Genomic DNA, 57,671 nt, shown 5'->3' with positions numbered 1-57,671 from the left:
GGACTCACGACGACATCCGGCCCTGCACAAGGGAGAAGATGCAATGGACAGACAGCTTGCGACCGGAACGGTCGTTTTCATGGTGCTCGCCGCGGCGCTCTATGTCGCGGGCGACCTGCTTCTGCAAGCCCTCGGGCTCGATTCCAGCCTGGGCATGGCGGCCCATCTGCTCGTCCCGCCACTCGCCCTGTGGGCCGCGCGCCGGTCGGGCCGCGTGACGCCGCTCTCGATCCTGCTTGCCAGCGTGCTGCTCGCGATCGCGGTGGCGTGGATGATCTTGCGCAGCCTCGATGGCGTCGTGCACGTGACGGGAGGCGCGTTCGGCTGGCTCGACCTGCTCCAGCGCGAAACGCTGCTGGGCATGGGCGCCCTGGTCATCGCCCCGCAAGTCTGGCTCCTGTTCTTCCGCTGGCTGGACCGGCGCGGTGACGGCGCAACGCGGCTGGTCGCCGGCGGCGCGTGAAGCGAGCGGGCGCGCGAGGAAGCCGCGCATGAAAGTCCGCCGCATCGTGTCCAACATCGCCGCCACCGACACGGCCGCGGGCCGCGCCTTTTACGGCGAGCTGCTCGGTCTGGACACGCTGATGGACCACGGCTGGATCGCCACCTACGGCACGGACGAAACCGCACGCGTGCAGGTCAGCGTCGCGACCGAAGGCGGCAACGGCACCCCGGTGCCCGACCTGTCGATCGAGGTCGACGACCTCGACGAAGCCCTCGCCCGCATCCAGGGCGCCGGCCACCGCATCGTCTACGGCCCGGCCGAGGAACCCTGGGGCGTACGCCGCTTCTACGTCCGCGACCCCTACGGCAAACTGCTCAACATCCTCGAGCACCTCTGACCCGAGGCCATGCGGTTGGGGGCTTGCACCAGCATGACCATCACCGCGCAGTAGCGGCCCTCACGGGTCACAACGAGCCTCGCCGTCGTGGACGGGCGGCATGCGCCAGCGCGATCAGCCCGACATCCGCGGACCCGCGTGAAACGCCCATCGCATTGCCAACGCGGAACTCAGGTCCCGGAACCCCTTGGAGCGACAAGCCTCAATCCCACCCCCAACTCGGTCACTATCCAGCGCGGGGAAGCCGGATCATCGCCCAGCTTGTGGCGTAGCTTGCCAACCAGGATGCGCAGGTAATGGGTATCGTCCTCGTGGGTCGGGCCCCAGACTTCGCGCAGGATCTGCGGCTGTGTGACGACGCGGCCCGCATGCTGGACCAGCAATGCCAGCAAGGCATATTCCTTGCGGGTGAGCACGAGCGGTTTGCCTGACAACAGGACCTCCCGGCGGGCCAGGTCGACGCGAAGCATACCGTCGTCGTACACCGGCGCCGTGTCGGCGGGTGCGGCGTGAGTCCGAAGCAGGGCGCGGACACGTGCCATCAGTTCCTGCACGCCGAAAGGCTTGGTCACGTAGTCGTTGGCGCCTGCGTCCAGGCCCATGACCTTCTCCTTCTCGCCCGAGCGCACGGTCAGAAGGATCACCGGCACCGAGGACCACTGCCGCAGTTCGCGCAGCACATCGTGACCGTCGCGGTCGGGCAGACCCAGGTCGAGGATGACCAGGTCGGCTCCGCCGGTCGCCAGCATCTCCAGTCCTGCGCCACCGGAACCGGCGAGCGAAACCGCATAGCCTTGCGCGCGCAGGCTGATGTCCAAGAACTTACGGATCTGGGGTTCATCGTCGATGACCAGAATATGCACAGGTGGCGCCGTACCCTGTGCTGACGGGATGGATGGGGTCATGGGACCGTGCGAGGCTCGGGTTCGATCCGTGGAATCGTAATCCTGATGACTGTACCGCGACCATCCGCGCCCGGCAGCGCCGCAACGCTGCCGCCATGCGCGCCGATCATGCCTTGGCAGATCGCCAGCCCCAAGCCGGTGCCCTGGCGGCCGCGGTCACCACGCTCGACGCTGTAGAACATGTCGAAGATCCGCTTGCGCTCGTCTTCGGGAATCCCGGGGCCGTGGTCGTGGATGTCGATGCGCAGGCTGCCGGCAGGCGTGTCGCCATCGATCCTGCGTGCGTCCACTTCCACGGCTTCGCCAGGTGGCGAGAACTTGACGGCATTCTCCAGCACATTGAACAGGGCTTGTTCGACGAGGGCCGGGTGCACCCAGAGCGGTTCCAGGCCGGGTTCCACTGCAATTTCGAACCTAGCCCCTGGCTCGCACCGTTGCAATCGCGAGACGGCCGAACCGATCAGCTCGTCAACGCCGATCCAGTCGCGGTTGAGGGTCAATCCGCCGTGTCCAAGCCGGGTCATGTCGAGCAGGTTCTGGATGTAGCGATCGAGCCGCTCGCCCTCGACCCGGATCGTTTCCAGCAGTGCGTGGCGATCTTCGCGGTTCAGCACCTCGGCATAGCTGTCGAGGCTGCTGGCCGCACCGATGATGACCGATAGCGGCGAGCGCAGATCATGCGACACCGAGGACAGCAACGCCGAACGCAATCGTTCGGTTTCGCTGCTCACCCGGGCATCTTCCAGGTCGGCGACCAGCCGGGTCCGGACGATGGATTGGGCGATGTCCTCGATCATCGTCTCGGCGAGGCGGCGCTGCTCGATGCCGAGGTGATGTACGTGCGAAGGGAATCGCAGGCCGACCACGCCGTTCGCGTTCCTTGCGATCTTCATCGGCAGGAACCACCACTCCGAGCCGGTGAGCGTATCGGTGAAGCGTCCCGCCATCTCACCGTGCTGGACGACCCAGGCGGCTGCCACGCGGTCCTTGTCGCCCAGGCTGGGAACATCTGCTCCCTGCGACCTTTCGGGACCTGCCTCGATCACGACCTCCGCGCCAAGAGCTCGATGCAACGCTTCACGACCGGCCTGCAGGACCTGGCCCAGATCTGCGGCAGCGGCGAGTTGCCGGCCCAACGTCTGCAGCGTTGTCGCCTGCGCATTGGCCGCACGCAGCGCCAACACCTGCATGCGCAGTTTCGATGCCAGCCGCCCCGCTACCAGCGCGGCCACCAGGAACAGGACGACGGTTACCACGCCCTGCCGCGCGCCGATATAGAACGTGTAACGCGGCTCGATGAAGAAGAAGTTGTAGGCGAGAAAGCACAACGTCGCCGCAATCACCGCCGCCGTCATCCGCGTGCGTGCGGCCACCAGCAGCACGGCGACGATGAACACCATCGACAGATCGGTCAGCCCAAGCCAGAGTTCACCGATGGCGCCGAGCGCAGTCCCGGCGGCGGCGGCGGCTACCGCCCAGATCGCGTCATAACGTCCCAGGTAATTGCCCAGGCCGCGCAATGAACGGCGGGCCCGGGCGCGCGCTTCGGGCGGACTGATGATGGTCAGCTCGAAATGCGCACCGCGCTGGAGCAGTTGTTGGGTGATGGTGCGATTGAACATCCGTGCGAACGGTCGTTCGCGGGTACGACCGAGCACGAGGGCGCTGGTGCCGATCCGGTTGGCGTGATCCAGCAGCGCGTCGACCACGCTGTCGCCATGCACGACCGCCGTATCGCCACCGAGTCGACGGGCGATCGCGAAGGCACGATCGAGTTCCAGTTGGCGGATCTCGTCCGGCACACCGCCAGTCTGTACGGTGACCACGGTCCAGGGCGCATCACGCCGCTCGGCAAGGCGGCGCGCGACACGCACCATGTACTCGGACTGCCCGCGACCGTCGATCGCGACCATCACCCGGCGGCGGATCGGCGTGCCGGGCAGGCCGCGCGCGCTCTGCGCCTCGCGCAGGTCGACGTCGACACGGTCGGCGGCGGTCTGCATCGCCAGTTCGCGCAGGGCGGTCAGGTTACTGGGCGAGAAGAACGCCTTGAGCGCATGCGCAGCCTGATCCGGGACGTAGACCTTGCCCTGGTGCAGGCGTTCGATCAGCTCGCGCGGCGGCAGGTCGACCAGGACGATGTCGCGCAGGCGGTCGAACATCGTGTCCGGCACGGTCTCGCTGACCCGAATGCCGGTGATGCGGTGGACGACGTCGTTGAGGCTTTCAAGATGCTGGATGTTGATCGTGGTATGGACGTCGATGCCGGCATCGAGCAGCTCAACCACGTCCTGCCAGCGCCGTTCGTGGCGGCTGCCCGGCACGTTGCGGTGGGCCAGCTCATCGACCAGGGCGAGTTGCGGCTTGCGCTTGAGCAGGGCGTCGAGGTCGAGCTCCTCCAGGGTCCGACCGCGGTACTCGATGCGCTTGCGCGGCATGACCGTGAGCCCTTCGAGCAGGGCGGCAGTTTCGCTGCGGCCGTGAGACTCCGCGATACCGACCACCAGGTCGACGCCGCGCCGTTTCAATTCGCGCGCGCGCGCGAGCATGGTGTAGGTCTTGCCCACCCCGGGCGCGGCGCCGAGGAACACGGTCAGGCGGCCGGCCCGTTGCCGGTCCAGTTCGCCGATCAGGGCGTCAGCCTGGGCACTACGGGATTCGCTCATGGGGACATTGTGCGGCACGCGATGGCCCGACCGGGAGCGCACCCGACCGGGCCGATGGAGGAAATGCGAGGGTTGGACACGCCTTCAGGGTAGGTCAGTCAAGGGCGTCCAACGCCAGGTTGAGCTGGACCACGTTGATGCGGGGCTGCCCGAGCATTCCCCAGGTCGGCATCTCGGTGTGTTCGGCAACCAGCGCGGAAACCTGGCTTTCGGTCAGGCCACGCTCGCGCGCGACGCGCGCGATCTGTACGCGCGCACCTTCCGGGGACAGGTGCGGGTCGATGCCGCCGCCCGACTGGGTGACCAGTTCGCCGGGGACCTCCGCCTCTGAGATGCCTTCACGCTGCGCCACTTCCGCCGTCAGCGCCGCGATGCGCGTGCGCAGCTCGGGGTTGGTGCGGGCCTGGTTGCTGCCGGCCACGCCCATCGGGTCGTAGTCAGCCGCCGATGGCCGCGGATGGAAGTAGCGCGAATCGGCGAAGGGTTGCGCGACCAGCGCCGAAGCGCGCGCCTGGTCGTCGACCACGACCAGGCTTCCGGTGGCCTGGTGCGGGAACAGCATGCGCCCGAGCACGGTGCCGGCCAGCGAATACAGCAGGCCGAAACCGATCAGGACGATCGCCGTGAACACGATCATCGTGCGTGGTTTGACGTGATCATCCAATGCCGCGGCATGGTGGTGAGTGGTTTTCGTCATCTCAGGCTCCGAAGGTCACGAGGACCAGGTCGATCAGCTTGATGGCCACGAACGGCAGCAGCACGCCACCCAGTCCGTAGACCAGCATGTTCCGGCGCAGCAGCGACACCGCCGAGGCCGGTTTGAAGCGCACGCCCTTCAGCGCCAGCGGGATCAGCGCCGGGATCACCAGGGCATTGAAGATCAACGCCGACAACACCGCATTGGTCGGGCTCGACAACTGCATGACATTGAGCCCCGCCATCGACGGAATGGCGGCAGCGAAAAGTGCCGGCAGGATCGCGAAGTACTTCGACACATCGTTGGCCAGCGAGAACGTGGTCAGCGCGCCGCGGGTGATCAGCTGCTGCTTGCCGACCTCGACCACCGCCAGCAGCTTGGCCGGATCACTGTCCAGGTCGACCATGTTGCCGGCCTCCTTTGCCGCCTGGGTGCCGGAGTTCATCGCCAGGCCGACATCGGCCTGCGCCAGTGCCGGGGCATCGTTGGTACCGTCGCCCACCATCGCCACCAGCCTGCCGGCGGCCTGCTCACTGCGGATACGGGCGAGCTTGTCCTCGGGCCGGGCTTCGGCAATGTAGTCGTCGACGCCCGCCTCGGCGGCGATCGCGGCAGCGGTGAGCGGGTTGTCGCCGGTGATCATCACCGTCCTGACACCCATTTCCCGCAGACGGGCAAAGCGCTCCTTGACCCCGTGCTTGACCACGTCCGACAGCTCGACCACGCCCAGCACATAGCGGCCATCGGCCACGACCAGCGGGGTGGCGCCGCCTCGCGCGACCTGTTCGACGCGGGCAGCAAGCTCCGCAGTGACCTCTCCGCCAAGGGCCCGCACGTGGGCAGAAACCGCGTCCACCGCGCCCTTGCGGATCGTCCGCGGCTTGTTGTCGACGCCGAGCAGGTCGACACCCGACATTCGCGTCTGCGCGGTGAACTGCACGTAGTGGGCCCGCTCGGGTTCATTCACCCGGCTGCCCTGTTCACGGGCGAGGGCGACGATCGATTTGCCCTCCGGGGTCGGATCGGCCAGTGAAGACAGCAAGGCCGCGTCGCGCAACTCGGCGGCATCGACGCCGGCCAGCGGATGGAACGCGGTCGCCTGGCGGTCGCCGTGGGTGATCGTGCCGGTCTTGTCGAGCAGCAGCACATCGACGTCGCCGGCGATTTCCACCGCCTTGCCCGACTTGGCCAGCACGTTCGCCGACAACGCCCGGTTCATGCCGGCGATGCCGATCGCCGGTAGCAGGCCGCCGATGGTGGTCGGGATCAGGCACACCAGCAGCGCGATCAGCAGCAGCGGGTCGAGCTGCGCACCGACGAACCCGGCCAGCGCCGGCAGGGTCGCGACCACGATCAGGAAGGTCAGGGTCATCGCCGCCAGCAGCATGGTCAGGGCGATCTCGTTCGGCGTTTTCTGCCGGTTGGCGCCCTCGACCAGGGCGATCATGCGGTCGAGGAAGCTGTGCCCCGGCTCCGCGCTGACGCGGACGATGATCTCATCCGAGAGTACCCGGGTGCCACCGATCACGCCGGAACGGTCGGTACCGGCCTCGCGCAGCACCGGAGCCGATTCGCCGGTGACCGCAGCCTCGTTGATGGTTGCCAGACCTTCGATGATCTCGCCGTCGGCGGGCACGAACTCCCCCTCGGACACGATCACCCGATCACCGGGCCGCAGGGCCGAGGCGGCCACACGCGATTCGCCGGCGTTTTGGTCGCTGCCGTCCAACCGGCGGGCGATCAGATCCCGTCGCGCTGCCCGCAGCGAGGCCGCCTGGCCTCGGCCGCGGGCCTCGGCAATGGCCTCGGCGAAGTTGGCGAACAGCACGGTAACCAGCAGGATCAGGGTCACCACCAGGCCGAAGCCGGCGCTGCCGGACCCGAACGCGGCAATCAGGGCCGACAGCACGGTGCCGAGCAGCACCACCGCCATGACCGGGCTTTTCAGCGCCTGCCGCGGCGACAGCTTGCGGAAGGAATCGACCAGCGCCGCACGGATCGCGGTGCGGTCCAGCCCCGCCAGCGACTGCCGACGGGCTGTACCCAGGTGGGATTGAGCGGATGAAGGGAGTTGAGTCACGTTCATTACCTCACGGGCCGGCGACCGGAATGCCGGTCAGGGCCAGGTGTTCGGCGACCGGCCCGAGCACGAGGACCGGCATGAATTGCAGGATGGTCAGTACGACGACCAGGGCGATCAGGGTCAGGGCGAAGGTCGGCGTCTCGACCCGCAGCGTGCCGCTGCCTTCCGGCGCCACCCGCTTGCGCGCCATCAACCCGGCCACGGCCAGCGGCACGATCAGCGCCGGGTAGCGGCCGAGGATCAGCAGGAGCACACAGGTCAGGTTCCACCATGGCGTGGCGTCGCCGAGGCCTTCGAAGCCCGAGCCGTTGTTGGCGAACGCCGAGGTGTACTCGTAGAAGACCTGGCTGATGCCATGGAAACCGGGGTTGGAATTGCCGGTCAGCGCCGGCACCGCAACGGTGACGGCGGTGAAGCCGAGCAGCACCAGCGGCTGCAGCAGGATCAGCAGGGCAAGCAGACGGACCTCGGGGGCCTCGATCTTGCGGCCGAACAGCTCCGGCGTGCGCCCGGTCATCAGCCCGGCCAGGAACACGCTCAACAGCAGATAGACCAGGAACTGCTGCAAGCCGCAGCCGACACCGCCCCAGATGCTGTTGATCAGCATGTTGGCGATGAACACGCCGCCGGTCAGCGGCGCCTCCGAATCGTGCATCGAGTTGACCGAGCCGTTGCTGGTCTGGGTGGTCAGCGCCCCCCACAGGGCGGAGGCATCAGCACCGAAGCGCACCTCCTTGCCTTCCATCAGTGCCGGATCGGCGGTGGTGCCCGAGTGGCCCTCGGACCAGATCGCGGCGCCGCCGGAGACGATCGACATCAGCAGCATGCTGCCGAACACCAGCGCGGTCAGGCGCCGGCGTCCGGTGAAGGCGCCCGCCATGAAGGTCAGCGAAACCGGGATCAGGATGATCGCCAGTGTTTCCAGCAGATTGGAGAACGGGGTCGGGTTTTCCAGCGGTACCGAGCTGTTGGGGCCGTACCAGCCGCCGCCGTTGGTGCCCAGTTGCTTGGCCGCGACCATCGGTGCGACCGGGCCGAGCGGGATCTTCTGCTCGGCCATGCCCGCGCTGGCGTCGATCGGTACTACCGTCGGGCCGCCCTGCAGCGTTGCCGGCACACCCTGCGAGGCCAGCAACACCGACCACAGCAGGCACAACGGCAGCATGAAGCGCAGCGTGGCGCGGGTCACGTCTACCCAGAAATTGCCCAGGTCCCGTGGCGCACCCTCATCCATCCGTGCAGCAGCGAATACGGGTTGTGCCCCGGCTTCCCTTCGCACGGCGCCTCCGCGCCCGCCAAACAATCCGCGCAACGTCGCCACCACCAGCGCCAGGCCCATCATCGGGGTGACCACCTGCAGACCGACGATGGCGACCCCTTGCGACAGGTAGCTCAGCTCGGCCTGGCCGGAGTAATGCTGCTGGTTGGTGTTGGTGAGGAACGACACCATCGTGTGCAGCGCGGTGTCCCAGCGCATGTTCGGGATGGTGTCGGGGTTCAACGGTAGCCAGGCCTGGGTCATGAACATCACCCACACCACCGCACCGAGCGCCAGATTGCTCAGCAGGAAGGCCTTGGCGTAGCCGCGCCAACTCATGCCGCGCCCGGGCGAGGTGCCGAGCGCCTTGTAGACGATCCGCTCGACCGGCACGAACACCGTGTCCAGACGCGAGCGGTCGCCGCGCATCACGCCGGCGAGATAGCGTCCGAGCGGCCAGCCGAGGGCGACCGCCAAGACCAGTACGAGAACAGCTTCAATCATGATCGTTTCCTTGACCGGCCGAGGCGGTCCGCACGCCGGCCGGGGTTGTGATGCAGTGGCACCGGATCAGAAGTCTTCGGGACGCAGGATCACGAACAGCAGGTAGGCCGCCGCGGCGATCACCGAAAGTCCACACACGAATGCGAGCCAACTGGGCATGGAGCGTCCTCCTCAGAACGAAGCCTGCACCGCCGCTTCGATGCGGCTGCCGGCGAGCTCGTCGCCAAACATGCGCTCGGCGGCGGGGTCGGTGGCATGGGCGGTCAGACGCAGCTCGAAGGGTGCTTTCACTTTCCAGACCGCGCTGGCCTGGGCGTGCCAGTAGCTGTCGTCGTAAACGTCGTCGAGTGCGTAGTAGCCGGCCGCCGCTTCCAACGCGAGGGTTTCGCCGACCAGGAAACGGGCGCCGAGCTGCGTATAGACGCCGTCGCCATCGCTGCCCAGTGCCTCGGGCGAGTAGCCCAGCGCCAGCCAGTAACGGTCGGCATAGGTCAGCCTGCCGTTGAGCTCGGTCCAGTTCAGATCGACCGTGGTCGACGGATAGCGGTAGTGCAGCAGGTTCACGTCCAGCGACCAGGCGTCCGACAGCACGGCCGCCCAGCCCAGGGTCAGATCGAGTTCGCTGCTGGCATGGGTCTCGGGGCCGAACTCAACGTTCGAACCCCAGACCGAGCCGTAGAAGCCTGGATCGCCCGAGAGCGTGAAGCCGGCCTGCACCGCTGGATCACCCTGGGTCTGGGTGGTTCCCCGCCAGACATAGTCGGACGTCAGGGCCACCGAGCCGCCAGCCGTAACGGCTTGGGCCGAGGTGCCGAGGGTCAGCAGTCCGATAGCAGTACAGGAGGCGAGCAGATGTGCTGGTCGGGAGCGGGAGATATCAACACGGGAACGGATGAAGCGCATGTCAGGCAACGATGGCGAGGCCGGATCAGCCACGCCGGAAATTCTCGGCCGCTACCTCGTAAAGCTTCCATGCCGAGAGGGGGACCTGCGCATAAAAACGTCGTAAAAGTTTGCCAGCCGTCCTCGGAACCTCGGATTTTGCTTTGTTGCTGGACAAATGGGAGCGATCGGCCGGGGCCCGAAGAGCGTCCGTGACGACGAGCCGGCGCGTCCACCGGGTAGATCGTCGGCGACCAGATCAGTCTGACGGAAATGCGTCCGTCGGCGTTTCGACCGGCGCACGGACACCCCAAAGCCGCGAGCGGGCCCGATTGCCAGAGCCCCCTCGTCGATCCCCGGGATGGCACGCGACTGGTCCTGATGCGCTCGAGCAACGGCGCCGGCGACTATCGCCCGGACTCGATACGCTACGGCCTCACCATCAGCGAACTGCTGCGCGTCGACTGCCGCAGCGGACGTCCCCTCGGCGCGGTACCGGCCGAAGGCTGAGGGCGCGCCACGATCCCGGGATGGCGCAGACCATCCGCGAGACCCGGCCAGGCGCCGACGCTCGTCCACCTGGGCGCTGGCGTCCTGTCCAGCACAAGGCGAGCTCGCAGCGTCCCTGCTTCTATCGCGCCATTGGCACCTGGTGACGTAGCCAGTCCATCACTGCGGTGACCGCAGCCCCCGGGTGGCTCTTGGCGCGTGTCACCAGGTGGTAGGTGTAACCGGAAACTTCGGGCCCGAAGGGCTGCATCAGTCGCCCGGCGGCGATTTCGTCGGCGACCAATGCCTGGCTGAGCAGCGCGATGCCCTGTCCGGCCACTGCCGCCTGGATCGCATGGCTCTCGTCGGAATACCGCAACTCCGCCTGCGTGGCGCGCCATTCGATGCCGGCTTCCGCATGCCACCGCGTCCAGGTGGGGTTGTCCGGCGATGCCTTCTGCCAGTCGAAGTGGATGAGTGGAGATGCCGCCATGTCCGCGTGCGAGCGCACGGGGAGCATCGGATTGATCACCGGGATGTACGCGTCGGCGAACAACACCTCGCTGCGACTGCCGGGGTATGGCCCCTTGCCATAACGGATGGCGACGTCGAACGCGTGACTGGCCAGGTCCACCACCGCATCGGAGGCATGCAGTTGCAGATCGATGTCCGGATGCTCGGCCCGGAAGCTCGCCACGCGTGGCACCAGCCACTTCGCCACGAAGGCATTGGTCGCGGAAATGGTCACCCGTTCTCGTCCGGCGGGCGCCACGAGCCGGCGGATCGCGACGTCGAACATGTCAAAGCCCTGCTGCAGCACCGGATACAGCTGCAAGCCGGCGGGCGTCAGCGATACCTGCCTGACCTGGCGGTCGAACAGCCGAAGCCCGAGGTAGTCCTCGAGCGCGCGGATCCGGTGGCTCACGGCGGTGGGCGTGACCGCCAGCTCGGCGGCCGCCTGCTTGAAGCTCCCGTGACGCGCGGCGGCCTCGAACGCGCGTAGCGCGGACATGGGCGGGAGGCGGCGGGCAGGCGACGTCATGGATGAGAAATTATCACCCATCGAGTGATTAATCATCGTTTGTCGGCTTATTCCACGAGGTTCACGATGCAGGGCAAGGGGATATCGATGAATTCGAATCACCCGACAGCCACCACCGAGGACCCGACATGCGCGAACACATCACCACCGTACCCGACCACTACGCGCCGTACCTGCTGTCCCAGGGCATCCGCTTCGGCGACCTGCTCTTCATCTCCGGCCAGGCCGCCGGGGGCGACGACGGGAAGATCGTCGCGGGCGACTTCCTGACCCAGGGCCGCCAGGCCTTCGCCAACCTGTCACGTGCATTGGAGGCGGGCGGCTCGAGCCTGCATGACGTCATCAAGGTCACCATCTTCGTCACCGACATGGGCCACTTCCAGGACGTGGTGCAGCTGCGGCGCGAGTTCTTCTCCGCGCCGTATCCGGCGGACACCATCGCCGAGATCAGCGCCCTGTACGACCCCAGGGCCATGATCGAGATCGAGGCCATTGCCGCGGTCACCCGGGCGTCGGCAGCCGCATGAACGCCGACCCCCTCTCCTTGCCGGGCACGCCCAGCGCCGATGCGCTCCTGGCCCCGCACGCGCTCGGACGGCTCACGCTGCGCAATCGCCTGGCCGTCGCGCCGATGACCCGCGTCACCGCTACCAGCGATGGCTTCCCGAGCGGGACGATGGCGCGCTACTACGAAGGCTTCGCCAAAGGCGGCTTCGGCCTGGTGATCAGTGAAGGCCTCTACACCGACACGGCCTTCGCACAGGGCTACCTGAACCAGCCCGGCCTTGCCGAAGACGCCCAGGCCCGTGCCTGGGCGCCGATCACGGCCGCCGTGCGGGCGAACGGCGCCCGGATGGCCGCACAACTGATGCATGCCGGCGCCCTGCGCCAGGGCAATCGCTTCCGCGATCATGCCGTCGCACCATCGGCGCTGAAGCCGAAGGGCAAACAGATGGCGTTCTACCACGGCCAGGGCGCGTATGCCCTGCCGCGGGAGATCACCGGGGAGGAGATCGAGGATGCCATCGCGGGCTTCGCCCACAGCGCCCGACGCGCGGTGGAAATCGCGGGGTTCGATGCCGTCGAGATCCACGGCGCCAATGGCTACCTGCTGGACCAGTTCCTCACCGCCGGCACGAATGCGCGCACCGATCACTGGGGCGGCCGCATGAGTGAGCGCGTGAGGCTGCTGGTGACGGTCGTCCAACGCGTGAAAGAGGCCGTGGCCGGCAAGGCACCGGTGGGCATCCGAATCTCGCAAGGCAAGGTCAACGACTTCCATGCCAAATGGAGTGGCGGCGAGCGCGATGCCGAGGTCGTGTTCAGCGCCCTCGCCGATGCAGGCATCGACTTCCTGCACGTCACCGAGTTCCAGGCCTGGCAACCCGCATTCGAAGGCCGTGGCGCCACACTCGCGGAGCTGGCCCGGCGCCATGCCCCTGCGGTGCCGCTCATCGTCAACGGCGGCCTGCACGACATCGAGCGCGCGCGCGACGTGCTTGACCGGGGCGCCGACCTCGTCGCGATGGGGCGTGGCGCATTGGCCAATCCGGACATGCCGCGACTGCTTGAGCGGGGCATGCCGCTACGCGAATTCGACAGCACGATCCTTGGACCGATCGCGGACATCAAGCCATCCGAGCTGGCGCTCAGGGCGCGCGCGGCCAGTGCCTAGGAACGCCGATGCCATGCAAAGCGCCGCCGCTCCCTGTATCTCGACGCGACCGTCTATTCGAGCTTGAGTGGCAGGCGTGGCGCCTTTGGAAGCGTGTGTCGCATACGCGGGGGCCACCGCCGGGCCGACTCGAGGGTCGGCCAATGCACACGATCCGCAAGCGTTGCCGTGCGCATGCACTGCAAAGCGGCCGCCCGCTCGGCGCGCTACCAGCCGAACGCTGAGGGCACGCCGGGGGCCGCGATCAGACTTGGACTAATCTCCCTCGTCGGCGAGCCCCTCCGTCGTCAGCCGCATGCGTCGCGTGGGCTGGATGGACGCCAGGAACCGCTCGTCGTGGCTCACGACCACCATCGCGCCCTCGTGGTTCTGCAGCAACTGCTCCAGTTGCAGGACGGCATGCAGATCGAGGTTGTTCGTCGGCTCGTCCAGCAACAGCAGCTGGGGCGCCTCGTCCGCATGCAGCACGCAGCCGAGCGTCGCGCGCAGGCGTTCGCCGCCGGACAAGGCGCCCGCGGGCAAGCGCATGCGGTCGCCACGGAACCCCAGCCGGGCCAGGACGTCCGCACGTTCCTGCGACGACAGGCGCGGTGCCTTGCGCGCGAAGTTCTCGATCAGGGACAGTTCGGGCCGCAACTGGTCCAGGCGCTGGCTGAGGTAGGCCACGCGGGTCGTGCCGACGCGGCGCTCGCCCGAGGCCGGCGTCGCCTCGCCCGCCAGGAGTCGCAACAAGGTGGTCTTGCCCACGCCGTTGTCCCCGGAAAGAGCGATCCGCTCCGGACCGCGAATCGCCAGGGTCACGCCGCGGTCGGCCCACAGGGGACCGTCCTCGCCCTGCGCCTGCAGCCGCTCGACGCTCAGCACGTGTTGCGTGGGCCCCACGTGGGTGGCGGGCAGGGCGAAGCGAGGCAGGACCGGCGAGGACGCCGCCTCCTCGGCCCGGCGCAGTGCATCGCGCACCTGCTCGACGCGATCGCCGTGTACGCCCGCAGCCCGGGCGGCGGACACTTCGGCCCGACGTGCCAGCGTACCGGCAACGATCTTCGGCAAGCCCGCATCGGGGGCCTTGCGCGCGGCATTGGACGCGCGCCGCTCCGCGCGCTCGCGGGCCTGCTGCATCTCGCGCTTCTCGCGTCGCACTTCCTGGCGCAGGTGCTGCACCTGCTGCTCCGCCGCCGCCTGCTCGCGCTCGGTGACGGCGCGATAGGCGCTGTAGCCACCCCCGACGATGCGAAGGCGCGCGGGCTGCAGTTCCGCGATCGACTGCATGCCGTCCAGCAACTCGCGATCATGGCTGGCCACGACCAGGCAGCCGCGAAAGGCCTCGATCGCGGTCCGCAGGCGCTGGCGCGCGGTACGGTCGAGGTGATTGCTGGGCTCGTCCAGCAGCAGGACATCGGGCCTGCGCAGCAGCTGCGCGGCCAACCTCAAGGCCATGGCCTCGCCACCGCTGAAGCACGCCACCGCCCGCTCCAGCGGGACGTCGTGCAGGCCGAAGGCCGCCAACTGCGCGGCGATGCGCTCGCGCACGTCCCAGTGGCCATCCGCACGCTCCAGCAGCAGCGGATCGGCAGATCCCGCGAGTACCGCGTCCACCGCCCGTAGCGCCTCGGCGACCCCCAGCAGATCGGCGACCGTCGCCTGGGCAGCCCCGCTCCAACGCTGCGGCAGATAACCCAACCGGCCAGCGACCTCGACCGTACCGGACCGCGGCACAAGCTCGCCCGCGATCAGGCGCAGCAAGGTCGTCTTGCCGGCCCCATTGGGTGCCACCAGACCCACCCGCGACGGACCGAGGGCAAACGAAAGATCGGCCAGGACGGGCGTGCCGTCGGGCCATGAAAACGAAAGATGGGAGACGCGGATGCGTGCACCGGACATGGGTTCCTCCTGTGTCGCCGAAGCATGGCGAACAACGGTCAAGACACCCGGCAACACCGGGCGGCTCATGCATTCAGGGGAACGGGGCGATCACACGTCGCGTGGACTCCGGGGGAAACTGCAGGGGCGACTATTGTGGCAGCACGGAGGGCGAGGGGGATGAACGTTAGGCACTGGGTCAAGCTGGACGCACTCATGTCGCCTTTCACACCCATACCTCCCCTCTAGGCTGGCAGCCCCCTCGCGATATGCTTCTCCTCCAATGAGCCTCGGGTGAGCACTGGGTGGCCTCGCCATGGCCGCTCCCCGCCCCAAGCCGAGACTCGACGCAGGAGCCATGGCGAGACAACCACATGGAGAGCGTTGCGCCAACGTCCGCAGTCGACCCATAGCGGACATTGCCAAATGCGGCCGTGAAGCTCGCCGTCCCGAGGACAGGGCAGCATCCTTTTTCTGGCTCGGGGGCTGCGGCACACTACTTCCCAAGGGGGAACCATGGCCGATTCGAAGAACCTGCGCGAAAGCGCAAGCGACGCCCTGAAGGTGCTGCATCAAACGCGCAATACGCTGTCCGACATGGGGCATATCGGCTCGGAACGAACGGCGACGGTTCTGCCGCTGGTACTGGCCTCGATGGGCACGGCCGAGGCGATCTACGCCTTGCTCATCAATCAGCCAGAGAAATCCTGGGTGGCCGCGCTCATCATGCAGCGCGCCCAGATGGAATATGTACTGCGCGCAGCGTTCTTTGCTAAGGCTGCCAACGACAAGGAGATCGCTCGCTTCCGTCGCAAAGGCAAAATGCCCAACCGCGGCAAGAATCAGATCTACGTCGCCGATGTCGCCAAAGAAGCAGCACAGCACCTTGGTTGGGACGAGGAAAAGCTGCTACGTGCGGTCAAAAGCCATTACAGGGATCTATCGGGTCTGGTCCACGGGGGCAAGGAAGTCTTGGCCATCTATACCCAGCACGATGCATGGGGTGACATCACCATAGAGTGGGACGAGCTAACCCATGCGGTGGACAACATTCTGGTGTTCGCGCAATTGGCGCTCGGCGCGGCTATGTCACTTTCACCTCTGGATGCCGAGGCCATGGATCGCTTGGTGCGTCCCTCTTATGAAGCAGCCCATGCCTACTTCGGGCAACGCGGGCCGGAAGTGTAGGGGTAAGCGTTGGAGGGATAGAGGAAATCCCTTCGGGGTTCTTGATCAGCGGCCACGATATGGCGCCATCGAAGTGCGGACAACCGCTCCTGACCGGAGGGCGCTAATCCTCGGCGCAGCCCTGCCTTGTTTCCCTCGGACTGCGGCTCAATATAACCATGCCACATACATTTAACTTCGGAGTTCCCTTTGAGCTTTTTGAAGACACTCTCGATTGCGGGGTATCGCGGCTTCAAGGAGCCCTGCGTGATTCATCTGGCCGTGCCCAAGAGCCAAGACGAGGGCAGTGGTCTGACGGTCATTACCGGCGCCAATAACTCCGGCAAGTCCACCGTGATTGAAGCGCTGCGAGCGCGATCAGGTCACCATACGCCGAGCTTCTCAGAGGGGATTCGTAATAAGGATGCGGATTTCGTGCGGATCGTTTACGAGTTTGAGAAGCGATCCGAGGGAGAGGACGACCAAACCGGCCTCGTCGAACCTCGGACCGAGGTGATCGAGAGCCAGACCGCAGGCAGCAGCCAATCGGTTCATACAATAGATGGTATTGATGCCCCGAATCGCCAGCATGGAGCAGATCCGATCCACGTGGTTCCTTCGCGCCGGGGCTTTCAGCCGTATTTTGGGCGTGCACATGGAACGTTGCAGGACTATCAACGACAGGACGGCTTACCTGCCCGCCGGATGGCGGAGCTTTCATCGTTCGAGATGCGGCTCTTCGATATTGAGAAAGACCCGAGCAAGTTCAACAGGTTGCTCGGTGAGCTTCTAGGATACACCCCGAAGTGGACCATCGATCAGTCATCGGAGGGCAACCACTACATTCGTCTGCGCAATGGGACTGCGAGCCACTCCAGCGACGGCGCGGGGGAAGGCATTGTCAGCCTGTTCTCCATCGTCGATGCACTCACGAGCGTCCCTCCCGGCGGTATCGTCGCTATTGACGAGCCCGAACTGTCCCTCCATCCGGCAATCATTCGACGCCTTGTGCGAGCCATCGTCCGGTTGTCTGCCGAAAAGCAGATCGTCGTTGCGACGCATTCCCCGTACTTCGTCGACCCCGCGGCGATCGCCCAAGGCGCTGCACTTGTTCGGGTTACCTCCGAGGGCGGAAGCTCGAATGTCTACCAGCTCAGTGACCAAGGCCGAGTAGCACTCAAGAAGATCCACGATCCAGAGAGCCCAAATACCAAGGCGCCACACACTTTTGGTCTGGATGCCCGTGAGCTGTTCTTCCAGGATGACGGCATCGTGCTCACCGAGGGCCAGGACGATGTGATGCTCTACCCGGTCGTGGCGCGCCAGCTACCGATCGGCCGTGTTCCGGGCCAACTGTTCGGCTGGGGCGTCGGCGGCGCCGGGAACATGCGACACCTCTGCCGTCTCCTGCAGGACATGGGCTACAAGAAGGTGGCCGGACTTCTGGACAACGATCAGGTAGCGACCTTGCCCGGGCTCGAACGGGATTTTCCGGGATACAAGTTCTTCGCGATCCCGGCCAAGGACGTGCGCGACAAAGATGCTGTGGGCGCACGACCCGCGGTGACTGGCTTGCTCGAAAACTCCAGGGACCTGCGCGAGGAATATCGTGAGCCGATGGTGTCAATTTTCGAATCGCTTCGGGCAGCATTCGAAAGTGAAGCGACCCAAGCTCCGATCTCGGATGATGGGAAGGTTGATGCCGAGCGACCGCTTGGGGACAAGTTGACCGGGGGGTAGTCTGCTGGTGCTGATCGACCGACGTCGGCTGTTGGCCGATCGCGGCCATGACACGCTCCTGCCCGGTGGGGGCAGACCAGACCGCTAAACCAGCGATCACTTGAGGTTGCTTGGTGGCCCACCACCAATCCCATTGAGCAACCTAACTTACTGATACTGCGGGATTGTGATGGTTGCCACACCTGATGGTTACTCACTTGCTTACTCACAAGCTACGGGGCGTCCCTTCCGTGCCGGCTACCCGGCGCATCGGGGCTGCTGCAAGAAAAAACGATAGTTGCCTGTTCGTGCAAGTGTCACTGCACTCAGTCGCACCCCTTCTGACGACGATCGCGTCCTCCGCCGCGCCGGGCTATCGTGGCTGTCAGGGCCCGTAACTGAAGGTGTTCGCCAAGCTCTTCAACCGGCTGTGTCACCCGTGCCTGGGCGAGAGGCGCATCGCGGCGGCGATAGGTACTACCGCCATCGTGTGTTGCATCGGCGCACTCTAGCCGCGCTGAACCGGGGTACGGATAACGTTCCAGTACATCTGTGGCTCGCTCCCTTCCGTCCCTGGCGACAACAACCTACTACCTCTCTCGGCCAGCCTGGCCGGGAGTGGGCGGCGCCGCTAGCCAGCTAAGCCCCCTCTACCCGCTTGCGGGACTCTGTCACGCGACCGTAGCTGCTAATGGGCGCGGCAACTTACGATACTGCTGGTGGTCGAATACGTCAGTTCTTACTAGGCCAGATAAAATGGAAAACATACCTTCTTTACAAGAAAGCCTCACTGGCAACGACCCGATCACACACTTCTTCTACGAGTACGAAGGTCCGAGGTCCGTCGAGCAGACGCTACTCATTGAGAACGCCATCGTTCTCTGGCACGAAGCCGTCTACTCAAATAACACGCATGACAATGCGTACATTTGGGAGCACGCGAAGTCGCTAGTTTACGCGCCGCAACCTACGCCAAGTCATTCTTGGGTAGAGTGGCTGCGACAGCAAATCACTCTCGGGTCTGAGGTGCCTCCGATGTGGGACAGCCGGAAGGCCTTTCCGTACAAAGGGCTATTTATTTCGGCCATCTATCTACATGAGGCACGACGCTTGTGTGGACAAGGAGAGAGTGATCGCGCATGGCACATTGTTGCAATGGCTTATTACCACCTTGGTCTAAGCACCCCTCATTCGACCATTCAGAACACCGCGAAGGCCGCTCAGCTCATGCATGCTGCCCGCACAGAGAAGCTTAGAGGCATGGTGGTTGGGACGCTTGATGCGATTGAAAAAAACGGGGCAGAAGACAGCATTGAAGGTGCGAAAAACCGGGTTGTAGAGATACTACGTAAAGTTGCGGCAAAAAACCCTGAAGTCGCCAGCTGGCTGGCTGAGTTCGATGCAATGGTGTCTGACAAAGTAAAAGGGCGCACCGCAGCAAAACATAAGAATGACGTTTTTGACCGCATACGAAACCTCCTAGACAAATGGGCTCTACCCAGCGGCCCGTATCCGGAAATCTCCAAAGCATTCTCGGCTTTCAGCAAGCGCACCCGCAAGCTAGAAGGTAACAATCATGTCCCGCGCGCGGAAACCACTGAGGGCATCGAGCTGGACGACTCTGACTTCTATCTCCGACTCGTACACTACCTGGGAGACGAGTTCCGACTGACGGTAAAGGTTTCGCGGAGCGAAGCCCCGTAGCCCCCGCTTCTCATTTTACCCATAGGTGTTTCCCTCTTGAGCTTGACGCTCAGGGTGGGTGCATCGACGACTCGCCTGGGAAGGGCGTTCATGCCTCTGCCGGAGACCGGTCATGGACTGCGAGCGTTGCTGTCGTGACCACCATGGACCGGGTTCGCACACCCGCGGAGCGCCCACTTTGCATGCCTGGCCGCCATAGACCTGCGCTTACCCCTTCTGCATGCAGACACGGGTGTGTTGGCCGACGATGGCAAATAACTTTCGTGACGCTGCAATGTCGCAGCGTTACGGAAGCATGCAATGAACACCACTTTTCACGCTCATTCGCAGCACCACCAGGTCACTTGCGATGAAAGGTCCGCGCTCTCCGGGTCGTCGCCTGGTCCGCTGGATCTGCGCTCGCTTGAGTTGCAGCGGGCCATCCGGCTGCCGGAGGTCCTCCGCCTGACGGGCCTGAGTCGGAGCACGTGGTACGCCAAGCTCAACCCTCGTGACTCTGCTTACGACCCCGAAGCCCCCCGCCCCTTCAAGCTCGGGGCATCCTCCGGCTCGCCGTCGGCGTGGTGGGCGTGGGAGGTAATCGCTTACCTGCAGGCAAAGTCTGAGACTCGGCAGGCACGGTGAGGAGGACGACCATGACGAAGATGATTAACGAAACGTCGTCCATCCAGACGGACCTGGACACCACTGCCCGCAACGTCGCCGATAAGCTGAAAGCGCTTCAGCCGAATGCGCAGCACCGAAAGACCCAGCTTTTTGAATTGCTGTACCCGACCATCGTCGAGATGCTGGACCAGAAGGTCACTCAGAAGGCGATCCTCGAGGTTCTGGCAAGCGAAGGCTTGAAGCTGCATCCCGCCCGCTTCAAGGAGTTGATGTCGGCAGAGGCGGAGAAGTTGTCTCGGCACTCGGGCGCGAAGGAGGGTGTGAAGTGACTTACTCCCGCCTCTCCCACGCCTATCCGACTCATGCGATGTACAGCGATGTCAGGGAGGCAATTCTTGAAGTGCAAGGCAACCTTCAGGCACCTGACGCGCTGATTGCAGGTTCGTTCCTCACCGCGATGTCCATCGCATCCCAAGGTGACGTGGACGTTGAACTTCCGACCGGCCAGGTTCGTCCTGTCTCTCTCAGCATCCTGACTGTCGCGGACTCCGGCGAGCGCAAGACGGCCACCGATAACATCGTCTGTGCGCCCATTTACGATCACGACGCGCGTATGGCACAGGAGCACGCCAGCGCGCTGCTTGAGTATCACGCTGATCTTCGTTTATGGGAGGCGAAGGACTCGTCGATTCAGCGCAAGATCGGCAAGGCCCTGACCGACTATGAGCAGGCCTCCGAGCAGCAGTTGCGCGAAGAATTGATCTCTCATGAGGCGTGTAAGCCGATCAGACCGGCAAAGGCCCGCATCGTTCATCAGAACATCACCGAACGCCCGTTGATCGAGGCGATGCAGGGCGATGGCAAGTCAATTGCGATCCTCAGCGATGAAGGTGAGATTGTCTTGAAGGGCGGCGCCATGCGCACGTTCGGCACCCTCAATAAAGCCTGGGACGGCCCGAAGACGCTGCCGCTGGACCGCGTCGACGACAACGTCGAGGTGCGGAACCCTCGCTTGACCATCAGCATGATGGTTCAGGAGAAGGTGTTTAGCGCCTTCATGGACAAGCGAGGACACGCGGCTCGTGGATCAGGGCACCTCGCGCGCTACCTCGTAGCGTACCCGCCGTCCACCCAGGGCTTCCGGTTCACGTCACTCGATCAGCCGATTTGGGAACGCCTGCCGAGGTTCCACTCGCGGGTCAGTGAGCTCCTTGAGGCCAGTCATGCACGCCGCGCCTCGGGCGACCACACGCGCCGAGCACTTTCCTTCACAGCTGAAGCGAAGGAACTGTGGGTGCAGACGCAGAACACGATGGAACCGCGCCTGCGTGACGGTGGCGACCTCGTCAGCGTCCGCGATTTCGCATCAAAGTCGATGGAGATCGCTGGGCGTGTAGCAGCGATTCTCCATCACTTCAGCGCTCAGGAAGGTGTGTTGATAACGATGGAGACCCTGCATCGAGCTCTCGACATCGTGGGGTGGCACTTTCAAGAGTTCGTCCGCTTGTTCGGCGACAGCAACGACGAGCCTGAGCAGCACAGGGACGTCCGCGCGCTGGCGATGTATCTGTGGCGCCGCTACTGGACTGCGGGCTACACGGCGGCTGTTCGGAATGAAGTTCGCAAGTGCGGCCCGATTCGCGACCAGCGACGGTTCGAGCTGGCCCTGCACCAGCTGTGGATGGAGGGCTCCGTCCAAGTGATGCACGAAAACGCGGTTCGTGGCAAGGGGAGGCTCTGGATCCACCTCAACCCGACTGTGTTCAGTCAGGTCACCGCCGGCTAGCGATTCCAGTCGAGCCAGCGAGTCCGCCCCGCTCAAGATCGAAGCGGACTCGCTGGCTGCCGCGAGGTGTTACGGTAAAATCGACTCCGTCGAACTCGGCACCCCGGCACTGGAGTTGGATCCTCCAAAAAGCGCCACTCTGCGCGGGTGCAACTCCGCGGCAAGTGTCGCGTATCGCACCCGGTGCAGCCGAGCGTGCGCCCTGCGACGCCATGGCCGGGGCGCTCTCCTCGATCGTTTAATCACCTTGCACTGCACCTGAGTTGGCTGCGCAGCTTGATGTACTGCGTTTTCTCTTCAGTCGACATGCTTCCGATCCGTGCCGGCCCCAAGTGGCGCTCCGGACGTCGATCGACTCCTTGCTCACGCAGCGTACGGTGATCGACACGCGCAGAGTGCCCGTTCAGCTCCAGATGGTGGTTGATCGTCTCAGCCACTAGCTTTCGTGTCGCAATCACCTCGTTCCTGAGTTCCATCCGATTCCGGCCGCCGCTCACCTTCCTGCGACCACCTTCGGCCGGACTTGACCTGTTGTAACGCGAGAAGAACCGCTCTGGTGGGCGATCGACGCCGTCATCGACTCGGTCGCACATCATCAAATGCACGTGCGGATTGGCTGCGCCTTCAAGGGATGATGTAGGTCCATGGACAGCGGCTTGGTGCGGCTTCCCTTGTGTCAGCTGTCGAACGAGAGCGCGGGTTAGTTTTACGTTCTCCTCGTCGGTCAACTCACTTGGCAACGCAATGATGGCCTCTCGGTATACCGCGCCATTTTTTCGTTCGTACTTGTCCGCGGCTCGCCAGAACGTGCTCGGGTCTCCCGCGGCCCAGGCTGGAAGGTTGCCGTGTTCCGCATACATCAGATCTTCGCGTTTACCATGGAATCCTTTACGCGCAATGTAGTTCGCGTGATCTCCAGCAGTCCCTTTACGGCCGCTTTTGATCTCGAAATGGAAGGTTGCCATCTTCTGCACTACCCTTTCTCGGTGATTGAAAGCACGAAAAAGGCCCGCGAAGTCATCTCCGCAGGCCTCTTTTGGTGCGCCAAGAGCCACACAGACGAGAAACGGTAAGTGCGCGTAGGCTTTGCCCCCCTATCTATTCATGGGTGCTGTACTACGTACTACTGTCCAAATCCATGTCGACTCATACCGTAGTGGTGCGCAGGTAAATTATTACTCCTCCTTCGTCCGTAGCGGGAGTCCAGCCCGCTACCGGATCATTTGTCCTAGCGGACGTATCCGAACGCTTTATCGGACAGATCGCCATCTGCCTGCAGCTTGTACTTGAGGTTTGCTTTGCGGACCGCCTTCTTGACTTCGCTCTCACCGACCTGGGTCTTTACATCGACTCACAAACTGACCTGGTTACGATAAGCCTGCAGGAGCTCTCTCGCACAGCCGCAACAGCTGTGACCGGATGTTGGAAGGCGACGATGCCAGATCCACCGTAGCAAACCTGATGCGGTGTCCTTGGACTACCACTGTCTCGTCGACCATCTGGCCGATCGCGGGATGCAACAACAACCCGCTCGCATGATCTGCAAGCGCATCGCCGCAACCAACCTGGGAGCGCAAATAGGCGTAGATCTGGTACACGTATCCGCTGCGCAGGGTTTCCTCACGGTACCAACCGCTCGTCACAATCGAGGTGAACTTGGTATCGATGACGATCCTCTGCCCGGTTGACGGATGGTCGAGCACGACATCAGTTCGCATCGACGGCAGGATCTTGTCGATCCCTGCCGTCTTCTGCTCGACCTGCCAGCCCATCGTCCGGCCGCAGAGCACTCGCCAGCCCTGCGGACTCAATACGGCTTCGTAGAAACCCCCCACTGCCCGCTCGAACAAACGGCGTACCCACGTCGCTTCCCTGTCCGGTAGAGAGAGCACATTCGCACCCGACGCCTCCGTGGGTAGCACTAGGTCGAACGCCAGCTTTGCGGCTGCCACCATGAACCGGTCGTCCGCATCGTTGCGACCGAAACGATCGGTGCTCATTTGGGCGCGGGTCGGTGCGTCCCCTGATACACCCATTGCCTTCATGCCACCCGCAAGTGCGCGGCACCGATGGGCAACGTCCTTCCTCTGAACGATCCTGGAGATGGACTCCAATGCTGCTCGCACGAAACGATTGCGTGGGGTGTCGATGGTGAGTTCGTCGAACCGGCACGCCACCAGGCCTCTATCCATCAACTGATGGCGTTCGGTGGTCAAGACGTCGATCCGGCCACGCACGCGATTGATGACTGCGTCACGAGATCGGTATCCAAGACTCAAGCGGCGACGCTGTCGCACTTCAACCGAGTGGGCAAGGATCTCCGCAACTAGATCCGGTAGATCGTCCGGGCTGTCTTCCAAGCCGATCTTGCCGATGCCGCGAGTGCGGAACAGGTCAGAGGCGTAGAGCATCAGCTGCCAGAGGTTGCGCACCGGAATGCGTCCGATGAACCCCTCAGCCCTCATGGATGCACTTTCCACCTGTTCTGCGACGGCGGTCATCACCAGCCCTGCGTCAGCCGTGCAATCGCCTTCTGTGCTTCGTCGGGCGCGTCGAACCAGTATTCATCCAGCAACGGGCCGATCTCCGTCTCCACGACCTGCTGGAACCACTTCTTCGTGTCTCCCGCCTCCAGTCGATGTGCGGGTGTCACATAGCTGTGACCAATCCGGAATTGCTTGCCAAGGCGTGCATCCGCCGCGATCTGTTCGTTCAGATCGGCGATACGGCGTTCAATATCCGCGACCAAGCCCGGATCGACAGCACACTCCTTGGCCACCCACTCCCGCCAAATCTGGCCCAGTCTTGGCTCCAGCCCAACGAAAGCAAAGCGGCGACGCAGTGCCAGATCGACCAGTGCAAGTGATCGGTCGGCGATATTCATGGTGCCGACCACGTAGAGATTCTCGGGAATATGGACGGGACGTCGTTTGCCGTCCGCATCCGGATAACAGAGTTCCAGCGCTTCGTTGGGCGTTCGTTTGCCCGCCTCAAGCAGCGTCAGCAACTCGCCGAAGATCTGCGCCGGGTTTCCACGGTTGATCTCCTCGATCACCACGACAAACTTCGACGAAGGCTCCTTCGATGCAGCCTTGATGGCTTCCATGAAGACACCGTCCGCCAGCGACAACTTGCCTTCGCCAGTGGGGCGCCACCCTCGAACAAAGTCCTCGTAGGACAGGTTGGGGTGGAACTGCACTGCGCGGACCTTGCTGTCGTCCTTCTGCCCCATCAGCGCGAACGCGAGCCGTTTGGCTAGCCAGGTCTTGCCCGTGCCCGGAGGCCCCTGAAGGATGAGGTTCTTTTTTGTGCGCAGACGATCGAGCAAGCGGTCAATCTCGGCCCGCTCCAGGAAACAGCCGTCCTCGAGGATGTCCTCCACCGAGTAGGGAACGATTGGCGCTGCCCCCTGAAAGGCTTCGTGAACTTCACCTTCAGTTTCCTGCTCTGCTCCGGCAGTGGTAGCGATATCGCCAGCCGGCACAGGCTCGTCAACCGGGTCTTTGTACATCCAGGACGCCAGCGACAGGTCCGGGAAACTGTGGACTGGGTAGCCGTCTTCGCCGAAGCGGGAACGCAAATCGTCCAGCAGCTTCAGATAGGTCCGACCATCACATGGGCCTTGCTGGCCACTGATGGCGACATTCAGGCCGAGCCGCTTGTTGATGTAGTGGCGCGACTGGCTATCCAGGGTCAGGAATTCCCACGGATGCGCCCAGTAGAGACCTGTCGAAAGGTTCCATGCGACACCCCACACTTGGGTTGCCTCGTCATAAGCCCGGATGAAGGCATCGCGAGTGTCCAACTGGTCGCCATCGACCATCTTGCTCGCGGCAACGAATACCTTCCATAGCGCGTCGATGTCACCCGCACCACGCTTGTCGGCATAGGCGAAAAACCAGGAACGTTGGTTGTTGAGAACGGGAATGCCTTCGAATGAAGGCGGGACCGGGACCGTCACACCCAGCAACTTGGCAAGTTCGCCCGCGATGGTCTTGCGGTTGGCATCGGTCATGGACCGGTTGAAGGTGCCCATCGTGGTGAACGGGCAAATGTCCCGCAGCGGACCACTGGTTCCATCGGGAAACTTATCCTGGAGATAGGTCAGCCCCGGAACGCGGGACGCAATCTCATGTATGCCCTCGATGAGCGGAGTTCGATCATCTGCATGGGCCAACAACTTATCTGCGACTGCCTCGTAGAACTCCGTCCACTCGAAGCGCCGCTTGTCAGGCAAAGTCGTGCCAAATCGCTCACGCCAAAATGGCTCGTTGCGAAAGCGCTCCAGATCCTGCGGCTTGCCCTCAAAAGCAAACGCAATCAAAGCGTCGGCCATCCAGTCACCAGGAACAACGCGCCAGACCGTGCCACGGTGAGTGTTGAAGTACCACTCCCGCACTGGCTCCACTTTGGTCCAATCGACCTTTACGCGTTTTCCGTCGTTGAGATTCTCGACGATCGTCCCGATCGCTTTAATAGCCATGACCGAGACGGTACGACCACGGTTGTCGAAGGGCAGGCCGTGTTTGCGCGTGTATGCCGCCTTGATGGCAATTCTCTCGCCCGGCCGCATAGACCGCACAACATCGAGGAGCTTGTCGTCGTAGCCGTTTTCCCAAATTCCTTCTGCAAGAAATCGCGGCATCTGATCATCGGTACCGCCGTAGGTGGCGCCGACAAACCAGGTTGCATGCGGCGCACTATCGATCGTCTGAGTGGTCATCCTCCGCCCCCTTTAGTAATACTGCCGGATGTAGCTGTAGGCCTTCTCGAACAGCTCTTCATCCGCATGCAGCTTGTATTTGAAGAGGGCCTTGCGCAGTGCCTTCTTGACTTCCCGCTCACCGGCCTGCGTGCCTTGCCAGCCAGGGAAGCGGACGAGGCGTACGATCTCGTCGATGTCGGCGACCACGCGTTCCACCATGATGGGTGTCTCGGCCGTCTTGACCTCGTTGAACAGCTCGGTCAGCGCCGCCTTGCCGCGATCCTCGTCCTCTTCAGGCGGGACCTCCTTCTCGGCCTGCAGCGTTTCCTTGGCGATCTCCAGCAACTGCTTCAGAAACTCGACGCTGTTGATCTGCCCGGATTCGAAGCGGTCCTTCAGCGCATCGAGCCGCTCCGACAGCTTCTTGAACTTGGGGTTGCCGCCATGCCCGCGCAGCCGGCGCTTGAGCTTGATCTCGATTTCCTTGGCCTTCTTCGGGTCGGGGTTCGAAAGCACGGCCTCCAGCAGATCAGCGTCCAGCACCAAGGTGTCGAGGTCATCCCGCACCGCGTCGACATGCACGTTCTGGTGGATCAGCTCGATGGTCTTTGCGCCCAGCGAATGCCAGATCAGCTTGCCGTGACCACTGGACGGCTGCACCGACTGGTACACCTGGGACAACCACTTGTAGTCCTTCTCGAACGGGCCCAGAACAGTGTCCGGTGACAGCGCCTCCCAGATCTTGTTAAGCACGCTGTACTCGGCGGCAAAGTTGTCCCGCACCTCATTGTTGGGCAGGCACTGTTGTGCAGCGATCAGGCCCTCATAACCTTGCAGAGAGCGATCACAGCCAGTGAAGAAGACCAGACATTTCTGCATGGCTTCGGGCAGCTTGTCCTTCAGCTCCTGGATGTTGCTGACCACCTGCTTGACGCTCTGGTCGTCAAATTCCAACGCGGCTGCCACGTCATCGAAGATGCCGAGGTAGTCGACGATCAGGCCGTGGGTCTTCTGCTCGGAGTAGGTGCGGTTCACGCGGCAGATGGCCTGCAGCAGCGTGTGGTCGCGCAGCGGCTTGTCCAGGTACATCGCCTGCAGGATGGGCGCATCGAAGCCGGTCAGCAGCTTGGCCGTGACGATAATCAGCTTCAGCGGGTCGGCCGGGTCGCGGAACCGATCGAGCAGTCGCTCTTCTTCGTCGCGGCTTCGGTCATAGGCCGCGTACTCTGGATGCTCCTTCTTGTCGGACGCCTGCACCGACATCACGATGTCCGTGGCCTCGGGCGGCAGCAGCTTGTCCAGCTCAGTCTTGAACAGCAGGCAGGACTCGCGGTCGAAGGTGACGATCTGGCCCTTGAAGCCGTTGGGCTCCACCTTGGTCTGGAAATGCTCGACGATGTCCTCGCACACCTTGCGGATACGTTCGGGCGTCTTCACCAGCACGGCCATCTTGGCGGCGGTCTTCGCGAGGTTGTCCTTGTCGAGATCCGACAGGCCGCCGGTCAGGTCTTTGTAGGCGGCGTCCAGCGCGGCCTTGTCGATGTGCAGATCGATCAAGCGCGGTTCGAAGTGCAGCTTCAGCGTGGCACCGTCGCGGATTGACTCCTCGAAGCCGTACCGGCTCATGTAGCCCTTCTCGTCTTCGTCGGCACCAAAGGCGTAGAAGGTGTTGCGGTCGGCACGGTTGATCGGCGTACCGGTCAGGCCGAACAGAAACGCATTGGGCAGGGCCTCGCGCATCTTGCGGCCCAAGTCGCCTTCTTGCGTGCGGTGGGCTTCGTCCACCAAGGCGATGATGTTGCTGCGGTCGTTCAGGCTGCCAGTGGCCTCGCCGAACTTGAAGATCGTGGTGATGATGATCTTGCGCACGTCCTGCGAAAGGAGCTGCTGTAGTTTCTCGCGGCTGTCGGCTTTTTCCAGGTTGGGAATGTCCGCGCCGGTGAAGGTGCCGGTGATCTGAGTATCCAGGTCGATCCGATCCACCACGATCAGCACGGTGGGATTCTTCAGGCCGGCATGCATGCGCAGCTTCTGCGCGGCAAAGACCATCAGCAGTGACTTGCCCGAGCCCTGGAAGTGCCAGATCAGCCCTTTCCTGGGGTAGCCCGCCAGCACGCGCTCGACGATCTTGTTGGCCGCCTCGTACTGCTGGTAGCGGCAAATGATCTTGATGCGCTGCTTTTTCTTGTTGGTGGCGAAGAGGGTGAAGCTGCCGAGGATGTCCAGCACCACATGTGGGCGCAACATGCTTTCAGCGGACAGCTTGAGCGACTTCAGCGGGTGGTGCTGACCATCGTCACCGTCGCCATCCAGATGCCACGGCCCCCAATCCTTGACCGGCAGGCCGATGGACCCGTAGTGGTAGGCCTTGCCCTCGGTCGCCACCGAGAACACGTTGCAGACGAAGAGCTCAGGCACGAACTTCTCGTAGTCGTCGTGCACCTGCACCGCGCCATCGACCCAGCTGATGCATTTCTTGACCGGCGTCTTGGCCTCGATCAGCACCAGCGGCAGCCCGTTGACCAACAACACCAGATCGGCGCGGCGCTCGGTGGGGCCTGCGCGGTAGGTGTACTGTTGGGTGACGATGTACTGGTTCTGCGCCAGATCATCCAGGTCGATCAGCCGCACCGGCACATGCTCGTTATTGGCGCCGAAGGGCATCGAGCGCTCACCGCGCATCCAGGCGGTCATTTCCTCGTTGGCGCGGATCAGCCCATCCGAGCGCACTGACAGCACGATGGCGCGCAGCTTGTAGAGCACCTCGTCGGCGCGGTCAGGCTGGGCGGCAATCTCGGGGTTCAGGCGGATCAGTGCATCGCGCAGCCAGTGTTCGACCAGCACTTCCTGGATCTGGCGCGGCACCTCAGACGGAGCAGCGTAGCGCCAGCCGATGCCTTTGGGGCTGGGACCGTAGCTGGCTTGAGGTTCCTGGGCGGTGTTGGCCGGGACAGCCTTGACTGGGCCGGCGAGCAGATCGCGGACGTAGGCTTCGACGGTGTTTGATTCGTTGAAGCTCATTGCATCCCCCCTAGCTGGGCTCCGAGAGCTTGTGCGGCTTTGAATCGGCCCTGTAGCTCGATTGCTGACTGATTGAGCGTCTCGACCACACTCGCAATTTGTCGCTGCTCATCCAGCGGCGGGACGGGCATCTGCATGGCAGAGAATCTGACAGCGGTCAGGTGCGCCATCGAGGTTGTTTGTACGCACATCGACGCGAACTGCCCTGTGTAAAGGCGATGCTGGAAATAGGCTTGTGCGAACTCTGGCAACAACCGTTCACCGCATCGAAACCGAATCAACGTCTTCTGACAGCACAGACCCGGGACACCGCCACGGTAGATGGCGCTCCGCCCTACCAAGTCGAAACTCTGCCCCTCGTTGAGCAAAACATCGCCGTGTAGCAACTCGAATTTCTGCACATCCTTCTCTGGGAAGTGCATCTGGTTGACGTCCGAGAAATCAATCCAACCATCCAAGACATTGGCGACGCGGAGATAGGGGCGCATGTTGCTACCTGAGTCGTATTTGGGGTGGCGTTGCTGACCCAATTGAACGTCACCCAGCTCGCCGACTGGCGCAGTAGCCCAATGGCTCGGAAACATGTCGGCTGAGCCTCGATCAGGCCTGAAGGCGTCAAGCAATGCCGCTCGCCGCGCCCGCTCAGCCAAGGCCGCTGCGCTTTCCAGGCTGCCTGCGAGCTCCTGATGCCTTCCAAGCAAATCGACGCGCTGCATCTGGACCTCAAGTGTTGGCAGCACAAACTCAAAATTGGCCAAACTTGTCCAACTGGTGCGCGGACTCAACGACCCCGCCGAAGTCCCCACCGCATGTTCGAAAAACGCATCGGTCTGGCAAATGAAGGGCAGCAGCTCCGGCAGCAAAACCTGTGCGTCCTTGGTCTCCAGCACATAGATGTCACCGGAGCACACCCCAGAGAAATCTGCCACAGCCACCTTGCGCTGGTAAGCGCGGCGCTTGCCGAACAGCACCTGCCCCGGTTGGAACACGCTGGTGAAGGTCACGCCGTCAGCGACGCTGCCCCAACGGCGGATGCGCAAGTCACCGGGTTCGAGATGTTCCAGACCGACGTAGCGTTCAATGCCATCGGCCAACGGATCTTGGCTGCGTGCTTTCGAGAGGCGCACCACGTCGCCGAATTTCACCCGACGCCAGCCGGGCTTCAGGGTTTTATTGTTCTTGTCAGACACGCTCGATGTCCTCCGTAATCAGTCCATCCAGCGTTTCCACCAGCGCGTCCATCTGTTGCCAGAAGGCGCGGCCGTCGGTTTGCCATTGGTCCCAGGCTGAGCGCAGCGATACCGCGTCACCATTGCTGTCGGTGGCGATGGCGGCGGCAATGCGCTTCACGTACAGCGGGATCGAGAGGTTGCCCGCATTGATGCCGATTTCGGCCAAGGTGGCGACCTTGGCGAAACCGGGCACATCGACAAAGGTCTTGTAAGCGCTCAGGATGCGCTGCTGGTGCTCGGGCTTCAGAAAGCTCTGCGCCCGTTCCCGGGTGACCTCATTCACCGCGTCGATGAAGATCACCTTGCCCTTGCGAGCGGCGGCCTTCTTGCGGTTGCAGATGACGATGCACGACTCCATCGGGGAGTTATAGAAAAGGTTGGGACCCAAACCGATGACAGCCTCGACCCAGTCCTGCTCGACCATCTTGGCGCGCATGGCCTGTTCTTCGTTACGGAACAGCACACCGTGGGGCCAGAGCACGGCACTACGCCCCTTGGCGGTGAGGCTGGTCAGGATGTGCTGCTGGAAGGCGTAGTCGGCGCGGCCTTGCGGCGGCGTGCCAAGGGAGTTGCGGCCCCACTTGTCACTGCTCCAGGCCTCGCGGCTCCACTGCTTGATGGAGTACGGCGGGTTGGCCAGGATCACGTCGAACTGGCGCAGGCGGTCGCCTTCGATGTGCTTGGGTTCGGCCAGGGTGTCACCCCGGATGATCTCGAAGTCCTCCACGCCGTGCAGGAACAAGTTCATGCGAGCGATGGATGAGGTAATGAGGTTGCGCTCCTGCCCGTAGAGCTTGAGCGTGCGGTATTCGCCGCCTGCGCGCTTTACTTCATCTAAGGCCGAGATCAGCATGCCACCAGTACCGCAGGTGGGGTCGTAGATCGACTCGCCGGTCTGCGGCGCTAGAAGCTGCGTCATCAAGTGGACGACGGTGCGGTTGGTATAGAACTCGGCAGCCGTGTGGCCGGAGTCGTCCGCGAACTTCTTGATCAGGTATTCGTAGGCGTTGCCCAACTCGTCCTCGGGCACATTCGCCACCGAGAGTGTCTGCGTCGAGAAGTGCTCGATCAGGTTTTTCAGCGTTTCGTCGGGCAGGCGCTCGCGGTTGGTCCAGGGGGCATCGCCGAAGATGCCATCGAGCAGATCCGGGTTGGCGGTCTCGATAGCGCGCATGGCTTTCTGGATGGCTGCACCGACGTTTTTGGGTGCCTGGCGAACATCGTTCCAGTGCGCGCCCTCGGGAATCTGGAAGCGGTGGTTCTCGGCAAACTGGGCATAGGAGAGGTCGCCCTTCGAGTTGGCCAGGGCAGCCTGGTATTCCTCTTCCCACACGTCCGATACGCGCTTGTAGAACAGCAGCGGGAAGATGAACTGCTTGTAGTCACCCGCGTCGATGAGGCCGCGCAGCAGCACGGCGGCACCCCACAGGTAGCTTTCGAGTTCTTGCTGGCTGATGCGTTTGCTTGGGTGACTCATTTCAGCCATCCCCCTTCAGTCATGACCTGCGCGAGCCGCTCTTCGGCTTCACGGCAGCGTGTGAGCGCGTCCTTGAATGCCGCGATAGCATCGGGCAGCGGTGGGATGTCTTCCTGCAATGGCGGAAGAACATAGCGCGAGATGTTCAGCGTCCAGTCCTCGGCTTTGATCTCGTCGAGGCTGACCACGCGGGCCGCGTCCTGCACATCGACAAAGCCGCGATACCAGCCGAGGATCTCGGCGGCATGCTCGGGCTGCAGATAGTTTTGCGCGCGCCCCCTGCGGAACAGGCGTGATGCATCGGCGATCAGCACCTTCTTTTTGTGCTTGGCGGACTTGCGCTTTCGAAGCACCAAGATGCAGGCGGCAAGGCCTGCCCCGTAGAAAAGATTGGGAGCGAGCCCGATCACGGCTTCGACGAGGTCCATCTCTAGGAGCCTTTGGCGGATACGCCCTTCGGCGCCCGCCCGGAACAGCGCACCCTGGGGAAGCACGACAGCCATTCGGCCCGAGACTTCCGCCATTGACTGGACCATGTGCTGCACCCAGGCGAAGTCGCCGCTGGAGCTAGGCGGTAGCCCGGCGAAGTTGCGTCCAAAAGGATCGTTCGTCCAAAGCTCCTCCCCCCATTTCTTCAGGGAGAACGGCGGGTTCGCGATCACGCAGTCAAAGGTGGCGAGTGCGTCTCCATCAAAGAACGCCGGATTGCGGAGCGTGTCGCCTCGGACGATCTGAAAGTCCTCAACCCCGTGAAGGAGCAGGTTCATACGAGCGATCGAGGACGTAGTGAGGTTCTTTTCCTGTCCGAATAGCTTCCCCCATAGCAGTCTGACGTTCCCGCGCCGCTCTCGCACGTGCTCAACCGCGGCCAGGAGCATACCGCCTGTTCCGCAAGCAGGGTCATAGATGGTTTCCCCCTCGTGAGGGTCGAGCATCTCGACCATCAAGCGCACCACGCTTCTGGGCGTGTAGAACTCGCCCGCCTTCTTGTTTGTGGCATCTGCGAACTTCTTGATCAGGTACTCGTACGCATCACCCAGTACGTCAGAGTTGACGTTCGCGTTGCCAAGCGGGATCTTTGAGAAATGCTCGATCAGGTCCTTGATCAGCGCGTCCGATAGACGTTCCTTGTTGGACCATTGGGCATCGCCAAACACCCCGTAGAGCGTGTCCGGATTTGCCCTCTCGATCTCGCGCATCGCCCGCTGCAGTGCGCTGCCCACGTTCATGGCCGTTGACCGCACGTCGTTCCAGTGACAGTCCTCGGGGATCTGGAACCGATGCGACTCCGGGAACCACGCCAGCTGCTCATCGCCCGTCTCGTCAACTATCTCCTGGTACTCCTCGTCCCATACGTCGCAGATGCGCTTGAAGAATAGAAGCGGGAAAATGTAGGTCTTGAAGTCGGCGGCATCGACGGGACCGCGCAGGATGTTCGCCGACTCCCACAGGTGGTTCTCCAGCCGCTTCAGGTCTGTACCAGGCGTATTCATCAGTTGTTCGTCTGTCTCCGGACTAGTCCAAAAGGCCATAGGCCGAATCAGGCCCAGCCACGTTCTGTTGCTTCTTGACCATCTCGGCGATCTGCCTGCCGAGCGTCTCTTCCTCATTGAGAATTGCTCGAGCTGTATGCGAGGCATTCGTGCCCGGCGCCGGTAGCTCAAGTCGAAGCAAGTCACGCAGCGTAATCATCGGAATCGTGACGCCGGACGAGATCCCCGACAGCAGCTCTTGTCCTAACGGCGACCGGAGCAAGAGTGCGAGAGCCGCCGGATCAACGCGATTCTCAGGGCGAGCTCTCAAGACGGTTAATGAGGAGCCTGCCGTCCAGCCCCCGCGCCCCGGCCTGGCGACGTCCGGTGGGATGATTCCCACCCTGCCGACGTTGCCGCGGATCGTAAGCACGATGTCGCCTTCCCTGAGGAAGTGATCCGGGTCCTGGCTGTCGACATCCCGCACCGTTCCCTCTCGTCCTGGGCGCGTATAGCCGGTACGAGCAATGTCAGACGCGCCGACCTCGAGCACCGGAACGCCATCCGAGTCCGCCTTGGATGCAGGAGGGGTTCGTACGGTGGAAACCAGGTCACCAAGGGCGACTGTCTCTAGGTGCGCAAGCCTGCGCTGCAACTCCATCCTGCCCTCGTCGAGAACGTAACGTTCAACCTGAAGCGAGAACTCATTGGCCTCGATCTCTCCGATTTCCACGGAGCGTGCCAGGTCGGATTCGCTTCTCGACTGGACCGCTTCCAGGAGCTTATCCACGTTGCCGACCGCAACCCTGGAGCGCCCCTGCTGGATCTTGAAGCACTCCCCACTTGCGTTGACGAAGCGCACCTGCTTGGTGCCGCCCCGCGGATCAAGCACCAAGATCGCCAGCTGGATCGCGGTGCCGGACGCCAGCCCAGGAAATAGCGAGATCACGGTCCGGACCTGGCCGGCTCGGACCAGTTGTTCCCGCAGCTTCTTGTCGGCACCAACACCGACCAGCAGGCTGTACGGAACAGCGACGACAACCCGACGTCGCGAGTGCGCCATCAGGTGTTGAATGCACAAGACAGTCCAAGTGGCTTTGGGGTTGTCGAAGCGGCCAAACAGGTCTCGGTCAACCACGTCACCACGCACCTTGACCCCGAGAGGGGGGAGTGCGACTGACTGGTCGAAACGCTCGAGCCTTCCGCTCTCAATAAACGACGGTGACCCGATGGGGTCGCTGTAGGCAGTTCGGCTTTCCTTCCCCGAGAAGATGGCTGCCAGCGCCGGAAACGGAGTGATCAATGGATTCTCTACAGCTGCTCCACCCCCGGCACGGAGCACGCTGGACGAGGCTTGGGCGATCTGGTCCCAAGGACAATAGGTGGTGGTCCCAGCCGTAGGCCCTACCAAACGAACCATTAGGTCAACCAAGGAAGAGTGGTACAGCGCCCACTCGGCACCGACCTCCGCGCCCAAGCTGGCGATCAGCTCGTGGAGATCGAGTCCTTCCAACAACCCGTCGCGCTCGAGACGAATACAGATGTTCGCGGCGACCAAGAGGCTGGGACCAGCGAGCTCGGCTCGCCGCTGTATGCCAGCAAACGCTTCCCCTAGGGTGCCGTTTGCGCGCTCCAGGGCAGCCACACCGGCGTCGAGAAGTCGCAACCCCGAGTCAGCCGCCTCGCTCAAGCTAGGCACGGTGTTAGTCACCCACTCCTTCTTGCCAATCCTTGCCCAAACCAGAAGCTGCACCGCGAAGATGGCGATGTCCTGGCGAGGCATGGGTGATCCCCGGAGCGCCTCCGTCACCTGCCGCAAAATCTTCGAGCTCATGAGCGCCTCGCACCCGTCCGCTTACGGCGTCGGGAATAGTTGTAGGTCGTGATAAGCGAGTCGCCGTCCTCGACAACGATCACGCCCCCCTTGTCCTGGATCTTCTTGAGCACCCTGAGCTTGTCCATGAGCTCATCAATCACTTGCCCAGCGGCACGTTGGCCCAGCACCACCTTCTCGCCTTCGAGAACTCCGTACTCACGGACGAGTCGCACCATTTCACGGCTGACCCCTCGCTGGGACATCCGTTGTGAAAAGTGAAGTGTCGTGTTCATGGTTGCCCCGCCTGCCTTGACGGTCGGCAATCTACGCCTCCGTAGACATGACGTCAATAGGGTAGAGCCTACTTTTGTGATTAAGAGGCAAAAAAGGAGGCGGGGCACGGGGGCCGGGGGCGCAATGCGCCCCCGGCCCGGCGGTACTCCTACCTGCTCCCCTACAGCCCCCCTCGTTCGGCCAGTGCCGCTGTCTTCAGCCCGCCCACGATGATGTGATCTATCAATCGGACATCCACGAGCGCGAGAGCCTGCTCGAGCCGGGTGGTAACGGCTCGGTCCGCTGCAGAAGGATCGACCGCGCCCGACGGGTGGTTGTGCGCGATGAGGACTGCGGCTGCATTGCACCGAAGCGCGTGCCGCACAACCTCCCTCGGGTGCACCTCTGCGCCATCAATCGATCCATGAAACAGTTCCACGTACTCGATCAGCCTGTGGCGGGTGTCGAGGAACGCGGCCGCGAACGCCTCGCGATGGAGCCCTCCCAGCTTGTCGCGGAAGAAGCTCTTGGCAGTGCCAGGGTCTGAAAAGCACGTACCGCGCCTCATCCGCTGCCCAACGACGGCCCTCGCCGCCTCCAAGATCTCGTCGCTGCTTGCCGCCTTGTAGGAGCGGGACTTGCTCCGTACGTAGAGCGGTGCAGCTACTGCGCTTGTGATCTCCATCTTCTCCTCACCCATCAACGTGCACCTGCGGCTTCGCTTTACTGACGGCGTGGACCCTCTTCAGGAACCCGCCCAGGCCGTACAACGCGAAGCCGTACACGACCACGCTGCCGATTGCTTTCATGAGCATTGGGCTGTGCCCTCCTAGTGGTTGTTGTTCGCGGTGGCGACCTTCTGTGCCAGCCGGTCGTTCAAGGTGATCGCCGTCGCGGTGGCCGGCTCTGCCGCTGCGGTGTCGTCACCAGCGGGATAGAACTCCTCCACCACGCTGGAGACGTCCTCGTCCAGGTCCTCGAACGCGCCGTTCGCAAAGCCCCGTCGTGCAGCCTCGTCGAGCGCCTGTTGGTCAAAGCCAGCTTCCTTGCGTACCCGTTCCACCTCACGCGCGTGGGTGATGGCCTCTTCCAGGGTCATCCCCGACCGGACCACCAGGTCCACGTAGTAGATCGCCGACCGAAAGCTCATCGTGGTGGACTTGCCCCGCAGCTTGAGTTCCAACGGCATGCACGCCAGCAGCCCACCCGACACCGCGCTGAAGTACTCCAGCCTCGCGGCCAGGGTGCGGATGGTGTTGTAGGACGTGGTGCGCAGCACGAAGCTGCCCAATTCGTCCTCGTCTCCGATGCCAACGTTCAGACGGGCGTACGCCTTGCAGTCGCCCCCTGCATACGCGCAGCTGTCGGGCCCCGGACATGGCAGCTGTGAGATCTCCCCCTTGTCCAGGCGCCGGCAGCTCTCGCCATTGCCTACACACATCGGCCGTCCGGTGGCCCGATCGAACAACGAGTAGTCCGCTCGCAGGTTCAGATTCGGGTCGTTGAACAGCAGCCGTACCGGGATCGATCGCAGCTTGCCCCCCGCATCCTTGCGCAACGCTTCGTCCAACGGATGGAGCACCCACCCTGCCCGGTTCTGTACTTGGCTGGTCAGGGTGAACTGGTCGTCCTTCTCGGGCAGGCGCTTGCCGTTGCGTTCAACCACACGCCCGATCGAGATCCGCCCCACCACGGGCGGGGTAATCACCAAGCCCTTCAACATGCTCACTCTCCTTCTTTGTGGGAGACGACCCGGAACCGGCGGCTGCCGGGGCGTTCGACCGTGTACTGCGCCACGAGCTCGGGGTGCTCCTGCGCCAGCCGCTTGGCATCGACGCTGGTGCTGTCCTTGGAGCGACGGAAGGTGATCTCCCCGCCGAGGAAGAGCGCGCGGGACGCGTCGCCCATCGCCTCCTGCAGACGCTGACGAAGGCACTCCGCTTGCTTGTCCTTCTCGGCGATCTCATCGCGCAACGCGACCAGGGACTGGAAGTCGCTGCATAGCTGGCGGTCTTCGGTGAGATCGATCGTCGTGTCCGTGCCGGGATACAGGTTGCGCAACGCCCTAGCTGCTGACTCGCTGCCGTCTGCAGACGGCGGCACGTCCTGCGTCACGTGCTCCCAGAACCGTGCTTCCAGCACGATCAACCGTCCGATCAAGTCCTCATCACGCTCGATCCGGTGGAGCTCAAGCTTTTGGCCACACAGCAACACGGCCACATCGGCGGCCTGCTTGCCCGTCACGGCCAACTGGTGTTGGACCTGGAGCTGGACGTACTCGGGCACCCCGTCGCGCCACAGGCGAGATCCGAACTCCCCTGCCGTCTTGCACTCCAGGATCTGGACGTCCTTGCTGCCCACCACCTCGCGGTCGATGTTGGCGAGCATGTAGCTGTAGGTGGGGTGTTGCAGGACGGCGTTGAGGCGACGGACCTTGTGGCCGGTGCGCTCTGTATAGGCGGTCGCCACGTACGGCTCCAGCAAGGTGCCCCAGTACATCGGCGAGTCCTGACCCGGCTCCTCCTGCCGGACAGTTCGCCCGGTCTTCTCCATCCACAGCTCCAACTGGCTCTTGTACGGACACAGGCCAACTGCGGCGGCAGCATCCGAGCTGCCGATTCCCTTCTTGCGAACCTCCAGCCACTGTTGGCGCGGGAGCGAACGCGTATCGACCAGGCGCAATGCCGGTGATCTGCTCATTACGAATCCTCCAATGAAGAAGGCCCGGCACTCCTTGCGGAGGCCGGGCCTGACGTACGGGTTGATTGTTAGGCCGGTTACGCAGGTACCGGATCTACGGCCGCTGCGATCCTGTCCAGGATGGACCGGGCGTCCTTCGCGTCCCCGCCATGGAGCAGGTGCTTGCCCATCCGAAAGCCGACGGGCTCGGCGACCTCGTAGCACCAGACACCCGGGAAGGTGTGGCTACACCGCTTCCATGCCTCATCGAGCAGACCTGTGCTCGATGCACGCCTGCACGTAGGCCAGCTCGCCGCCGAAGGCCCCTACTCCATGGGACGGGCGGCTCGAAGACAACGCCTGCTTCGCGCCCAAAGCGATGTACGCGATATCGAGTGGATCCACGTCCATGCTCAGGCAACCATCTTCAGGGCTTCATCCCACGCCCGCTGCTTGATCTGGGCACCGACCCCGAACCACGCGGCGTCCCTGCGATGGTCATCGCTGCGCGCACGTCGATGATGGTCCACGTACTCCGTCACGCTGCTCAGGACGCCCCAGGCAGTGCCGCGAGCGGACTTCATGTCCGCACCCTTGCCAGCACCGTCATAGAGCGCTCGCGCCACCTTGTACGCCTGCTCGTTCACCACAACGCCGGTTCCATCCGGCGTCGGGTAGGTGAGGACGCGACGCAGGAGCCCATCCACCGAGTCCGGGTCGACGGGACACTCCACCAGCGCCTTCATGCGGGCAACGAACGGATCCCACGTGGACACCGTGATTCCCAGTTGCCGCTTGACCACGTCGGGGTTGAACTGACTGCGATGCGGAACCTTGACGGCACCTGCGTTGCTCCCCAGCGCGATCGCCAGGGTGTTGTTGCAGACCACACGAACCGACGTGAACTGCGCGGTCGTCGCCAGGGTGCCGTCGCACGCGGTCGCCAGCAGCAGGTAGCCCTCGACCCGATCCCGGCCCTTGAGCATCGTGCTCTGGCCTGTCTTGGCGAGCGCCCAGAACTTGCGCCCCTGCCGCAGCACGCCCGCCGTCTCCAGCTCGAACCCGCCGACCTCGGTCAGGTCCCGATAGAACTCCAGGATCTCCCCGGGCTGGACCACTTTGAAGCGCTTGCCGACCACCGACAGGGGAGCCTTGGTGTCGGAGCGGTACAGGACCTTCTGGTCTGGGAAGGCGTTGACGACGCAGATGCCGTTCTCACCGGTGATGTAGCGGACTTCGGCTTCTCGGATGTCCCAGTCCATCCGAGCGCTCTTCTTCCAGTCGTCGATGGACTGATTCGACGGAAGCCGATTGCCCAGCCCGTGCCAGGGAGTCGCCCCGGTGTAGGCCATTGACTCAACAAGATGCATGTTCAATTCCTCAGACGCCATAAAGCACAAGGCCCGGGACGACCCGGGCCTTGTGCGGTGGCATTGGTTAATAGGTTCAGAGGGGCCTGGTCGTGCAGCCCGCACATTTTGCGAGGCTCACCAACAGTGCTGCGGTGACCACGAGAACACAGGTCACGATGTCGTTCTTTGGAGGGATCATGTTTCAGCCGTTCAGAGGCGCTACGATGCGGAGCGCCCTCCCGCGAGGCGGGCCCTCAGCCAGCCTCACAAGAGTAATATGTATTTGAAACTCATTTGCTTTGAATACTTTCGGAACCAGTGCCATTTCAAGACAACACAGGGCACGATTTGTGCACCGGCTCGTGCTAACCTAAAGCGCTTGCTGGACATGCTCGACCGCACATCTGGCGCAGACCACGATGTGCATGTTCACGCGTCTGGCAGCTGTAACGCGAGGAGCCTCCTATGTCCACAAAGCAGCTGATTGCGCTCCTCAACTCGCACATTGAGCGCGACGAGGAGCAATTCTTGTCAATTGCTCTTCAAGTTGCAGCCCAAGAGGCTAGGCAAGGCCGCCTTGAGGAGGCCAATAAGCTCAAGCGTCTGGTGCAGCGCGCCCGGGACCAGCAACGGAACGAACGACAGCCAAGCGGACAGACACCGATCCCCCTCGCCCGTCCGCGTGGAGAGCTACAGGGTCTCGTCGAGAGCACCTATCCGAAGGTCACTCTAGAGAGCATGGTCCTATCGGAAGACGTGCATCAGCGGCTTGCTCGCGTCGTGCGTCAGCAGCGAGAACGCGCACGACTACGAGAGCACGGTCATCGCCCGACGACGCACATCTTGCTGGTTGGACCTCCCGGCACCGGCAAGACGATGACAGCGTCTGCGTTAGCGGGTGAGCTCCATCTTCCGCTCTTCACCGTTCGGCTTGAAGCACTGTTTAGCCGATTTCTTGGAGAGACGGCTGCGAAGTTGCGACTCCTATTCGATCAGATCGCACAAACTCGTGGTGTCTACTTACTCGATGAGTTCGACGCGATAGGCGCACGCCGTGGCGATCCTAACGACGTAGGTGAGATTCGACGCATCCTCAATTCAGTCTTGGCCTTCATGGAAGAGCCGAACTCAACCGACAGCTTGGTACTAGCCGCAACCAATCACGTTGAAATTCTTGATGAGGCACTAGCGCGGCGATTCGACGAAGTAATTGAATATCAGGTGCCGGATGCGTTGGCCGCTCGAGCCATTCTTGAACGGCGCCTTGGTAAGTTGAAGCCCGGCCCAAAGGTGTTGGCTGGAATTGAGCCTGCTTCGTGTGGGCTAAGCCAAGGTGAACTAGTGCGTGCCGCAGACGCGGTGGTTAAGGATGCGATCCTTGAGGGCTCGTCCAAGGTATCGGGGAGTGCGCTCATGCACGCCCTAAGGAACCGTCACACGCTGAAGGGAAAGTTTCGCCGCTCTACGATTGATTAGGCCACCGCCGGGGAAAGCGGTGTTTAGAACATGCGTAGCAATGGGGTAGCATGACAGAGTCTAATGAGTACGGAGCGCGCGATAAGCCGCACCTAACCATTAACGCGTTTCGTGAATCCGCAAGGTATGGGTTTCCTTCACGCGCCCAATCGAGGAGACCGCTGCGCGAAAACTACGCCGCACATGCGGAGGGGCTCATCAGTCAGCTCACCGCCGCGCTGGATGAAGTACCCACAGGCGAGGCGGACACACGACTTCCGGTTCCGGACCTGAAGCTCGGGAGGATAGTTGAGGTTACAACGCGCCCGCCAGATGAAGGCTCGTTTGTAAATGCCGTCAAGGTGCCGACCACGCTTGACTTTGCCTCACAGGACATACGAACCCTGCGAACTCAACGTCTTGACAGGATCGAGAGCGCTCTCCTTTTCATTCCTGACGACGCACGTGCGTTTCTACGCGACCGGCTCGGCGCCTACGGCCGCGCGCCGCACAACACACGGCGACCTGACATCGAGCGCTTTGAAGTGCTCGAGACAATCAGCGCTGCTAGGGCAGAGTCGATTTTTGTCGGCGACGTCGACTTAGGATCTGCAACTGCGGCCTGGTGGGAGTTGTGGGTTCCTGGAGATTCACGGCGCTCGGAGTACGTATCGAATCTTGCCCGCTCATTGAATCTCGACGTTCATTCCGACCGACTGGTGTTTCCAGACACTGTTGTGGTTTTCGTGCATACGCACGCCCGCGCTTTGGCGGAGTTCACCGCCCGTCTGCCGGGTGCAATCGCCGAGGTCCGGCGCGCAACAGGGACGATCCAGCCATTCCTTGACCGCGACGGCACCGGTGTTACTTCTTCGGATTGGGTTGACGAATTGGCCACTCGGGTTGTCCGGCCTATTGAAACAGCCGGCGTGGTATGCACTCTTGATACGGGGGTCGCCGCCGCACATCCACTCCTTTCCTTCGGCCTGGAAGGCGCGTGGGCGTATGACGAGGCTTGGGGAGCCGATGATCACTACCCTGACGGCGGGCACGGAACCGCCTTGGCTGGTCTGATTCTCTACGGTGACCTCGAGCCTTACATGAACAGCACGGGCCCCGTAGAACTCACTCATGCGGTGGAGTCGATGAAGTTGCTGCCGCCGAACGGCTTTCCTGCAACGGAACCGCCTAGCTACGGGGTCGTAACGCAAGGTGCAGTAGCTCAGGTAGAAGTCGCGCGTCCCGGGGTCGCTCGCGCCTTTTGTCTTGCAACCACTACAACAGACTTCCCGTCGGACCGACCTTCTACTTGGAGTGGCGCTCTGGACCAGATAGCTTCTGGCTCAACGGCCGGAGATGCAGCAGACAATAGCCATGCTTCCCGTACGCCCAAGCGGTTGCTCATGGTGGCCACCGGAAACGTCTCTGGAGGGATGTTAGACGACGTCGTGCAGCCCAAGCCGCTCGAAGATCCTTCGCAGAGTTGGAACGCACTGACCATTGGCGGCTTTACTCGCAAGGAGCAGATGCCCGCACCACCTCCGATATATACGCCCGTGGTCAAGGCCAATAATCGTAGCCCGTTCAGCCGCGGCTCGCGGTCTTTACCTTACGACCTCACTCCAATCAAACCCGAGGTCTTGTTTGAAGCCGGTAACATGGCAGCGGATTCCAGTAACTTCTGCGGTTGGCACGAAGCAATATCGCTGCTTGCAACCGGTTCAGAGGTAACGACCGAGCCACTGGTGCCATTCTGGGCAACTAGTGCAGCCGTGGGCGTAGCCGGAAACTTTATGGGGCGGCTACAAGCCGCGCTGCCAGACCTATGGCCGGAGACCCACCGCGCGCTAACAGTCGATGCTGCAAGATGGCCCAAGCCGATCCGCGATCAGTTAATTGGGCGGGGGGATCATTGGAGAGGCTCATCCAAACGGCAGCGGCAGATGCTATTGCGCGAAGTTGGCTATGGGGTACCGGAGTTCGAGCGCGCGGCTCTTTCTGCAAGTAATGACCTAACTCTCGTTGCAGAAGCGGAGATCCAACCGTTTGCCATGGGCGCCGATGATCGGTCAGGCGTGTTCAACGAGATGCACTTTTATGATCTTCCCTGGCCGCGCGAAGCGCTTGAGCAGCTTGAGAACCAAGTTGTCACGATGAAAGTGACCCTATCTTATTTCGTCGAACCTAACCTGTCTGGAAAGGCCGCAACGCGCCCGGAGACCTACCGCTCGTTTGGACTGCGGTTCGCGATGAAGAAGCGTAACGAGACGGCGGCGGCCTTCCGCGCTCGCGTCAACGCTGCCCAAGAGCGCGGCACGTCCCCCGCTGAACGCGAACAGGATTACTGGCTCTTGGGTTCCAAGGCCGTACAAGCCGGCTCACTCCACTGTGACCTATGGCGGGGTCACGCGATCGACCTCGCGGGACACGATTTGATCGCTGTTTATCCTGTCGGGGGCTGGTGGAAGTCACATACCGGTCAGCGGCGCGTTACAGATATCGGACGCTACGCACTGGTGATATCGATTTCAGCACCAGGGACTACAGTTGATATGTATACCGAAGTTGCGTCGCTTGTGGACGCTGCGACCGTTGAAACTACTGTGTAAGAGGGGCTTGCCGCGATGGACGCGCTTTCGCGAACAGATCCGGTACCTTCCGATGTCGCCCACAGCACTTAGATCGAACGCTTCCGATCGACGGACGTGAGTCTCAGTTGCTCAAGGTAGTCGGCCCACGATTGCATCATTTTTTTTCGCTCTTCGAGATGCGTGGTCCGGTTGTAGGCTCGGCCTAGCGGGTCACGAACCGCGTGCGCCAGCTGATGCTCGATGAAATCGGGCCGGAACCCAAGCACTTCATCCAAGAGTGTCCGCGCCATTGCGCGAAACCCATGCGCCGTGATCATCGTCCCATCAAACCCAAGGCTCCTAAGGGCCGCGTTGATTGTGTTCTCGCTAATTGGCTTCGAGATAGTCCTCACGCTGGGGAAGACGAACTGGCTGTTCCTGGAGTAAGGCTTGACCTCTTCAAGCAACTCGATCACTTGACTGGCTAACGGCACCACGTGTGAAGTCTTTGTCTTGCTCGTGACATAGCGCCACTCCGCGGAGCAGAGGTCGATATCAACCCAACGAGCTGCCCGAAGCTCGCCTGGCCTGACAAACAGCAATGCGGAGAGCTTGAGCGCAACGGCCACGATCGGAGAGCCTTGGTAGCAGTAGATCGCTCTGAGCAACTTCGCAACCTCGTCTGGATCCGTGATGCTCGCGAAATGCTTCGTCGTCGTGGGCGCCAGAGCGCCTGCGAGGCTCACCGTCGGATCGTTCTCTGCCCGGCCAGTGGCAATGGCATAGCGAAAAACCATGCCCGCTGCAGCGCGGGCACGATGCGCCGTCTCGACCGCCCCCCGGCCCTCAACCTTGCGAAGGGCCTTCAGCAGCATCGGCGCGGTGATGCTCCGGATCGGAAGAGCGGCAATGCTTCCCAGATCGCGCTCCAGCATCCTGCGTTCGCGTACAACAGATCCAGGGCTGAGCTTCTGCGAACGCTGGGCGGTGAGCTCCTTGGCTATTGCGCCAAACGTGTTGCCGGCCTCTTCCTCTTGGGCGGCTCGATCTATCCTCGCCACTAACGACGGATCCATGCCCTTCTTGAGCTGGGCGCGAGCCTTTTCCCTTTCAGCCCGCGCTTCAGCCAACGAGACCGCCGGATAGGCCCCGATGGTCAGCATGTTGGCCTTGCCGGCGTACCGGTATCGGTAGCGCCAGATCCGGGATCCTGAGGGCCTGACCTCGACGCACAGCCCATTCGCATCAGCGAGGCGGTAGACCTTCTCCTTGGGCTTCAGTGCGCGCAGCTTGGTGTCTGTCAGCATTCCTGTGAGTAACCGATACGTGAGTAAGCGTGGGCGACTCAGCTATCTTACTCACGTCGTTACTCACGATCCACTCGGATTCCGTTGGCCCCCTTTGGACGACCCTGCACGGGCACGCCCCGTAAACACTAGGATTTCAAGGGGCTTCAGGACAGATTTGGACTTCGTCGGATCAGTAGATGGTGGGCCCACCAGGATTCGAACCTGGAACCAAGGGATTCGCGTGGTCCGGGGGTTTCCCCTCGGCGCGGACTATCTCTTCACCCTTCGTCGTGCGTCGTTGACGTTCGACGGATGGGGCGCGGGACGCTCGAGCCTGTGATCAAGGGCACTGGAGCCCCCAGGTAGTCTCTGCACCTTCCGGCGGTGTACCGCCGGCTTGGCTCAGGGTTGCCACCGGCCGCGTCGTGCGCGCCGCTGAGGTTTCCCTGAATTCATCCCGTTCCCGTCCGCGCATTCCTGCGCGGCGGCACCTTTCGATGAGTCCCCTGCTCTAACCGTTGAGCTATAGGCCCTTGGCGGGGAGTTTACTCAATCCCGCCTCGCAGCGGTCACTCCGGTTTAGGGGGCGGCCACATGGGCGACCGCCCCGCACGCGCATTCACCGCGACATCGAGTACGGCCGCTGGTCGGGGGCGGTGGCCCAGTCCTTGTTGGGGGCGGCCTGCATGCGAAGCGCAGTTCGCCGCCGGCCATGATCTCTTCGTCGCGGAGGTAGGCGCGGTCCAGCGGTTTGCCGTCCAGGGTGACGCGGCCGACGTAGGGGTGTGCGTCCGACAGGGCTTCGGCGACGTTGCGGAAGCGCTTGCCGTTGGGCAGGTTGAGGGTGGCCTCGGGCAGGAAGGGCGGCCGATGACGTATTCGTTGCTGCCCGGGGCGACGGGGTAGAAACCCAGCGCGGTGAACAGGTACCAGGCCGACATCTGGCCGAGGTCGTCGTTGCCGGCGAGGCCGTCGGGGGTGGGCGTGTACCGGGTCGACATGATCCGGCCCAGGCGTGCCTGGGTGCGCCAGGGCTGGCCGGCATAGGCGTAGAGGCAGGCGAGTTGGTGGCTGGGTTCATTGCCGTGCGCATGACGCTCTCCACGCACGCGGCCTGTCCGGATATGGCAAAGTCAGTCGCGACGAAGCCGACCCTGGACACCCGAATGCTACGCAACATTGCCCTCGCCCTGTTGCTCTCCTCTTCGGCAGGCGCTGTCGAAGCATCCACCCCGTTCTGGGGCGACAAGGAATCCCAGGCCCGCACGATCCCGGCCTCCGCGCTCCAGCCCGGCCAGTTCGTCTGGTCGCCGGAGCTGGCGCCCGCCGGGCCGATCGTGGTGGTCGTCAGCCTCAACGAGCAGCTGGCCTACGCGTACCGCAACGGCGTGCTGATCGGTTACACCACGATCAGCACCGGCAAGAAGGGCCACCAGACCCCGACCGGCGTGTTCACCACGCTGCAGAAGGACAAGGACCACCGGTCCTCGATCTACAACAACGCGGCGATGCCCTATACCCAGCGCCTGACCTGGGGTGGCGTGGCGCTGCACGCCGGCGGCCTGCCGGGGTATCCCTCCTCGCACGGCTGCGTGCACCTGCCCTCGGTGTTCGCCGAGAAGCTGTTCGAGGTCAGCCCGCTGGGCATGACCGTGGTGGTCGCCGACGAGTCGAGCGCGCCCTACGAGGTCAGCCACCCCGGCGCGCTGGCGCCGGTGCACCCGGTTTCCGGCGAGCAGGTCGAGATCCCGCGCCTGTACACCGGCGAGGTCTACCGCTGGCAGCCCGAGCTGGCGACCGAGGGTCCCATCTCGATCCTGCTCAGCACCGCCGACCGCCGCGTCCTGGTCTATCGCAACGGCGTGGAGATCGGGCGCACGCGCATGGTCTTCCGCGATGCGCACCGCCCGCTGGGCTCGCATGTCTATACCGTGGTCGGCACGCAGCAGCCCGATGCCGAGGGGCGCATGCCGGAAGGCTACGAACCCGACTGGACCGCGGTCAGCGTGCCCGGGCTGGAGAGCGAGGCCGGCAACAAGATGAAGCCCGAGGAGGTGGCCCGCGTGGTCCTGCCGCCGGCCTTCGTCGCCGCCGCCACGCCCTACCTCGCGCCCGGCACGACCCTGATGGTCACCGATGCGCCCATCCTGCCCTCCACCACCGGGGTGGCGATGACCGTGGTCGACAACGCGCCGCCGCACGACAGTTCGACCGAGGACGGCGAGTAGCGCGGATGCCGGGTTTGCTGAACGCAGACCGGTTGTGAAGGCGTCCTCCGGGGCATTCCGGGCCGATATTCAGGCCTGGTCCCGGGCTGTGCAGGTAATGTGAAGGACTTGACGCGCCGTCCGGCCCGGTCCCGCTCGGCGGGCGAACCAGGGGCGGCGCACGGCCCCCGGGCCGTCCGCCCCCTCACAGGAATCCGCCGATGACGCGATCGACGCCCCGTTGCCTGCCCTTGCTGGGCCTGCTGGCCCTGGCCCCCGCGGCCTTCGCCCAGCCGCCCGCCGAGGCCAGCCTCTCCGCCGCACTCACCCGTGCCGCCCCCGACGCCGACCCGGGCATGCTGACCCTGGCCGCCCGCTCGCTCGAGTGCGCCCAGCGCCTGCACCCCGAGCAGGCGCGGCCCGAGCGGCTGGCGGTGATCGACTACTCGCTACCGTCCACCGAACCCCGCATGTGGGTCTTCGACCTGGCCGCGCGCCGCCTGATGCTGGTCGACTATGTCGCCCACGGCCAGGGCTCGGGCGACAACCGCACCACCGCATTCTCGAACCGGCCCGGCAGCCACCAGAGCAGCATCGGCATGTTCCGCACCAGCGAGACCTATGTCGGCAAGAACGGGTATTCGCTGCGGTTGGACGGCCTGGAGCCGGGCTTCAACGACCGCGCCCGCGAACGCGCCATCGTCATGCACGGCGCACCCTACGTCAGCCAGGGCACGATCCGGCAGATGGGCCGGCTCGGCCGCAGCTGGGGCTGCCCGGCCGTGCGACCGGACATCGCCCGCACCCTGATCGACGACATCAAGGGTGGCCAATACCTGTTCGCCTATTACCCCGATCCGAAGTGGCTGCACGCCTCGCACCTCTTCAGTTGCCCGGCGACGGACGCCCCCACCCAGCCGGTGGCCCATGCCGGCGGCGGCAACGCAACGGCGCGCAGCTCCCGATAGCGCCCTCGGCCGCCGCGCCGCCACAGAACCGCAGGATGGGTAGAACCGAAGGTGAAACCCATCAACGTCGCCCGTTCGATGCGCGGAAGATGGGTTTCGCTGCGCTTTACCCATCCTACGAGTGGCGACGCACCACGCCCGTCATCCCAGCGAACGCTGGGGTGAGGCAAGGCTGCTTGCGCGGCAGTGCCGCGCTGTCATGCCGAACGCCCAGCGCGCTGCGCTGGGCCGGGGAGCGAAGGACCGTAGCCTGCGACCCATCCATTCGTGCGATCAAGAACGCTTGGACGCCGGCGGCCGTCTGACTGGTGAAACAAGAGCTGGATCCCAGCGTTCGCTGGGATGACGGCTTTCGGGGACTCGCACGAGACGGCGGCCGTCGGGGTGACCGAAGGATCATGCGACAGAACCGTAGGATGGGTAGAACCGATGGTTCCGGGGGCGCGACGTAGAACCGTCGGATGGGTAGAACCGAAGGTGAAACCCATCGTCGTCGCCCGGCCCAACCCGCGAACGATGGGTTTCGCTGCGCTCTACCCATCCTACGAAGGTGGCGGCAGCTTGTTCCGGGGACGCGACGCAGAACCGCAGGATGGGTAGAACCGAAAGTGAAACCCATCACCGACGTCCGTTCCACCGGCGCACGATGGGTTTCGCTGCGCTCTACCCATCCTACGGGCCTTCGAGGGTGGCGGCCTCTTGTTCCGGGAACGCGACGGAGCCGTCGCGGGCTCCACGATGACACGCGTCCAGGCCCCCAAAAAGCAGAAGCCCCGCGCTTGGCGGGGCTTCCGTGCGACCGGCGTGGGTCGCGGGGTCAGTCGATGTCGAGGAAGCTGCGCAGCTGCTCGGAGCGGCTGGGGTGGCGCAGCTTTCGCAGCGCCTTGGCCTCTATCTGGCGGATGCGCTCGCGGGTGACATCGAACTGCTTGCCGACCTCCTCGAGGGTGTGGTCGGTGTTCATGTCGATGCCGAAGCGCATGCGCAGCACCTTGGCTTCCCTCGGGGTCAGCCCGGCGAGCACGTCGCGGACGGTTTCCGACAGGTTGATGTTGGTGGTCGCGTCGATCGGGGACTCCGCGTTGGTGTCCTCGATGAAATCGCCCAGGTGGCTGTCCTCGTCGTCGCCGATCGGGGTCTCCATGGAGATCGGCTCCTTGGCGATCTTCATGACCTTGCGGACCTTGTCCTCGGGCATCTCCATTTCCTTGGCCAGCTCCTCCGGGGTGGCCTCGCGGCCGTACTGCTGGAGCATCTGGCGGGAAATGCGGTTGAGCTTGTTGATCGTCTCGATCATGTGCACCGGGATGCGGATGGTGCGCGCCTGGTCGGCGATCGAGCGGGTGATCGCCTGGCGGATCCACCAGGTGGCATAGGTCGAGAACTTGAAGCCGCGGCGGTGCTCGAACTTGTCGACCGCCTTCATCAGGCCGATGTTGCCCTCCTGGATCAGGTCCAGGAACTGCAGGCCGCGGTTGGTGTACTTCTTGGCGATGGAGATCACCAGGCGCAGGTTGGCCTCGACCATTTCTTTCTTGGCCTTGCGGGCCTTGGCTTCGCCGTAGGCCATCGCGCGGCTGATCTCCTTGAGATCGGCCAGGCTCAGGCGCATGCGCTTCTCCAGGTCCAGGGTGGCCTGCTGTTCGGCGACGATCTGGTCCTTGACGTCACGCAGGCCCGACGACCACTTCTGCTTGCGCTTGATCAGCTCGTCGACCCAGTCCAGGTTGGTCTGGTTGCCGTCCCAGGAACGGATGAAGTCCTTGCGCGGCATGCGGGCCTGGCGCGTGGCCAGCTCGAGGATGCGGCGCTCGTGCTTCTTCACTTCCATCACGACGTCGCGCAGGTTGCGCACTAGCACGTCGGTCAGCGGCAGCGGCAGCTTGAGGGTGATGAAGGTCGCGGCCATGTCCTCGCGCGCGGCGACCACGCTCTTGTGCGCGGGGCCGTGCTTGGCGTAGGCCTTCTCGAACTTGGCATAGGCCTCGGCGATCGCGCCCAGGCGCGTGTCGACCTCGACCGGGTCCGGACCGGTCGGCGCGTCCTCGCTGGAGTCGCCGCCGTCCTCGTCGTCCTCGTCGGCCTCGGTGTCCTCGTCGGCTTCCTCGGCGCTGGTGTCCTCGATCTCCTCGCCGTTGCGCAGCGCTTCTTCCTGCTGCTGCTCCTCGAGCAAGGCATCGTTGAAGCCGACCACGATCTCGGCCAGGCGCTTCTTGCCCTCCTTGTGCTCGGCGTAGTCGGCCAGCAGGGCGTCGATCGTCGCCGGGAACAGGCCCAGCGAGGCCTGCACCTGGGACAGGCCGTCCTCGATGCGCTTGGCGATGGCGATCTCGCCCTCGCGGGTCAGCAGCTCGACCGTGCCCATCTCGCGCATGTACATGCGCACCGGGTCGGTGGTGCGGCCACCCTCGGTGTCGAGGCCGGTCAGCGCGGCGGCGGCTTCCTCGGCCGCGGTGTCGTCGACATCGCGGTTGCTGCCTTCGCCGGTGATGAGCAGGGTTTCGGCATCCGGTGCGACTTCGTGCACCTCGATGCCCATGCCGTTGATCATGCCGATGATGTCTTCGATCTGCTCCGGATCGACGATGTCGTCGGGCAGGTGATCGTTGACTTCGGCATAGGTCAGGTAGCCCTGCTCAAGGCCTTTGCTGATCAGCTGCTTGATGTCGGATTGGGGGGCCTGACGTTCGTTGGCCATAGGGCTCGCCACCGCTGGAATTTGGGAAGGAGTGAACGCTCCAGTATACCAGCCCGGGGGCCGTTTTGCCGGCTCAGGCCTTCAACAGGAACGTGACCGGGCCGTCGTTGACCAGGCTGACACTCATATGGGCACCAAAGCGGCCGGTTTCCACCCCCTTGGGGTGTTTTTCTCGACAAATCGCGACCAGATCACTGAACAGGGGTTCAGCCAGGGCCGGCGCGGCGGCGGTCGAGAAGCCCGGACGCAGTCCGCTGCGGGTGTCCGCGGCCAGGGTGAACTGGCTCACCAGCAGCAGGCCGCCGCCGGCCTGGGCCAGGCCCAGGTTCATCCGCCCGTCGGCATCGGCGAAGACGCGGTAGTTCAGCAGGCGGTCGGCCATCTTCGCGACCTGCGCGGGCCCGTCTCCGGGTTCCACCCCGACCAGGGCGAGCAGGCCCGGCCCGATCGCGCCCACGGTCTCGCCGTCGACTTCGACCCGGGCCTGGCTGACGCGCTGGATGAGGGCAAGCATGCGGGATGGGGAATGGGGCGTCTGGGATGGGGAAGAGCGTAACGGCGGATGCGGGGATGGCAAGCACCCGCGCCGGGCGGGCGGCCGCGCCGGCTACACTCCGGCCATGACCGAACTGCTCGCCCGCCTGCTGTTCTTCTGCGCCGCCGCGCTGGGCCGCCTGCCCTGGCCTTGGCTGATGGCGCTCGGCGACGGCCTGGCGGCCCTGTGGCGGCGACTGGACGCGCGCGAGAGCCGCGTCGCCCGGCGCAACCTGGAGCTGGCCTACCCGGGCCTGCTCGCCGGCGAACGCGCGCAGTGGCATCGCGCGATCCTGCGCACCACCGCGCGCCAGGCGCTCGAGACGTTGCGCCTGTGGACCCGCCCCCACCAGGACAACCTGCAACTGATCCGCGAGCAGCACGGCACCGCCCTGCTCGACGCCGCGATCGCCAGCGGGCGCGGCGTCATCGTCGCCGCGCCGCACCACGGCAACTGGGAGCTGCTCAACCAGTGGCTGGCCGCGCGCACGCCACTGGCGATCCTCTACCGGCCGCCCGAGTCGGCCGTGGGCGAGGCCTTCCTCAACCGCGTGCGTGCCGCCAGCGGCGCCTCGGCCGACCGTGTCACCCAGATCCGCGCCGAGGGCCCGGCGGTCCGCCAGCTGTTCAAGCGCCTGGGCGCCGGCGGCGTGGTCGGCATCCTGCCCGACCAGCAGCCCAAGGCCGGCGATGGCGAGTTCGCGCCCTTCTTCGGCGTGGAGGCCTTCACCATGACCCTGGTCGGCCGCCTCGCCCAGCGCACCGGCGCGACCGTGCTGTTCGCCTGGTGCGAGCGCATCGACACCCATGCCGGCGCGCCGGGCTTCGCCCTGCACGTGGAAGCCGCGCCGGCGGCGATCGCCGACCCCGACCCGAAGGTCGCGGTGGCCGCGCTCAACCAGGCCGTGGAACACATCGCGCGGCGCGACCCGGCCCAATACCAGTGGACGTACAAACGCTATACCCTCAGGCCCGAGGGCTCGGGCGAGTGCAATCCGTATGCCGCGTCCTGACACCGGGTCCGGCGCCGCACGCGGGCCGGCGAAGCCACACTGACCGGCGGAAACAAGGGGGAACGAAGGGACATGGCATATCGATGGACACTGGGCGTCATGCTGGCGCTCGCCTGGGGCAACGCCCCGGCCAAGGACGACCTGGACGCGATGAACGCGGTGAGCCAGGCATGGGATGCCTACGTGGCCGCCAGCAGCGCCGACGACCCGGACGCGGCGCGGTGGCTCGCGCCGTCGAGCATCGCCGAATATGCGTTCGTGCGCGACGCGGCCCTCTACGCGTCCGCCCACCAGGTGAAGCGCCTGCCGCTGACCAAGCGCATCGAGGTCTACCTGTTCCGCGCGCGCTACGCGCCCGCGGCGCTGGACGCCATGGACGGGGAAGCGGTGGCCCGCGCGTGCATCGAGGCCGGCGTCTGCGGCATTGCCGCGCGCGAAGAAGGCCAGCCCCCGCTGGCGCTGGCCCACGTCACCCTGGTCACGCCCGACCTTGCGATCGGCGAGTTGGCGCCGCCCAGCGGCAACTATCACTTCGGCCCCGAGCTGGTGCGGATCGATGGCGCATGGAAGGTCCGCGACGAGAGCCTGGTGCTCAACGACTCGGCGATGGCCAACCAGGCCGTGCGCAGCAACGGACTGGAGGAGGACGACGTCGTGGCGGCGTTTCTCGCCGACATGCTGGACACCGACACGCCCCCCAGCCTGGCCCTGCTCGACCAGCCCCTGCGTGACGACCGTGCGGCGCGCACGCGCCTGAACGAACGCTGGCCGGACTACGACGCGCACATGAAGACCCGGATCGGGGCGCTGGAGCGCAAGGCCGAATCCGGCGAAGACCTGGCGATGATGGTGCTGGGCGCGATCATATACAGCGGGAGGTTCCCCGAGCTGGCGCCCCAGGACACCGCGCGCGGCATGCAGCTGATGGAAGAGGCCAGTGCCGCGGGCAACGTCCGCGCCTCGAGCCTGCTGGTGGAGGCCCTCACCGGTGACGCCGCGCCCAAGCCCGGCGAAGTGCCGACCGAACACTACCTGCGCAGGCTCGCCCGCCATGCCCGGCTGGCCGCCAATGCCGGCGATGCGGAAGCGATGTCGGTGACCGGCAACCTCATCTTCAACGGCGCCGCGGGGCAGGCGCGCGATTGCGTGGAAGCGGAGTCGTGGCTGGCGCGGGCCGAGGACGCCGGGCTGGAATATGCGCGCAACGAGCGCGTGTGGTTCCTGGCGGCCTGCCCGATTCCCGCGCAACGCGATCCCGCGCGCGCGATGGCCCTGGCCCAGCACCTGGTGGAGAACGCGGACGCGCTTTCCCCCTTCGAGCTGGACACCGTGGCGGCGACCTTCGCCGCCAATGGCGAGTTCCAGGCGGCCGCCGACTTCCAGGCACGCGCCGTCGCGGGGATGCCCGACGATGCCGGCGCCGACCTGGAGGAGATGCGCGCGCGAGAGGCCCTGTATGCGCGTGGCAAGGACTTCGTGCAGGACTACAGCGTCTATGAGCGGGCCGCCCGATGAACGACGCCGTTCCCGCTTCCGAGGTCGCCTGGCAGGCCCTGCCCGAGCGCAGCCGTGCACTGTTCCTATTGGCCGGCGGCCTGCCGATGCTGGTGCTCGGCACCGCGGCCGGCGCGGGGCTGGGCCTGGTCCTGGGCACGGTGTTCGAGGACACCGACCGGGCCCTGCTGGTGGCGATCGGCGCGGTCGCGCTGGCGCTGCTGGCCGGCGGGCTGGGCACCTGGCTGGGCGCCAAGCAGTACAGCCACACGCGCTGGCTGCTCGATGCGCACGGGCTGGCCGTCCGCCGCGGGCGCCTGTGGCACCGCGAGACGCGCGTGCCCCTGACCCGGGTGCAGCACCTGGACGTCAAGCGCGGGCCGCTGCAGCGTCGCCGCGACCTGGCCACCCTCGTCGTGCACACCGCGGGCACCGCCAACAGCGCGGTCGCCGTGCCCAACCTGGATGCCGGCGACGCCGAGCACCTGCGCGAGCAGCTTGGCCGACAGATCGATCGCGATGACGACTGAGCCGCCCCCGCTGCCCGACGCGACGCGGGCGCCGGACGGCCCGCCCGCCGGCGTTTCCGCCGAAGACGCGGACCACCGCCTGCACCCGATGTCCTGGCTGTTCGTGCTGGTGCAGCAAGTCAAGTCCTTCATCATCCCGCTGCTGGTGGTGCTGGTCGCCGGCCGCCGTGGCGACAACATGTACGAACTGTGGGGCCTGGTCGGCGTCGGCGCCCTGGTGCTGGTGTCGCTTTGGCAATACTTCACCTACCGCTATGGCGTGCTCGGCGATGCGCTGGTGATCCGCAGCGGGCTGCTCGAGCGCAGCCTGCGGGTCATCCCGTTCGCGCGCATCCACAATGTCGCCCTGCAGCAGAACCTCCTGCACCGGGTGTTCGGGGTGGCCGAGGTGCGGCTGGAGTCGGCCGGCGGCCAGAAGCCCGAGGCCGAGATGCGCGTGCTCAAGCTGGACAAGGCGCTGGCGCTGGAGGCACTGGTGCGTCGCCGCGCCCACGCCGGCGACGCGCCTGCCGACGGCGCGGTCCGCGACGAGGCCGAGCCGCTGCTGTATCTGCCGACCGGCGAAGTGGTGCGCCTGGGCCTGATCTCCAACCGGGGCATGGTGGTGGTCGCGGCATCGGTGGCGGCGCTGTTCCAGTTCGGCGGCGGCGACATCGTCGAGGACTACGCCGAGCAGGGCGTCAGGCAAGCGGTCGGCTGGGCCGGCGACCACAGCTACGGCACCAGCGAATACGCGATCGGTGCGATCGCATTGCTGCTGGTGCTGCTGGCCCTGGTCCGCCTGCTCTCGGTGGTGCTCGCCCTGCTCCAGTTCCACGGCTTCACGCTGACCGGCCACGGCCGCCGCCTGACCGTCGAGCGCGGCCTGCTCGGGCGCTGGCGCACCAGCGCCTCGCGCCGCCGCATCCAGGCCTGGACGCTGACCGAGACCGTGCTGCACCGCCTGTTCCGGCGCCGCAGCCTGGACGTGGACATCGCGGTGTCGCAGCACGCGCAGCAGCAGCGCGCGCTTCGCGAGCTCGCGCCGGTCGCGACGCCCGCGGCCTGCGACGACCTGGTCGACCGCCTGCTGCCGCACGCGGCGTGGACCGGCCTGGACTGGCAACCGCTGCCCAAGGCGGTCTGGTGGCGGATCTTCCTGCCGGGGGCGCTGGTCACCGGTGCGATCACCGCGCTGCTGTACCTGCGCTTCGGCGCGCCCGGCCTGTGGCTGCTGCTGTGGCTGCCGTGGTCGGCGTTCAAGGCGCGCAAGCATGCCCGCTGCATGGCCTTCGCGCTGGGCGACGAGCTGGTCGCCGTGCGCGAGGGCTGGTGGTCGCGCCACTGGCGCTTCGCCGAGATCGACAAACTGCAGGCGCTGCGCCTGGGCCGCTCGCCGCTGGATCGCTGGCTGGGCAGCACCACGCTGTTCCTCGACACCGCGGGGGCGAACGCGCTGGGGCCGCCGCTGCGCATCCGTTTCCTGCCCGACACCCAGGCCCGCGCACTCTACGACCGCCTCGCCGAAAGCCTGTCGCGACGTCCATTGCGCTGGTGACGGCGACGCCGCGCCCCGGGCGCGCGCGCCGGCGTCAGCCCTTGCCCTGCACCATCCGGCGCAGGCGCGCGCCGAGGTCGCGGCACTGCCTTCGCCAGGCCGCGGTCGGATGCGCCTGCTGCTCGCGCGCCCGCGGCAGCAGCACCTCGTCGATGAGCCGACGCCACCGCGCGACCGTCGCCTCGTTGGAGAAGGCCTCGCCGCGCCGCCGGCCGTTGTCGGCCATGGCGGCGTACAGCGCGGGGTCCGCGAGCAGGCGGTCGATCGCCGCCATCGCCGCGGCCGGCCCGTCGACCTCGATGAAGTCCAGCGGTCCCTCGCGCAGCTCGCGGTACCCCGACTCCGGGCCCAGCAGGGCGGGCACGCCGGCCAGCCAGGCGTTGAAGAGCTTCCAGGCCGGCTTGTTGCGCACCAGCCGGGCGCCGCTGGGCCGCGCCGCCAGCATCAGGTCCACCGTGGCCAGGTCCTGGTACGCGGGCGGCACGTCGCCGTCCGGCGCGTGGCTTCGCATGTGCAGGCCACGGGCGGCGAGGAAGTCCTGCCAGGCCCCGTCGCGGAAGCCCGGGTGCAGGTTCTGGGGCGTGCCCGGGTACAGGATCGTGCGCGGCCGGTCGCCACGGCCGGGGTCGCGCACGACCAGGCCCGGTTGCGGCCAGTGCGGCACGTGGAAGGCATGGCGGCCATCGGCCGACGAGGCGTTCTGCACCACTTCCACGTCGGCGAAACCGACCGGGTGGCGATCGCTGCGCACCGATACCAGCAGGGCGCGGCTGCCGGCGCGGCGGCAGGCGTCCCATGCCCGACGCTTGTCGCCGGCGTAGAAGAGGACCGGCCCCTCGGCGGGCATGCGGTTGTCGAGCGCGACGTCGGCGCCCGCATCGCGCAGGCGCAGGTAGCTCAGGACGATCCAGTAGTGCTCTCCCAGCACCAGCCGGTGCGGTTCGCGGTCGGGATCGAGCGCCCGCCAGCGCGCGATCTCCGCGTCGTCGACCGCCAGGTAGAACGTGGTGCGCATGGGGGGCATGGGGCGTGTCTCTTCCAGTCGGCGTGCGGGGCGGGCACCATGGCGTCCACGGCGCCTTCGGCGCGATGCACGCCCGACATCTTATCGATGCCCACGACGCCATGACGCGAATCCTGTTCGTCCCGGTCTCCGGCGGCGCCGGCAGTGGCGAGGTGCAACGCTGTCGATTGCTCGCCGATGCGCTGGTGGCTGCCCGGCCCGGCATCGAGCCGCACTTCTTGCTGGCCGTGGGCAGTGCGCCGCTGCCCTGGCCGACGACAGGACTCACGGCTTCGCCGACGCGCGCGGTCACCGAGGTGGTCGCGGCGATCGCGACGCTGCGACCGGCGGTGGTGGTCTTCGACGGCAACACGCGCGTGGCCGCGCTCGACGCCGCGCGCCGCGTCGGGGCCCGCGTCGTGCTGGTCAGCTCCCGACCCAGCGCCGCCGACCGCGGCTTC

46 protein-coding genes and 1 pseudogene are annotated in these 57,671 nt (G+C 64.5%); 20 read left to right on the top strand and 27 right to left on the bottom strand.

Going from position 1 to position 57,671, the window contains the following annotated elements:
• The first annotated feature begins 43 nt into the window (after positions 1 to 43).
• Complete coding sequence (locus tag FKV25_RS15655) at positions 44 to 463, top strand: hypothetical protein (RefSeq protein WP_141519716.1); 420 nt, start codon at positions 44 to 46, stop codon at positions 461 to 463.
• 28 nt (positions 464 to 491) lie between these two features.
• A complete protein-coding gene (locus FKV25_RS15650) occupies positions 492 to 842 on the top strand; it encodes a VOC family protein (RefSeq protein WP_141519715.1) in 351 nt (116 codons plus the stop codon).
• A 170-nt stretch (positions 843 to 1,012) separates the two neighbouring features.
• On the opposite strand, the gene FKV25_RS15645 is transcribed toward FKV25_RS15650, so the two are convergent.
• The 7 genes from FKV25_RS15645 to FKV25_RS15615 form a co-directional block, all read right to left on the bottom strand.
• Complete coding sequence (locus FKV25_RS15645) at positions 1,013 to 1,747, bottom strand: response regulator (RefSeq protein ID WP_141519714.1); 735 nt, start codon at positions 1,745 to 1,747, stop codon at positions 1,013 to 1,015.
• A complete protein-coding gene (locus FKV25_RS15640) occupies positions 1,744 to 4,413 on the bottom strand; it encodes a sensor histidine kinase (RefSeq protein ID WP_141519713.1) in 2,670 nt (889 codons plus the stop codon). Before FKV25_RS15640 ends, FKV25_RS15645 begins: the two co-directional genes overlap by 4 nt.
• A 94-nt stretch (positions 4,414 to 4,507) precedes the next feature.
• The gene (kdpC, locus tag FKV25_RS15635) at positions 4,508 to 5,110 is read right to left on the bottom strand and encodes a potassium-transporting ATPase subunit KdpC (protein ID WP_170218673.1); all 603 of its coding nucleotides are present in this window, start codon (positions 5,108 to 5,110) and stop codon (positions 4,508 to 4,510) included.
• A 1-nt stretch (position 5,111) separates the two neighbouring features.
• The gene (gene kdpB, locus FKV25_RS15630) at positions 5,112 to 7,196 is read right to left on the bottom strand and encodes a potassium-transporting ATPase subunit KdpB (RefSeq protein ID WP_141519712.1); all 2,085 of its coding nucleotides are present in this window, start codon (positions 7,194 to 7,196) and stop codon (positions 5,112 to 5,114) included.
• 4 nt (positions 7,197 to 7,200) lie between these two features.
• Positions 7,201 to 8,955 carry a potassium-transporting ATPase subunit KdpA gene (kdpA, locus tag FKV25_RS15625; protein WP_141519711.1) on the bottom strand — a complete coding sequence of 585 codons (1,755 nt, stop codon included), beginning with the start codon at positions 8,953 to 8,955 and terminating at the stop codon, positions 7,201 to 7,203.
• Between the two features lie 66 nt (positions 8,956 to 9,021).
• Positions 9,022 to 9,114 carry a potassium-transporting ATPase subunit F gene (locus FKV25_RS15620; RefSeq protein ID WP_141519710.1) on the bottom strand — a complete coding sequence of 31 codons (93 nt, stop codon included), beginning with the start codon at positions 9,112 to 9,114 and terminating at the stop codon, positions 9,022 to 9,024.
• Between the two features lie 12 nt (positions 9,115 to 9,126).
• Positions 9,127 to 9,777, bottom strand: a complete 651-nt coding sequence (locus FKV25_RS15615; protein ID WP_281286256.1) for a TorF family putative porin — start codon at positions 9,775 to 9,777, stop codon at positions 9,127 to 9,129.
• Between the two features lie 441 nt (positions 9,778 to 10,218).
• On the opposite strand from FKV25_RS15615, the gene FKV25_RS16605 reads away from it, so the two are divergent.
• Positions 10,219 to 10,347, top strand: coding sequence for a hypothetical protein (locus FKV25_RS16605; RefSeq protein WP_281286255.1), 129 nt, complete (start codon positions 10,219 to 10,221; stop codon positions 10,345 to 10,347).
• Between the two features lie 121 nt (positions 10,348 to 10,468).
• On the opposite strand, the gene FKV25_RS15610 is transcribed toward FKV25_RS16605, so the two are convergent.
• Entirely contained in the window at positions 10,469 to 11,470 is a 1,002-nt protein-coding gene (locus FKV25_RS15610; protein WP_246072124.1) for a LysR substrate-binding domain-containing protein, read from the bottom strand.
• A 26-nt stretch (positions 11,471 to 11,496) separates the two neighbouring features.
• Here FKV25_RS15610 and FKV25_RS15605 point away from each other — a divergent pair, with 26 nt between their 5' ends.
• Both FKV25_RS15605 and FKV25_RS15600 read left to right on the top strand, forming a co-directional pair.
• A complete protein-coding gene (locus tag FKV25_RS15605) occupies positions 11,497 to 11,895 on the top strand; it encodes a RidA family protein (protein WP_141519709.1) in 399 nt (132 codons plus the stop codon).
• Complete coding sequence (locus tag FKV25_RS15600) at positions 11,892 to 13,043, top strand: NADH:flavin oxidoreductase (RefSeq protein ID WP_141519708.1); 1,152 nt, start codon at positions 11,892 to 11,894, stop codon at positions 13,041 to 13,043. Before FKV25_RS15605 ends, FKV25_RS15600 begins: the two co-directional genes overlap by 4 nt.
• 255 nt (positions 13,044 to 13,298) lie before the next feature.
• On the opposite strand, the gene FKV25_RS15595 is transcribed toward FKV25_RS15600, so the two are convergent.
• Positions 13,299 to 14,924 carry an ABC-F family ATP-binding cassette domain-containing protein gene (locus FKV25_RS15595; RefSeq protein ID WP_141519707.1) on the bottom strand — a complete coding sequence of 542 codons (1,626 nt, stop codon included), beginning with the start codon at positions 14,922 to 14,924 and terminating at the stop codon, positions 13,299 to 13,301.
• A gap of 495 nt (positions 14,925 to 15,419) precedes the next feature.
• Between FKV25_RS15595 and FKV25_RS15590 the strand changes: the two genes are divergently transcribed.
• The 6 genes from FKV25_RS15590 (at position 15,420) to FKV25_RS15565 (ending at position 21,885) form a co-directional block, all read left to right on the top strand.
• Entirely contained in the window at positions 15,420 to 16,091 is a 672-nt protein-coding gene (locus FKV25_RS15590) for a hypothetical protein (RefSeq protein ID WP_141519706.1), read from the top strand.
• Positions 16,092 to 16,280: 189 nt separating this feature from the next.
• The gene (locus FKV25_RS15585) at positions 16,281 to 17,810 is read left to right on the top strand and encodes an ATP-dependent nuclease (RefSeq protein ID WP_170218672.1); all 1,530 of its coding nucleotides are present in this window, start codon (positions 16,281 to 16,283) and stop codon (positions 17,808 to 17,810) included.
• A gap of 735 nt (positions 17,811 to 18,545) precedes the next feature.
• A complete protein-coding gene (locus FKV25_RS15580; RefSeq protein ID WP_141519704.1) occupies positions 18,546 to 19,493 on the top strand; it encodes a hypothetical protein in 948 nt (315 codons plus the stop codon).
• Between the two features lie 300 nt (positions 19,494 to 19,793).
• Positions 19,794 to 20,117 carry a helix-turn-helix transcriptional regulator gene (locus tag FKV25_RS16710; RefSeq protein ID WP_141519703.1) on the top strand — a complete coding sequence of 108 codons (324 nt, stop codon included), beginning with the start codon at positions 19,794 to 19,796 and terminating at the stop codon, positions 20,115 to 20,117.
• A gap of 11 nt (positions 20,118 to 20,128) precedes the next feature.
• A complete protein-coding gene (locus FKV25_RS15570) occupies positions 20,129 to 20,428 on the top strand; it encodes a hypothetical protein (RefSeq protein WP_141519702.1) in 300 nt (99 codons plus the stop codon).
• Positions 20,425 to 21,885 carry a YfjI family protein gene (locus FKV25_RS15565; RefSeq protein WP_141519701.1) on the top strand — a complete coding sequence of 487 codons (1,461 nt, stop codon included), beginning with the start codon at positions 20,425 to 20,427 and terminating at the stop codon, positions 21,883 to 21,885. The genes FKV25_RS15570 and FKV25_RS15565 overlap by 4 nt, the downstream gene beginning before the upstream one ends.
• 242 nt (positions 21,886 to 22,127) lie before the next feature.
• On the opposite strand, the gene FKV25_RS15560 is transcribed toward FKV25_RS15565, so the two are convergent.
• From FKV25_RS15560 to FKV25_RS15500, 13 genes are all read right to left on the bottom strand, one after another.
• On the bottom strand, positions 22,128 to 22,850 hold the full coding sequence (locus tag FKV25_RS15560; protein ID WP_141519721.1) for a MobA/MobL family protein: 723 nt from the start codon (positions 22,848 to 22,850) through the stop codon (positions 22,128 to 22,130).
• Positions 22,851 to 23,252: 402 nt separating this feature from the next.
• Positions 23,253 to 24,386 (bottom strand): 5-methylcytosine-specific restriction endonuclease system specificity protein McrC, encoded by a 1,134-nt coding sequence (gene mcrC, locus FKV25_RS15555; protein ID WP_141519700.1) that lies wholly within the window; start codon positions 24,384 to 24,386, stop codon positions 23,253 to 23,255.
• Positions 24,386 to 26,608 carry an McrB family protein gene (locus tag FKV25_RS15550; protein ID WP_141519699.1) on the bottom strand — a complete coding sequence of 741 codons (2,223 nt, stop codon included), beginning with the start codon at positions 26,606 to 26,608 and terminating at the stop codon, positions 24,386 to 24,388. The genes mcrC and FKV25_RS15550 overlap by 1 nt, the downstream gene beginning before the upstream one ends.
• 12 nt (positions 26,609 to 26,620) lie before the next feature.
• Entirely contained in the window at positions 26,621 to 29,611 is a 2,991-nt protein-coding gene (locus FKV25_RS15545; RefSeq protein ID WP_141519698.1) for a type I restriction endonuclease subunit R, read from the bottom strand.
• Positions 29,608 to 30,801, bottom strand: coding sequence for a restriction endonuclease subunit S (locus FKV25_RS15540; protein WP_141519697.1), 1,194 nt, complete (start codon positions 30,799 to 30,801; stop codon positions 29,608 to 29,610). The genes FKV25_RS15545 and FKV25_RS15540 overlap by 4 nt, the downstream gene beginning before the upstream one ends.
• Positions 30,794 to 32,329: a type I restriction-modification system subunit M gene (locus FKV25_RS15535; protein WP_246072123.1), complete on the bottom strand. Its 1,536-nt coding sequence runs from the start codon at positions 32,327 to 32,329 to the stop codon at positions 30,794 to 30,796. Before FKV25_RS15535 ends, FKV25_RS15540 begins: the two co-directional genes overlap by 8 nt.
• Positions 32,317 to 33,813, bottom strand: a complete 1,497-nt coding sequence (locus tag FKV25_RS15530; protein WP_141519696.1) for a type I restriction-modification system subunit M — start codon at positions 33,811 to 33,813, stop codon at positions 32,317 to 32,319. The genes FKV25_RS15535 and FKV25_RS15530 overlap by 13 nt, the downstream gene beginning before the upstream one ends.
• Before the next feature lie 22 nt (positions 33,814 to 33,835).
• Complete coding sequence (locus FKV25_RS15525; RefSeq protein WP_141519695.1) at positions 33,836 to 35,626, bottom strand: N-6 DNA methylase; 1,791 nt, start codon at positions 35,624 to 35,626, stop codon at positions 33,836 to 33,838.
• Positions 35,623 to 35,901 carry a DUF4258 domain-containing protein gene (locus FKV25_RS15520; protein WP_141519694.1) on the bottom strand — a complete coding sequence of 93 codons (279 nt, stop codon included), beginning with the start codon at positions 35,899 to 35,901 and terminating at the stop codon, positions 35,623 to 35,625. The genes FKV25_RS15525 and FKV25_RS15520 overlap by 4 nt, the downstream gene beginning before the upstream one ends.
• 161 nt (positions 35,902 to 36,062) lie before the next feature.
• Positions 36,063 to 36,581, bottom strand: coding sequence for a JAB domain-containing protein (locus FKV25_RS15515; protein ID WP_425462644.1), 519 nt, complete (start codon positions 36,579 to 36,581; stop codon positions 36,063 to 36,065).
• A 129-nt stretch (positions 36,582 to 36,710) separates the two neighbouring features.
• Positions 36,711 to 37,604: a recombination directionality factor gene (locus FKV25_RS15510; protein ID WP_141519693.1), complete on the bottom strand. Its 894-nt coding sequence runs from the start codon at positions 37,602 to 37,604 to the stop codon at positions 36,711 to 36,713.
• A gap of 2 nt (positions 37,605 to 37,606) precedes the next feature.
• Complete coding sequence (locus tag FKV25_RS15505) at positions 37,607 to 38,581, bottom strand: YqaJ viral recombinase family nuclease (RefSeq protein WP_141519692.1); 975 nt, start codon at positions 38,579 to 38,581, stop codon at positions 37,607 to 37,609.
• 392 nt (positions 38,582 to 38,973) lie between these two features.
• The gene (locus FKV25_RS15500) at positions 38,974 to 39,930 is read right to left on the bottom strand and encodes a DUF932 domain-containing protein (protein WP_141519691.1); all 957 of its coding nucleotides are present in this window, start codon (positions 39,928 to 39,930) and stop codon (positions 38,974 to 38,976) included.
• Between the two features lie 447 nt (positions 39,931 to 40,377).
• Between FKV25_RS15500 and FKV25_RS15495 the strand changes: the two genes are divergently transcribed.
• On the top strand, positions 40,378 to 41,388 hold the full coding sequence (locus FKV25_RS15495) for an AAA family ATPase (RefSeq protein WP_141519690.1): 1,011 nt from the start codon (positions 40,378 to 40,380) through the stop codon (positions 41,386 to 41,388).
• Positions 41,389 to 41,438: 50 nt separating this feature from the next.
• Positions 41,439 to 43,976 (top strand): S8 family peptidase, encoded by a 2,538-nt coding sequence (locus tag FKV25_RS15490; RefSeq protein ID WP_141519689.1) that lies wholly within the window; start codon positions 41,439 to 41,441, stop codon positions 43,974 to 43,976.
• Between the two features lie 68 nt (positions 43,977 to 44,044).
• On the opposite strand, the gene FKV25_RS15485 is transcribed toward FKV25_RS15490, so the two are convergent.
• Both FKV25_RS15485 and FKV25_RS15480 read right to left on the bottom strand, forming a co-directional pair.
• Positions 44,045 to 45,244, bottom strand: coding sequence for a tyrosine-type recombinase/integrase (locus tag FKV25_RS15485; RefSeq protein ID WP_141519688.1), 1,200 nt, complete (start codon positions 45,242 to 45,244; stop codon positions 44,045 to 44,047).
• A 561-nt stretch (positions 45,245 to 45,805) separates the two neighbouring features.
• A pseudogene (locus FKV25_RS15480) lies at positions 45,806 to 46,335 on the bottom strand (glycoside hydrolase domain-containing protein).
• Positions 46,336 to 46,392: 57 nt separating this feature from the next.
• Between FKV25_RS15480 and FKV25_RS15475 the strand changes: the two are divergent.
• Both FKV25_RS15475 and FKV25_RS15470 read left to right on the top strand, forming a co-directional pair.
• Positions 46,393 to 47,454: a L,D-transpeptidase gene (locus FKV25_RS15475; RefSeq protein WP_211345465.1), complete on the top strand. Its 1,062-nt coding sequence runs from the start codon at positions 46,393 to 46,395 to the stop codon at positions 47,452 to 47,454.
• A gap of 200 nt (positions 47,455 to 47,654) precedes the next feature.
• Entirely contained in the window at positions 47,655 to 48,401 is a 747-nt protein-coding gene (locus tag FKV25_RS15470) for a murein L,D-transpeptidase catalytic domain family protein (protein ID WP_141519686.1), read from the top strand.
• 817 nt (positions 48,402 to 49,218) lie between these two features.
• Here FKV25_RS15470 and rpoD read toward each other — a convergent pair.
• Both rpoD and dtd read right to left on the bottom strand, forming a co-directional pair.
• The gene (rpoD, locus tag FKV25_RS15465) at positions 49,219 to 51,099 is read right to left on the bottom strand and encodes an RNA polymerase sigma factor RpoD (RefSeq protein WP_141519685.1); all 1,881 of its coding nucleotides are present in this window, start codon (positions 51,097 to 51,099) and stop codon (positions 49,219 to 49,221) included.
• A 73-nt stretch (positions 51,100 to 51,172) separates the two neighbouring features.
• The gene (gene dtd, locus FKV25_RS15460) at positions 51,173 to 51,613 is read right to left on the bottom strand and encodes a D-aminoacyl-tRNA deacylase (RefSeq protein WP_141519684.1); all 441 of its coding nucleotides are present in this window, start codon (positions 51,611 to 51,613) and stop codon (positions 51,173 to 51,175) included.
• Positions 51,614 to 51,719: 106 nt separating this feature from the next.
• Between dtd and FKV25_RS15455 the strand changes: the two genes are divergently transcribed.
• The 4 genes from FKV25_RS15455 (at position 51,720) to FKV25_RS15440 (ending at position 56,207) form a co-directional block, all read left to right on the top strand.
• Entirely contained in the window at positions 51,720 to 52,646 is a 927-nt protein-coding gene (locus FKV25_RS15455) for a lauroyl acyltransferase (protein ID WP_141519683.1), read from the top strand.
• Positions 52,647 to 52,718: 72 nt separating this feature from the next.
• Positions 52,719 to 54,161: a hypothetical protein gene (locus FKV25_RS15450; RefSeq protein WP_141519682.1), complete on the top strand. Its 1,443-nt coding sequence runs from the start codon at positions 52,719 to 52,721 to the stop codon at positions 54,159 to 54,161.
• Positions 54,158 to 54,670: a PH domain-containing protein gene (locus tag FKV25_RS15445; RefSeq protein ID WP_141519681.1), complete on the top strand. Its 513-nt coding sequence runs from the start codon at positions 54,158 to 54,160 to the stop codon at positions 54,668 to 54,670. Before FKV25_RS15450 ends, FKV25_RS15445 begins: the two co-directional genes overlap by 4 nt.
• Before the next feature lie 88 nt (positions 54,671 to 54,758).
• Positions 54,759 to 56,207 carry a PH domain-containing protein gene (locus FKV25_RS15440; protein WP_246072126.1) on the top strand — a complete coding sequence of 483 codons (1,449 nt, stop codon included), beginning with the start codon at positions 54,759 to 54,761 and terminating at the stop codon, positions 56,205 to 56,207.
• A gap of 34 nt (positions 56,208 to 56,241) precedes the next feature.
• Here FKV25_RS15440 and FKV25_RS15435 read toward each other — a convergent pair whose 3' ends face one another.
• The gene (locus tag FKV25_RS15435) at positions 56,242 to 57,231 is read right to left on the bottom strand and encodes a glycosyltransferase family protein (RefSeq protein ID WP_141519679.1); all 990 of its coding nucleotides are present in this window, start codon (positions 57,229 to 57,231) and stop codon (positions 56,242 to 56,244) included.
• 101 nt (positions 57,232 to 57,332) lie between these two features.
• Between FKV25_RS15435 and FKV25_RS15430 the strand changes: the two genes are divergently transcribed.
• Positions 57,333 to 57,671, top strand: a 339-nt coding sequence (locus tag FKV25_RS15430) for a hypothetical protein (protein WP_211345464.1), incomplete at its 3' end; no start/stop codon positions are given.

Origin of the sequence: Marilutibacter aestuarii, from assembly GCF_006546775.1 — a bacterium.
Classification (GTDB): domain Bacteria; phylum Pseudomonadota; class Gammaproteobacteria; order Xanthomonadales; family Xanthomonadaceae; genus Marilutibacter; species Marilutibacter aestuarii.
The sequence above is the reverse complement of the archived record's forward strand: the minus strand, read 5'-3'. Positions and strand labels throughout refer to the sequence as shown.

Excerpts from the sequence above, each read along its gene's own strand:
- FKV25_RS15590 (WP_141519706.1), top strand. The coding sequence starts at position 15,420 with ATGGCCGATTCGAAGAACCTGCGCGAAAGCGCAAGCGACGCCCTGAAG.
- FKV25_RS15655 (WP_141519716.1), top strand. The coding sequence starts at position 44 with ATGGACAGACAGCTTGCGACCGGAACGGTCGTTTTCATGGTGCTCGCC.
- FKV25_RS15510 (WP_141519693.1), bottom strand. The coding sequence starts at position 37,604 with ATGTTGAAGGGCTTGGTGATTACCCCGCCCGTGGTGGGGCGGATCTCG.
- FKV25_RS15650 (WP_141519715.1), top strand. The coding sequence starts at position 492 with ATGAAAGTCCGCCGCATCGTGTCCAACATCGCCGCCACCGACACGGCC.
- FKV25_RS15545 (WP_141519698.1), bottom strand. The coding sequence starts at position 29,611 with ATGAGCTTCAACGAATCAAACACCGTCGAAGCCTACGTCCGCGATCTG.
- FKV25_RS15515 (WP_425462644.1), bottom strand. The coding sequence starts at position 36,581 with ATGGGTGAGGAGAAGATGGAGATCACAAGCGCAGTAGCTGCACCGCTC.
- FKV25_RS15580 (WP_141519704.1), top strand. The coding sequence starts at position 18,546 with ATGGAAAACATACCTTCTTTACAAGAAAGCCTCACTGGCAACGACCCG.
- FKV25_RS15500 (WP_141519691.1), bottom strand. The coding sequence starts at position 39,930 with ATGCATCTTGTTGAGTCAATGGCCTACACCGGGGCGACTCCCTGGCAC.
- FKV25_RS15640 (WP_141519713.1), bottom strand. The coding sequence starts at position 4,413 with ATGAGCGAATCCCGTAGTGCCCAGGCTGACGCCCTGATCGGCGAACTG.
- FKV25_RS15645 (WP_141519714.1), bottom strand. The coding sequence starts at position 1,747 with ATGACCCCATCCATCCCGTCAGCACAGGGTACGGCGCCACCTGTGCAT.
- FKV25_RS15485 (WP_141519688.1), bottom strand. The coding sequence starts at position 45,244 with ATGCTGACAGACACCAAGCTGCGCGCACTGAAGCCCAAGGAGAAGGTC.
- FKV25_RS15475 (WP_211345465.1), top strand. The coding sequence starts at position 46,393 with ATGCTACGCAACATTGCCCTCGCCCTGTTGCTCTCCTCTTCGGCAGGC.
- FKV25_RS15440 (WP_246072126.1), top strand. The coding sequence starts at position 54,759 with ATGTCCTGGCTGTTCGTGCTGGTGCAGCAAGTCAAGTCCTTCATCATC.
- kdpB (WP_141519712.1), bottom strand. The coding sequence starts at position 7,196 with ATGAACGTGACTCAACTCCCTTCATCCGCTCAATCCCACCTGGGTACA.
- FKV25_RS15535 (WP_246072123.1), bottom strand. The coding sequence starts at position 32,329 with ATGGCTGAAATGAGTCACCCAAGCAAACGCATCAGCCAGCAAGAACTC.
- FKV25_RS15450 (WP_141519682.1), top strand. The coding sequence starts at position 52,719 with ATGGCATATCGATGGACACTGGGCGTCATGCTGGCGCTCGCCTGGGGC.
- FKV25_RS15520 (WP_141519694.1), bottom strand. The coding sequence starts at position 35,901 with ATGAACACGACACTTCACTTTTCACAACGGATGTCCCAGCGAGGGGTC.
- FKV25_RS15570 (WP_141519702.1), top strand. The coding sequence starts at position 20,129 with ATGACGAAGATGATTAACGAAACGTCGTCCATCCAGACGGACCTGGAC.
- mcrC (WP_141519700.1), bottom strand. The coding sequence starts at position 24,386 with ATGACCGCCGTCGCAGAACAGGTGGAAAGTGCATCCATGAGGGCTGAG.
- FKV25_RS15490 (WP_141519689.1), top strand. The coding sequence starts at position 41,439 with ATGACAGAGTCTAATGAGTACGGAGCGCGCGATAAGCCGCACCTAACC.
- kdpC (WP_170218673.1), bottom strand. The coding sequence starts at position 5,110 with ATGACGAAAACCACTCACCACCATGCCGCGGCATTGGATGATCACGTC.
- FKV25_RS15455 (WP_141519683.1), top strand. The coding sequence starts at position 51,720 with ATGACCGAACTGCTCGCCCGCCTGCTGTTCTTCTGCGCCGCCGCGCTG.
- dtd (WP_141519684.1), bottom strand. The coding sequence starts at position 51,613 with ATGCTTGCCCTCATCCAGCGCGTCAGCCAGGCCCGGGTCGAAGTCGAC.
- FKV25_RS15495 (WP_141519690.1), top strand. The coding sequence starts at position 40,378 with ATGTCCACAAAGCAGCTGATTGCGCTCCTCAACTCGCACATTGAGCGC.
- FKV25_RS16710 (WP_141519703.1), top strand. The coding sequence starts at position 19,794 with ATGAACACCACTTTTCACGCTCATTCGCAGCACCACCAGGTCACTTGC.
- kdpA (WP_141519711.1), bottom strand. The coding sequence starts at position 8,955 with ATGATTGAAGCTGTTCTCGTACTGGTCTTGGCGGTCGCCCTCGGCTGG.
- rpoD (WP_141519685.1), bottom strand. The coding sequence starts at position 51,099 with ATGGCCAACGAACGTCAGGCCCCCCAATCCGACATCAAGCAGCTGATC.
- FKV25_RS16605 (WP_281286255.1), top strand. The coding sequence starts at position 10,219 with ATGCGCTCGAGCAACGGCGCCGGCGACTATCGCCCGGACTCGATACGC.
- FKV25_RS15470 (WP_141519686.1), top strand. The coding sequence starts at position 47,655 with ATGACGCGATCGACGCCCCGTTGCCTGCCCTTGCTGGGCCTGCTGGCC.
- FKV25_RS15620 (WP_141519710.1), bottom strand. The coding sequence starts at position 9,114 with ATGCCCAGTTGGCTCGCATTCGTGTGTGGACTTTCGGTGATCGCCGCG.
- FKV25_RS15595 (WP_141519707.1), bottom strand. The coding sequence starts at position 14,924 with ATGTCCGGTGCACGCATCCGCGTCTCCCATCTTTCGTTTTCATGGCCC.
- FKV25_RS15600 (WP_141519708.1), top strand. The coding sequence starts at position 11,892 with ATGAACGCCGACCCCCTCTCCTTGCCGGGCACGCCCAGCGCCGATGCG.
- FKV25_RS15435 (WP_141519679.1), bottom strand. The coding sequence starts at position 57,231 with ATGCCCCCCATGCGCACCACGTTCTACCTGGCGGTCGACGACGCGGAG.
- FKV25_RS15445 (WP_141519681.1), top strand. The coding sequence starts at position 54,158 with ATGAACGACGCCGTTCCCGCTTCCGAGGTCGCCTGGCAGGCCCTGCCC.
- FKV25_RS15530 (WP_141519696.1), bottom strand. The coding sequence starts at position 33,813 with ATGAATACGCCTGGTACAGACCTGAAGCGGCTGGAGAACCACCTGTGG.
- FKV25_RS15505 (WP_141519692.1), bottom strand. The coding sequence starts at position 38,581 with ATGAGCAGATCACCGGCATTGCGCCTGGTCGATACGCGTTCGCTCCCG.
- FKV25_RS15550 (WP_141519699.1), bottom strand. The coding sequence starts at position 26,608 with ATGACCACTCAGACGATCGATAGTGCGCCGCATGCAACCTGGTTTGTC.
- FKV25_RS15525 (WP_141519695.1), bottom strand. The coding sequence starts at position 35,626 with ATGAGCTCGAAGATTTTGCGGCAGGTGACGGAGGCGCTCCGGGGATCA.
- FKV25_RS15560 (WP_141519721.1), bottom strand. The coding sequence starts at position 22,850 with ATGGCAACCTTCCATTTCGAGATCAAAAGCGGCCGTAAAGGGACTGCT.
- FKV25_RS15605 (WP_141519709.1), top strand. The coding sequence starts at position 11,497 with ATGCGCGAACACATCACCACCGTACCCGACCACTACGCGCCGTACCTG.